Genomic DNA, 56,428 nt, shown 5'->3' on the forward strand with positions numbered 1-56,428 from the left:
GCTAGATAAAGGCAGCCGGGCAGCAGGAACATCACAATGCCGATAATATCCACCCAGATGCGGCTGCGCGGTGAAATCGCACCATAGATGATGTCGACCCGAACATGCTCGTTCATGCGCAGAGTATAGGAAGCGCCGATCAGCACGATGAAGGCGAACATGTACCACTGGATTTCGAGCCAGCCGTTGGAGCTGTAGTTCAAGGCGTAACGGACCATCGCGTTACCGGCGCTGACGAGGCAGCAGATGAGCACGAGATAACCGGCGACCTTGCCCAGTGCCTCGCTCGCAGAATCTATCAGCGCACTTATTTTTAAAAGCGATTTCATGACTTTCCCCTCTTCCCTTGCCGGGCCCTTTGCGGGTTTATGGCGGAGAGCAAAGCCCGATACTCCTGCAACGGCCGCGCCTCCACGCGCGTCCGCACCCATCGGTTCCGGAGTTCCTCCCCACAGAATCCGTGTATGGGCAGGCGGTTCGAAAAGCAACCGAAACCGCACGCAAAGAGCAAGAACGGTGGCCCTTTTCAACTATTAACGAAAGAATGTTGCCGGAAGGCAAGTATTGTCCTTGGGAGCCGGTCCGACGGATGGCGGCGTGACACTTTCGTGCGGAACGCATTGCGCTTTTCGACCACTTCATGTTACCTCTGGCACCGGAGAATCCGGCATGACCCGTGATCGTCCGCGGGGTAGATTTCCCCGCAGGACGGGAATGACGGATGGAGCAAAGGGGAAGTGGAATGAGCGAACACCATACAGGTCCGGTCGAACTTGGCGCTGAAATGAACTACGCCGAACACGAAAAGACCTATAACGGTTTTCTGGCCTTGACCAAATACGGCACGATGATGCTGTGCGTGCTGATGCTGGCCATGGTTGCCGGTTTTTTCACATCCGCGGGCTTCCTTGGCGGTCTCGTTGTCTTTCTCGTTCTGTCGGCGGCCGGGTTCGTTCTGCTGCGCTGATCGAACCGTTTGCGGGCTGTTGCCCTTACGGGTAAGGGTTCTGCCGGACAACCGGGAAGGCCGGGCATGAAACGCCTTTTATCCTGTCTGCTTCTGTTTATTGCGGTTGCATGTCCCGTCTCCGCGCGTGATCTCTCTCCTGCCGAGCAGGAGAGGCTGCGTGCCCAGATCGAGCGTTTCAGCATCGCCCTGAATGCGCAGGATTTCGAAACGGTCGGCAAGACTGTGCCGCCGAAAATCTTCGAGTTCATTGCCAGTGATGCGGGTGTCACCGTGGAGCAGTTGCGGAGCGCCTTGACGGCGCAGATGCAGATGGCGCTCGCGGCGGTCAAGATAACCGAATTCACCATGGACGCGCGGGCGATCAGCCTGACTGAGACGCTGGATGGCACGCCTTATGCGCTCATTCCGACAAAAACCGTGATGGAAACCGGCGGTCAGACCATAGAGGCGAAGTCCCACACGCTGGCGCTGATCGACGGTTCGGACTGGTATTTGCTCCGGGTGAGCGATCAGCAGCAGGTGACCATCTTGCGAAAGGTCTACCCGTCCTTCGCGAAAGTCGAATTCCCTGACGATTCCACGCAGACGGTGAAATAACCCGTATTGCTGGCGAGGCCGGGCCCTGGCGTCGCCAGTGCTACCCCATTTCAGGAAAACCGTCCCGGGCGGAAGGGATCGACCGAGATGGACGTTTCGTCGCCGTTTGCCATCTGGGTCACCAGCCGGGCTGTGGCTGCCGACTGGGTCAACCCCAAATGACCGTGGCCGAAGGCGTAGATAACGGAGGGTGTCGTCCGCGCGGTGCCAATGACGGGAAGACAGTCCGGCATGGAGGGGCGGAACCCCATCCATTGCCGTCCGCCGTCCAGTTTGAGGCCGGGAAGGAAACGTTCCGCTTTTTTCAACATGGCTTCCGCGCGGCGGAAGTTCGGCTTCAGTTCCAGCCCGCCGAGTTCGACGGCGCCGCCGACGCGGATGCCAGTCGACAAGGGGGTCACAACGAAGCCGTGGTCGTTGAAATAAAGCTGGCGTGTCAGGTTGAAAGCACCGATAGGCAGGGTCGTGTTGTATCCTCGTTCCGTTTCCAGCGGCACGATGTTGCCAAGCGTCGCCGCAAGTTTTTTGGACCATGCTCCACAGGCGATCACCACTTTGTCGGCGTCGATCTTGTCGCCGTTCTCCAGCGTGACGATCGTACTTTCGCCCACTGCGTCGACACGCTGAGCTTCGCCTTTGCGAAGGCTGGCTCCGCGTGAGATCACAAGATCAAATATGGCGCGGGTGAAATCATAGGGATCGGAGACCTGCAGGCCATCCGCCGAAAACACCGCATGGCGGAACTGCGGCGCCAGGCCCGGCTGCAGCTCTTCGATTTCGTTGCGGTCAACGCGCTGGAATGCGAAGCCGGCTTTTTCCTTTTCGTCCCAATCCCTACGGGCGGCGTTGAGGCTCGCCTCGCTATCATAGATATCAAGCGTGCCGGTTTTTGAGATGAAGGACGAGAGCTCGGGCATGGCAGCGATGTGGGCCATTTCGATGGCCGCCAGCCGGTTGATTTCCATGAGTGATTTCAGCCCATGACGGAAACTGCGTTCGGCGCTGGCGCGCCAGAAACGCCAAAGCCACGGGGCGATCTTCGGTGCATAGGCCGGCGGCACGCTGAGAGGTCCGAGCGGATCAAAAAGCCAGCGCGGGGCTTTTTTCATGATACCGGGCGCGGGAATGGGGATGATTTCCGGAAAGGCCAATATGCCGGCATTACCGGAACTCGCACCGCGGGAGATATCGCCACGCTCAAGAAGCACGACATCACGCCCGGCATTCTGCAGATAAAGCGCTGCCATGGAACCGATAATGCCGGTGCCGACCACCAGCACGTCGCATTTCAGGGTTTTGGTCATCGGCGCTCCTGCAATACAAATCTCTCAAGCCCGCCATAACAATGAATGCAGAGGGTATGAAAGGTCGCATCACGCTGCGGCGATAGAAATATCAGCACTGTGGCAAATAAGCGGTTCCGCGGTGGGGAGGCCGCCATGCACATCAGTGCGTTTTGCCCATCGGCTAGGTCGCGGCTTAGATAGTTATGAGTCATTATTAATCGCTATTTAACAGTGTCTGGCTAGTTTCGCGTGCAGTCAGGTCCATCCATGTTCATCCCTTCTCATTCGGAGGGGCAGTGGGTCTGCACAGCGGTTAATTTGGGGGTTTTAAAGGCATGTCTCACTTTTCCAAACTCGGTCTGGATGCATCTGCGGTACTTGACGCCCTGAACCGTTCGCAGGCCATCATCGAATTCGATCTGACCGGGAAAATTCTGAAGGCGAACGACAATTTCTGCAAAGCGGTGGGTTATCAGCAGTCCGAAATCATCGGACGGCACCACAGCATGTTTGTTGCTCCCGAAGATACTGCCAATGCGGAATACAAGGCGTTCTGGGCGAAACTCTCGCGCGGCGAATATGATCAGGGTCAATATCGGCGCCGGGCAAAAAACGGCGACGAAATCTGGATCGAAGCTTCCTATAATCCCGTCTTTCGTTTCGGCAAACCTTACAAGATCGTCAAGGTTGCAACAGATATCACCGTGATCAAGCGCAAGAGCATGGAAGATGACGGCAAGCTGGCCGCTCTCTCCCGCGCGCAGGCCATGATCGAATTTACACCAGATGGGAAGATCCTCAGCGCCAACGAGAATTTCCTCGCGGCGCTTGGTTACACGGCGCAGGAAATTGTAGGCAAGCATCATTCGATGTTCTGTGAGCCAGCTTATGCCCAGTCCCAGGAATATCGTGATTTCTGGCAGGAGCTGAGGAGCGGCCGTTTCTCTGCCGGGCAGTTTATGCGGCTCGGCAAGGACGGCAAACGCGTTTTCATCCAGGCGTCCTATAATCCGATACTGGATGAGCAGGGCCGTGTCTTGAAGGTGGCGAAGTTTGCCTTCGACGTGACGGACCGCATGCATGCGGTGGAGGAGCTTGGCGCGGCGCTTGAGCGGCTCTCCCAATGCAACATCCGCGTCACGCTGGACAAACCCTTCGTGGGTGAATTTGAGAGCCTGCGGCGCGATTTCAACAAGTCTATCGCGGAATTCCAGAAGACGCTGGAAAATGTTCTCGGCCAGACCGGCGATCTGACCCGCAGCAGCCAGGAAGTCAGCGAGGCTTCCGTCAATCTGGCCGAACGTTCGCGCGAGCAGGCCGTAGCGCTGGAAGAAACCTCTGCGGCACTGGAGGAAATCACGGCGACGGTTCGTTCATCCACGGAAAACATGAAAGAGACCCGCAAGCTGGTTCAGAGTGCACGCACATCCACCGCGGCCTCGACCGAGGTCGTTGAGCGCACGGTCAATGCCATGCAGCGCATCGAGACAGCATCGCGGGAAATCAGTCAGATCATCGGTGTTATAGATGAGATCGCCTTCCAGACCAACCTGCTGGCGCTGAATGCGGGCGTGGAAGCCGCCCGCGCGGGTGAAGCCGGCAAGGGCTTTGCCGTGGTAGCGCAGGAGGTCCGCGAGCTTGCGCAGCGTTCCGCTGGTGCCGCCAAGGAAATCAAGGCGCTGATCAACAATTCCGGCAGCGAGGTCCTCGAAGGGGTAAGGCTCGTGGGTGAAACGGGCGAAGCGCTGAAGCAGATCGACGCGCTGGTCAGACATATTGACGGCAACGTTGACATGATCGCCAAGGCAGCGGACGAGCAGGCTGTCGGCATCAGTGAGATCAACAAGGCGGTCAACCGGCTGGACCGGATGACGCAGGAAAACGCCGCCATGAGCGCACGCACCACCGTAATCAGCACCACGCTCGCGCAGGGTGCGGATGCATTGGCCCAGCTTGTCAGCCTGTTCAAACTGAACCGCCGCACGGTTCAGCGTGAGGATGGTGCCTCTATACGGTCTGATTTTTCGACAGCCGCTCGGCACGATCAGGAGGTCGGGCGCGCCGCAGCATGAAGGGAGCCGGCTTTCGCCGGCCCCGCTTATTGCTGATCATCAATTGAGGCGGATGCCCTTGATAGGGCATCTGCGCGCGGTTATCCCCGCAAGGCCGGGCGCGTGATGCCGAGGTGGTCGCGCAATGTGGAGCCCTCATATTCCCGGCGGAATAGGCCGCGTTCCTGCAAGAGAGGTACCACCTCGCGATTAAACTCCTCCAGACCGCCGGGGAAGAAGGGCGGCATGACGTTGAAGCCATCGGCTGCGCCGTTTTCGAACCATTGCTGCATCCTGTCGGCAACGTCGCTCGCCGTTCCCATGACGATATGGTGGCCACGGCCGGCCGCGACGCGCAGCGCCAGTTCTCGGATCGTGAGCTTTTCGCGCCGTGCCAGCTCGGTCAGCAACTCGGCGCGGCTGCGCAACTGGTCGGAGATGGGAAGTTCGGGCAACGGGCCGTCGAGATCATAGTCGGCCAGGCTGTGGCCGATGCGCTCTTCGAGCAGCGGCATCGCGCTCTTGATGTCCGTCCAGCGGTTCAGTTCCTTCAGCTTTTCACTCGCCTCCTCGAAACTCCTGCCGATGATCGGCATGAAGCCGGGCATCACGGCAACGCTGGCCGGATCGCGGCCGAATTTTTCGACGCGCGCCTTGAGGCTCGTGTAGAAAGCCTGCGCTTCGGAAATCGCCTGTTGGGCGGTGAAGACGATATCGGCGGTGCGTGCGGCGAGATCCTGACCCGGCCCGGAGGAACCGGCCTGGATGAGAACCGGATGGCCCTGCGGCGAGCGCGGAATGTTGAGCGGTCCCTTGACGGTGAAATATTTGCCTTCGTGGTTGAGAACATGGACTTTCTCGGGATCGACGTAGCGGCCCGCCTGCTTGTCCTTGATGAAGGCGTCGTCATCCCAGCTGTCCCAAAGGCCGCGAACGACGTTCACATATTCTTCCGCCACCGCATAACGCTCGTCATGCTCGGGGTGGTCCTTGGAGAAATTCGCTGCCGTCCGTGCGTAAGAGGTGGTGACAATGTTCCAGGCCGCTCGACCATGGCTTAAATGGTCTATAGAGGCGAAGGCGCGAGCGGTGTGATAGGGCTCGCCATAGGTGGTGGAGGCGGTTGCGGCCAGCCCGATCTTCTCCGTCACCATTGCCAGCGCGGCAAGCAAGGTCAACGGCTCGAAACGTGCGATCATCGAAGGATGGGCGTCGACGCCGCTGGTCAGCCCGTCGGCGAGAAATACCATGTCGAACTTCGCCGCTTCGGCCATTTTCGTTACGCGGGTGAGCAGATCGAGGTTTTCGCTGCCGGCCTCCGCATCGGGATGACGCCAACCGGAAACGTGGTGTCCGGCACCCTGCAGGAAAAGGCCGAGATGCATCTGTCTTTTGCGGGTCGTGGTGGTCATGGGGATCATGCCTTCATGTCAGTCGAGTAATATTGGCGATACCAGAAGCATTTCGAGCTTCCTGAGGTCGGCTGCGGTTTTCATGGTCCGCACCAAGGCCGGGATACCGGCGAATTTTTCATTGCCGCCGGTCGCGTCGGCAAATTTTTCGGCCGGGTCATCAATGCCGGGAAGCCCGTCGACGCGGCGCGATAGCACCGTACCATCCTTCTTCGTGACATCTATCACCACGAAACGGGTGGTTGGGTCTGGCGACAGGCGGCGAGCGGTCTCGTCATGCCGGCGCGAGACTTTCGCGGAAAGGCCGAGCAGGTCGGCGCGTGCCGGGCGTTCGTCGAAATGGCTGATCCCCAGTGACCCATCCGTCAGCGCCGCAGCGAAGACATATTCGGGGCTGAAGCGCGCGTCTATGCCGGTTGCGGGCGTGGCAGGGCCGACAAGCGCGGCATCGCCGCCGGGCGGGAAGGTGATGGTGACCGCCTCGATTTCTTCCGGCTGCAGCTCATGGGTGCTGCGCAGCGCCAGCGCGCCCACGGCGACGGGGTGTGCCGCGGTACAACACGGGAAGGCCTTGAGGGTCAGGCCCGGCGAGACGATCTGCCAGGGTGCGCCCCAGCCGGAGAGAACACGCTTCGGCTGCTCGGCGCCGAAGGCGAAGGCCGAATAAAAGCCGATGGAATTTTCCAGAAAATCCGGCGCGCCCTGAAAGCCGGATCGTGCCAGCCGTGCTGCGGTGAGGCCGGCACGCGTGGCAAGCCCCGCATGGAGCGGCTTGGCGTCATAACCGAATTGCAGGCGAAGCCCGGCCGATTGCGTGGCGGCGAGGCCGAGCGCCACGGCCGTTGTCTGCGGATCGAATTTCAGGAGATGGGCGATCGCCGCCGCGGCACCCATGGGGCCAAGTGTGGCGGTGGCGTGGAAACCATTTTCGTAATGTTTGGTGCCGAGCGACAGGCCAATGCGGGCCATGGTTTCCAGCCCGACGATATAGGCGGCGATGAATGCATCCGCCGTCAAGCCTTCCTCGACCGCAACAGCCAGCAGGGCTGGAACAATGGCGACGGTGGGGTGGCCGCGCACACTGCCATGGACGTCGTCGTAATCAAGCACGTGACCGGCATGGCCGTTGATAAGGGCGGCGGTGAAGGCATCCGTACGCAGATCGTGGCCGACGATGCCGGCTGCGCCTTGCGTGCCTGACGTGAAGGTGTCGATCAGGATTTTCGTGCTCCTGTCGGCAGCGCCGCCCAGCAGGCAGGCAAAGAAATCGATCAGTGCCGTGCGGGCAATCGTGACCGCCTCTTCATCGTGTAGCGGATCGGAAGCGGCAATGGCTCCTGCAAGACGAAGTGTGAGTTTTTCCTCCGCGACCATGGCATCAGATCCCTTCGCCGTCATTCACGCGCGCGCCCTGTCCGCCGAGACCCTTGACGAAGGCGTTGATGCGCGGATTGGTCGACTTGTAGAATATGTGCTCCGGCGTGCCCTGATCGACGATCAGGCCGTTTTCGGTGAAGACAATTTTGTCGCTGATTTCTTCGGCAAAGCGCATTTCGTGGGTAACGAGAATGCTCGTCATGCCGTCGTTGACGAGGTCGCGGATGACGGCGAGCACTTCCCCAACCGTTTCGGGATCGAGTGCCGAGGTGACTTCATCGAACAGCACCAGCTCCGGCCGCATGGCGAGCGCGCGGGCGATCGCCACGCGCTGCTGCTGGCCGCCGGAAAGCTGGCCGGGATAGGCGTCGACCTTCTGGGACAGGCGGACCTTTTCCAGCAATTCGCGGGCATGGCGCTCCGCTTCCGTTTTTGGCGTACCAAGTATTTTGATCGGCGCGATGGTGATGTTTTCCATCACCGTCAGATGCGGGAAGAGGTTGAACTGCTGGAACACGATGCCGATCCGCTTGCGCAGCGCGATGCGCTCGGCCTCGGTTTTAAGCTGGTCTACTCGCGTGCCGCCAACGGTGATCTTGCCCGATTGCGGAATGAGCAGGCCGTTGATGCAGCGCAGGATGGTGGATTTGCCGGAGCCGGAAGGGCCGATGATGGAGACGGCGTCCCCCTTGTTGACGGTGAGATCAATGCCTTTCAGGACCTGGTTGTCACCAAAAGCAAGATGGATTGCTTCGAGTTCAACAAGCGGCTGGGCGTTTTGGGCGATGGATACGGACATGGCTTGTTCCAATCAGCGGGAAGCGAAGCGCCGCTCGAGGCGCTGCGTGAAACGGGAGACGGGATAGCAGAACAGGAAGAACGCCATCAGAACGGTGAGATAGACCACCACGGTGAAATCGTTGCGCTGCACGGCGGTGCTTGCGTCGGTCGCGGCGTGAAGAAGCTCATGCACGCCGACCAGCGAGGCGAGCGCCGTGCCCATGGTGATCGACGCATAGAGGTTCATCCACGGCGGCAGGGAGCGTTTTATGCATTGCGGCAGGATGATCCAGCGCAGGGTCTGGTTGCGCGAAAAGCCCAGGCCCTGAGCGGCTTCCCATTGCGCTGTCGGAATGGACTGGATGGCGCCGCGGGTGATTTCGGCGATATGGGCGCTGGCGGGGATGGCAAGACCCACAACCGCCTTGATCCAGTCCGGAAAAGGAATGTAGTTGCCAAAGGCCACGATCTCGAAGGGGAAGATGTAAGTCGCGGCAAAGATCAGCACCAGATGCGGGGCATTGCGGAAAATCTGTACATAGGTCAGTGCCGGTGCGCGAACCAGACGGTAGGGCGCAAGCTCCATGATGCCGAGAAGAACGCCGATAAATGTGCCGATGGCGATCGCCAGAATGCTTATCAGCACATTCATGGCGAAACCCTTGGCGAGATAGGGCAGCCATTCCAGCAGCACCTGGCCGAGCGACGGATCGAGGACCAGCCACAGGATGACGGCAACCAGGACGCCCAGCAGCAGAATGGTGCCGAAAGGCGGCTTCTTCACCGCCCGTGTTGGAGAAACCACCGCACTCATTGACCGAACCCCGGAACCGCAAGACGCCGTTCAAGCCAGAGACCGGCCCTTGCGACGATGAAATTGATGACGCTGAAGAAAACGAGGATAACGATCATCAGCTCGACCACATTGTCGCGCTGCGTCCAGATCAGGATGGAGGCATAGGTGATCTCACCCACGGCGATTGCAGAGCCGACCGTGGTGAGCTTCACCAGATTGACGAGATTGTTGATGATGGAGGGCAGCGCTGTGCGGATCGCCAGCGGAAACTCCACATAACGCAGAATCTCGAAGGAACTGAAACCGATTGCACGCGCTGCCTCGATTGTGGTGCCGGGCACCGCCTCGATGCCGCCGCGCAGCGCTTCGGCATGGAAGGCGGCAATGTGCAGTCCCGTGACCGCAACGACCCAGAAAAACGGCGTCAGCGGATTGTTCTGCGCGCCACCCAGCGCATTGGAAATCAGCATGTTGAGCACGAGGAAACCGCACATCAGCTGTACCAGCGTCGGCGTGTTGCGCGTCAGTTCTACATAGGCGCGCACGGGACCGGCGAGCCAGGTCCTCCCGGAAGTGAGCATTGCCGCGAAAATGAAGCCGAAGACGAGGCTGAGCGGCAAGGTGACGGCAACGAGGATCAGCGTCATCTTCATGCCGTCGAGCCAGATCTGAACCTCATAGCCGCTGTTCAGAAAATCATAGTTGAGGCCAAGATGCGCGGCCAGTTCTATGAAGCGCGCTGTAAATGAATCCTGCATTGGAAATCCATGCTGTTATTGCGGGTGCCGCCACGCGGGCGGCGCCAGAATGGCCTGCCATTATAAAGCAGAAAAGAACGGCAGGTGAACCGGCCGTTCCTGATGATCATGGGAACCATCTCTATGCCATCGTCCTCACCACGTTGCGGCGTGACGGGGGATGACAGGAAAGCCCTGCGCTGACCTTTACTGCGCGGCGGACAGCTTCTTCTGCTGTTCTTCCATATAGCCGATGCTCGGCAGACGGTTTGCCTTAGCGAATTCCAGCATCTTGCCGGAAGCGTGCAATTCCTTGACGATCTTGTCGAGAGCCGCCTGCGTGTCGCTTTCACCCTTGCGCAGCCAGATCACGGAATCCGACGGTATGAGATCTGTGGGGATGAGGATGCCGTAATCCTTCCACTCATCAGCGCGGTCCTGAAGCATCAGGCTCAGCGTGCCGTTCACGTGAACGGACACATCGCAATTGCCACCCTTCAGCGCCAGCAGCGATTCCGGCTGGCTCGGCAGCGCCTTTACCTGCGCGCCATATTGCTCGATGAGCGGCTGAGTGTAGTTGGAACCTTGAGACACGCAGGCGATCTTGCCTTTCAGGTCGGACCAGTCCTTGATGCCAGAGTCTTTTCGACCGATGGCGGCGCCGCCCTGACGGTCATAGGGGGTGGGCACGTAGTCGAGCGTTTTCGCACGTTCTTCGGTGTACTGCATGTTGGCGATAAGAATATCGACCTTCCCCTGCTGCAGGAACTGCACACGGTTTGGCGGGGTCACCGTCTCAGTCACCAGTTCAACGCCGAGACCCGCGGCGAGCGCCTTGGCGACGTCGATGTTGAGGCCCTTCTGCTCCTGCGTTTTTGGGTCAATAAAGCCGAAAGGAGCGCCGGAAAGAATGACGCCGACGGTGAGCTTGCCGCGACCCTTGATGCGGTCAAGCGTTGCATCCGCATGAGCGGTGGTTGCCAGCGAGGCGATGACAACGGTTCCGGCGATGAGTTTCGCGGCAAACTTGGGGAGGGAGAAGGCCATGGGTATTTCCTTTTGCTTGTGGCTGGAACCTACATGACGGACTTGCAGAGAGCGAGAATTGGCATTGCGCAAAAAATACTATGAATAGAAACGAGTTCCAATAATGTTGTCAGGCAGAAAAAATATCCTAATAAATTAAAATCGTAGAATCTTGTTCTTTAGGTTTTAGTGGTGTGCGGCTTGTTTCAACCAAGAGGCGAGAAGCAAGCCGCACTGCCTTTCAATTATCGTCCGGCGTTATAGGCCGCGATTGCTGCCATGTTGACGATATCGCTGTCCTTGGCCCCCATCGAGGTTATCTGCACCGACTTGTCGAGGCCGACGAGAAGAGGGCCGATGACGGTCGCACCGCCCAATTCCTGCAGCATCTTGGTGGAGATGGAGGCAGAATGGATGGCGGGCATGACCAGCACATTGGCGGGGCCGGAAAGGCGCGCGAAGGGATACTGGCTCTGCATGCGGTGATGGTTCAGCGCCACATCCGCCGACATTTCGCCATCGACCTCGAAATTGACGTTGCGCTTGTCGAGAATTTTCACCGCCTCGCGCACCTTGTCGGAGCGTTCGCCGACCGGCTGGCCGAAGGTGGAATAAGCGAGCATGGCAACGCGTGGCTCGTAACCGAAACGGCGGGCGAGGCCGGCTGCCTCCTCTGCGATATCGGCGAGGTCCTCGGCATTCGGCATGTCGTGCACGGCCGTGTCGGCCACGAAGACGGTGCGGTTGCGCGAGACAACGAGGGATACGCCAATGACGCGATGGCCGGGCTTGGTGTTGATGCAACGGCGGATATCTTCCAGCGCCGTCGAATAATTGCGCGTCACGCCCGTCACCACCGCGTCCGCATCGCCCATCGCCACCATGCAGGCGGCGAAGTGGTTGCGGTCGTTGTGGATCAGGCGCTGCACGTCGCGCAGCAGGAAGCCGCCGCGCTGCAGCCGCGCATAGAGGTAATCGATATAGGCATCGACCCGGCTGGAGAGGCGGGCATTGGTAATTTCGATATTGGCGCGGTCGAGATCGATACCGGCACGCTCCGCATTGGCCTTGATGATATCGTCACGGCCGAGCAGGATGGCGGTACCAAGCCCTTGAGCGGTAAACGAAATCGCCGCGCGCATGACCTGTTCTTCTTCCGCTTCGGCAAAGACCACGCGCTTGGGCGAACGACGCACACGCTCGTAAAGGCGTTGCGTGGTCGAGGCCATCGGATCACGACGGGCCGAAAGCTCGCGGGCATAAGCGTCGAGATCGGGAATTTCGCGCTGGGCGACGCCGGTTTCGATAGCGGCTTTTGCCACGGCGACAGGAATGGCGGAGATCAGGCGCGGATCGAACGGGACCGGAATGATATATTGCGGCCCGAAGCGGGGGCGGTTGCCCTGATAGGCGGCGGCCACATCGTCAGGCACGTCTTCGCGGGCCAGATCCGCCAGCGCCTGCGCGGCGGCGATCTTCATGGCATCATTGATCTGGCGGGCACGCACATCGAGCGCGCCGCGGAAGATATAGGGGAAGCCGAGGACGTTGTTGACCTGGTTCGGATAGTCGGAACGTCCCGTCGCCATGATGGCGTCATCGCGGATGCGGGACACTTCTTCCGGGGTGATTTCCGGGTCGGGATTGGCCATTGCAAAGATAATCGGCTTCGGCGCCATGGAGCGGATCATTTCTTCGCTGAACGCGCCCTTCTGTGAGAGGCCGAACACCACGTCAGCACCCTTCATGGCTTCCGCCAGCGTGCGATTGTCGGTTTTCACCGCATGCGCGGATTTCCATTGGTTCATGCCCTCGGTGCGGCCCTGATAGATGACGCCCTTGGTATCACAGAGCGTGATGTTTTCCGGGTTGAACCCCATGGCCTTGATGAGGTCCATGCATGCGATTGCGGCCGCACCCGCACCGTTGCAGACGAGCTTGGTGGTCTTGAAGTCACGTCCGGTCAGTTCGATGGCGTTGATGAGGCCGGCGGCGGCAATAATGGCGGTGCCGTGCTGGTCGTCATGGAATACGGGAATATCCATCAATTCGCGCAGGCGGCTTTCGATGATGAAACATTCCGGCGCCTTGATGTCTTCCAGATTGATGCCGCCGAAGGAGGGGCCGAGGTAACGCACGCAATTGATGAATTCATCGGCGTCTTCGGTATCGACCTCGAGATCGATGGAATCGACATCGGCGAAACGCTTGAAGAGGACCGACTTGCCTTCCATGACCGGCTTCGAGGCCAGCGCGCCGAGATTGCCCAGCCCGAGGATCGCGGTGCCGTTGGAGATGACGGCCACCATGTTGCCGCGTGTCGTATAATCGTAAGCGGTCGCCGGATTTTCGGCGATGGCTTTCACCGGCACCGCCACGCCGGGCGAATAGGCGAGCGACAGATCCCGCTGTGTTGCCATCGGCTTCGTCGGGGTGATTTCCAGCTTGCCCGGCCTGCCTTCCGCGTGGAAATCCAGGGCTTCCTGATCCGTAACCGATGTTCTTGTGCTGGCGGGCTTGGTCGTGTCGGACATGGGCTGTGTGTGCTTTCGTGTCTATAACAATGTAAAAATATCCGCCGTTGTTATTGTATTTTTCGCGCGCCTGCCAAGCCTTGAATGTTGTTCAGTGCAGCAAATTTAAGCGGGATGAAATTTGCGACCGATTCAATCGATTAATTCCGCGTGCTGCTTGTCAAAGGCTCAGTCTGTAGGCTCGGCGGGCCATATTCACGAAAGCTTCGACATGCAGGGCAAGCGCGCCGCGCCTGACGAGCAGTACGCAGTCGGACCATGCCTCCGCGCTATCGAGTGACACGGCGGCAGTGCCCCTTGCGGAAAGCACCGTGCTTTCCGGCAGGATGGAAATGCCCGCACCGGCCTCCACGAGCGCGAGAATCGTATTGACGTTGGCGATGCGCAAGCCAACTTGCGGCGTGCAGCCGGCATCTTCGAAAAGCGAAAGCGCGCTGCTGCTGAGGCCGAGGCCAATCTCGTCAACCGGCAGCAGCAGTTTTTCGTGCAGGATATCGCTGACGGAAACCTGCGGGCGATTGGCGAGTACGTGACGTTCCGGCAAAGCGACGCAAAGCCTCGATCGGTCGAACGGCATGGTTCGCAAGGTCTGCGGCAGCGTGGGAAGAGGCGCGCGGATGAAGGCAACGTCGGTCTCGCGGGTCGTCACCTGCTCGATCAGCTGTTCCATTGTCATGCCCGGCAACAGTTCAAGTGTCACGTCTGGGTGCTCGTCACCATAGCGGGTAATGAGCGCGGGTAGTTTACGCTCGGCCATGACACTGGTGCCGTAACCGATGCGCAGCGTGCCAAGCTGGCCGCGGCGGATCTGCTGCGCCCTTTCCAGCGCACTTTTGGTGCGTGCAAGGATTTCTTCCGCCTCGATGAGCATGGACTGACCGGCCGGGGTAAGTTCCACACCGCGATTGATGCGGTGAAAGAGCTTGAAGCCCAGATTTTCCTCCAGCTGTCGAATGCGCTGGGTGACGGCGGGCTGGGCAATGCCGAGCTGCAGGGCGGCGGCACGAAAGTTCCTCGCCCTTGCCGCTTCCACGAATATCGTGAGTTGACGAATATCCATCGGGAGATTTCTTTGTTTTGTCAGGTGTGATGTGATATAAGCATAGCTTATCGAAATTGCCCAGCTTGCGCATTGTCATCTTGTCGCAGGCGACGTTATACCGCAGCCAGTGTTTTGATCGTCTTTGCCGCTTTGCAGGCCTTGATGGGAGAAACCGGGGAGGATTTGTTCAAGCATCTTGCCCGCCGTCCATGGGGCCGGCGGTTACCTGCAGTGAATGGGTCAAGCATGACAGTCACGACGGAAGTCTTCCCCACCATTGTTCCCCGTTCAGCCGCGCCGCCTTCGGCGCATCTTCGCCTGGCCATTGCGGCCGCAGGCTGTCCCGGCTTCGCCGGACACTGAACAATCACCGGGCTTCAGCCTTTTGGGGCAGCTCTTATAACCGGACATTCTTTCATGGGTAATCCAGCAACTTCTTTATCGCTCCCAGCCAGATTGTGGCTGTTGGTGCTCGGCGCTGTCATCGTTGCCGCAGGCCTGTTCTTCGCCATTGGCGGCGGCCAGCTTGTGGCCCTCGGCGGCAGCCTCTATTTCGTCACGGCAGGCATCGCGCTCATCGTCTCGGGCCTGCTCATCCTGCTGCGCAAGCCTGCCGGTGCGGTTCTCTTCGGCCTTGTCTTCGTCCTCACCGGCATCTGGGCGGTGTGGGAAGCCGGATTGCACTTCTGGCCGCTCATTTCACGCCTTCTCGCGATGGGCGTCGGTGCCATTGTCGTTGCGCTCTCCTATCCTCTCCTGCGTCGCGCGGCCGGCAAGGCTCCGGCATACGGCGCCTCTTTCGCCATTGCCGCCATTCTCGCCATCGCCACCGGCGCGGGTTTTGCCGGCATGTTCGTGCCGCACCCCACCGTCGCCTTCAATGGTGAACCGGCAGCCCTGACGCCTGTCACACCGGAAACGGAGCAGAAGAACTGGGAACATTACGGCAATACATCCGGCGGCAGCCGCTTTGTCGCTCTCGATGAAATCACGCGCGACAACGTCAAGAACCTCGAAGTCGCCTGGACCTACCACACCGGCGATACCCCGATCAGCCCCGGCGCGAATGGTGCGGAAGATCAGGAAACGCCGCTGCAGGTTGGCGACACCGTATTCCTGTGCACGCCGCATAACAATGTCATCGCTCTTGATGCAGATACCGGCGCAGAAAAGTGGAAGACGGAAATCAACGCGAAATCTTCCGTCTGGATGCGTTGCCGCGGTCTTGCCTATTTCGACGCCAAGGCGCCGCTGAAGCAGCCGACCGCACCGGGCTCCACGCCGGTTACCCCGGCTGTGGTGGCCGAGGGCGCGCTTTGCCAGCGTCGCATTCTGATGAACACCATCAATGCGGAACTGATAGCGCTCGATGCCGACACCGGCGCGTTTTGCCCTGATTTCGGCACCAATGGCCGCGTCGACCTGAAGATCGGTCTCGGCGATGCGCCGGACCCGCAATATGTGTTGACCTCCGCACCTACGCTTGCCGGCACGACTGTCGTTGTCGGCGGCCGTATCGCCGACAACGTTCAGGTCGACATGCCCGGCGGTGTGATGCGCGGTTTCGATGTGGTGACGGGCGCGCTTCGCTGGGCCTTCGACCCTGGCAACCCTGATATTACCGGACTTCCGCCCGAGGGACAGACCTACACGCGTTCCACACCCAACGTCTGGGCGTCCATGTCCTATGATCCGGAGCTGAACACCGTCTTCATGCCGGTCGGCAGCCCCTCGGTGGACTTGTACGGCGCAACTCGCACACCGCTCGACCATAAATATGGTGCTTCGATGCTGGCGCTCGATGCCACCACCGGTCGCGAAAAATGGGTCTACCAGACGGTTCATAACGACCTCTGGGACTTCGACGTGCCGATGCAGCCGAGCTTCGTCGATTTCCCGAAAGCGGATGGAACCACTGTTCCGGCACTGGTTTTCGGCACCAAGGCGGCGCAGATCTATGTTCTCGACCGGGCGACAGGCCAGCCGCTGACCAAGGTTGAAGAAGTTCCGGTCAAGCCCGCCAATATTCCGAACGAGCGCTACGCGCCGACACAGCCACGCTCGGTCGGCATGCCGCAGATCGGTGCGCAGACCCTGACGGAAGCGGACATGTGGGGCGCGACCCCGTTTGACCAGCTTCTTTGCCGCCTTGCCTTCAAGGGCATGCGTTATGAGGGCCTTTATACGGCGCCGGGCACGGACCTCTCCCTGTCGTTCCCGGGCTCGCTCGGCGGCATGAACTGGGGCGGTCTTTCGACGGACCCAACCACGAACACGATCTTCGTCAACGACATGCGCCTCGGTCTCTGGATCCAGATGCAGGAAGCGGCACCGACCAAGGCTGTCGCGAGTGGCGGCGAAAGCGTCAACACCGGCATGGGCGTCGTTCCCATGAAGGGCACGCCCTATGCGGTGAACAAGAACCGTTTCCTGTCGGCTCTCGGTATACCCTGCCAGGCCCCGCCCTATGGCACGATGACCGCTATCGACATGAAGACCCAGAAGATCAAGTGGCAGGTGCCCGTGGGCACTGTCGAGGATACCGGTCCGCTCGGCATCAAGATGGGCCTTCCGATCCCGATCGGCATGCCCACGCTCGGCGGCACGTTGGCCACGCAGGGCGGTCTCGTCTTCATCGCCGGCACCCAGGATTATTATCTGCGCGCTTTCGATACGGCGACCGGCAAGGAAGTCTGGAAGGCCCGCCTTCCGGTCGGCAGCCAGGGCGGCCCGATGAGCTACAAGTCTCCGAAGACCGGCAAGCAATATATCGTCATCTCAGCTGGCGGCGCACGCCAGTCTCCTGACCGTGGCGACTATGTCATCGCCTATGCATTGCCGGGCTGACGCTTGCGTCACGCCTCACTTGAAGCCGGCCCCGGGAGCAATCCCGGGGTTTTTATTTGCTCTGCATCGATCCGCGCGAAGAAATCGAGTGGAACCTCACCTGTCGCGTGGCGTTAGGAAAGCGTGCCGGGGCAGACACCCAGCTGTTCACCAAGCTTTCACAAGGGGGATTTATGAGCTTGCGCTTGTCCGCCCATGAACCGATGATGGCGGTATTGGGAAATATGTATATTGTCCGGCGCGCCGGGAAATTTTTTGACGTTGGAAAGGTTTTATTGTGAAGGAACAATCTCGAAAGATCACGCCGGTTCTTCTGGCCGGTGGTGCTGGCTCCAGGCTATGGCCGGTCTCGCGCGATCAGTTGCCCAAGCAGTTTCAGCCGCTGGTCGGCAATCTTTCGACCTATCAGCAGACCCTGCAGCGGGTGGGTGACGAAACGCTTTATTCCGAGCCACTTGTCATCACCAACGAGGATTTCCGTTTTTTTGCCCGCCGTCAGGCGGAGGAGATCGATCTGCCGGCCACCGTGGTGCTTGAGCCCGCCCGCCGCGACAGCGCCGCCGCCATGGCCGCCGCCGCCGTGCTGGCCGAGCGCCGCGAACCCGGATGCCTGGTTCTGGCGCTTGCTGCCGACCATGTGGTGCTCGATGCCGACAAGTTTTCCGATGCCGTGAAACTCGGCGCCAAAGCCGCCGATCAGGGCAATATAGTCGTCTTCGGCCTGGTGCCCACGGAGCCGCGCACCTCCTATGGTTACATCAAGCCGGGCGAGGCGATTGATGGTGAAAAGGATCTGAGCAAGGTCGAGGCCTTCGTGGAGAAGCCTGACATGAAGACGGCGATCTCCTATCTCGAAAAAGGCTATCTCTGGAATTCCGGAAACTTCCTGTTCCGCTCCGACGTGATGATTGCAGAACTGGAGGCCTTTGCGCCGGAAATTCTGGCCGCGGTAACGCAGTCCGTCGAGCAATATGAAAGCGACCTCGGCTTCGTGCGTCTGCATCAGGAAAGCTTCGAAGCCTCGCCCAAGAATTCCATCGACTATGCCGTGATAGAGAAGACCAGGCGCATGGCAGTCGTGCACGGCCATTTTCGCTGGTCGGATATCGGCAGCTGGGACGCGATCTGGGAGATCGCCGACAAACACAGCAATGACAATGCGCTGGAAGGTAACGGCGTCTTCATCGATTCCGAAGGCTGCCTCATCCATTCGACGCAATTGCTGACGACGGTGGTGGGCGCGAAGGACATGGTGGTGGTGGCCACCAAGGATGCGGTTCTGGTGGTGCCGAAGAACCGGGTGCAGGACGTGAAGGGTCTGGTGGAGACGCTGAAGGACGGCGAACATGCGCCACAGACGCAGACCCACAAGCGCGTTTACCGGCCCTGGGGTTACATCGAGCACATGTATGTGGACGAGCGTTATCGGGTTGGTCATATCACCGTCGATCCTGGCCACCGTATCTCGTTCCAGAAACACTATCACCGCTCGGAACACTGGATCATCGTCAAGGGAACGGCCACCGTGACGATTGGTGACGAAACCCGGCTGCTGACGGAAAACCAGTCGGTCTATATCCCGATCGGCCAGCCGCACCGTCTTGCCAATGAGGGGCAGATCCCGCTCGAACTGGTCGAAATCCAGACCGGAGCCTATATCGGCGAGGACGATGTCATCCGCATCGAGGACGATTACAAGAGGCAATAGGCGTTACCTACGCCAAGAGAATAAGCGAAGCGGACGTCTGCCCGCTTCGCCTTTTGGTTCAGGCCGCCAGTGCATTTATACAATGGGCAAAGCCATGAGAGAGAATTGCCGCCTCCAGTCCCCGGCGCCAAAATAGCCATCCGAAGATGAGTCCGGGAATAAAATTCCCGGTCAGCACTGCAAGGACGAGTGCCGGCCGGGGCTGCGCGGCAATGGTAAACAGAAACGGCAGATGACCAGCGGCGAACAGAGCGGCAGCGATCACGATGGCGGCCCACATTATGAACGCTCGAACCTGCCCGCCTCCTGTAGAGCGCCAGAGAATCCACGCGAAAAACGACATCATGCCCCATCGGGTCAATAGCTCTTCGGTGACGCCGCCATAGAGAAGCCGGGTGGCCAGGGGAATGTCAAATCTGGTCATATTTGCCATGGTTGCTGCATCTGTGACCAAGGGCAGGATCGCCGACGAATAGACGATCATCACAATGGCAACGGCAACACCCGCAGCAAGTGCCGGAGGCACTTGTTTTCGCAGTACCGCACGCGGATCGCCGCCCGTCAGCCAGCTATCGATCAAAGGCGCATGGAGTCCGATTTTTGCGGCGAGGGCTTGGCCGGTGGCGACCGAGGCGACGGTCAGAACTGCTGGTTGGAGGAGTATCAACAGGCGCATCGCCATTGAAACCTGCTGTCCCGGTATGAGCTGCTCAAACGCGGCGAGTAAGAGCGATGCGACACCGATCAATCCGATGATCAGGAGAATATGCCAGCGTTTCATTGTCTCTTGCACCTGTTTCCTTGCTGCGCAGGGTTTTTAAACCAGTGGCATTGCGTGTGGATTACGGCGCGCAAGCCCCTCTACGGTCCGGCTGTCAGGCGAATTTTGCCATCCTTCGAGACGCCGCTGAATGCAGTAGCGAGATTCGTATTTTAGGCGGTTGCCTAATCAAAAATCTTCGCATACGTTCCAACTGCAACGTTTCAGTGAGGGAGGAGACTCATGCGAATGCGTGTTATTTCTGCGGCTTTTCTGGCCAGCGTGATGATTCCGGCGGGCTTTGCCGGGGCCACTGATCTCGAGGTGACCCATTGGTGGACATCGGGCGGCGAAGCCGCGGCGGTGGCCGAACTGGCCAAGGCTTTCGACGCGACCGGCAATAAATGGGTGGACGGCGCGATTGCCGGTTCGGGCGGCACGGCCCGGCCGATCATGATCAGCCGCATCACCGGCGGCGATCCGATGGGCGCCACCCAGTTCAACCACGGCCGGCAGGCGGAAGAACTGGTGCAGGCCGGCCTGATGCGGGACCTGTCCGACGTTGCCGAAAAGGGTAAGTGGAAAGAGGTCATCAAGCCGGCGAGCCTGCTCGACAGCTGCACCATCGACGGCAAGATCTATTGCGCGCCGGTCAATATCCATTCGTGGCAATGGCTGTGGCTTTCCAATGCGGCGTTCAAGAAAGCGGGCGTCGAAGTTCCGAAGAACTGGACGGAATTTGTTGCGGCAGCGCCGGCGCTGAAAAAGGCCGGTATCCAGCCGCTCGCGCTTGGCGGCCAGGCATGGCAGGCGAACGGCCTGTTCGACACGCTGACGCTTTCGATCGGCGGAAAGGACCTTTATCAGAAGGTCTATGGCGACAAGGATGCCGAAGCAGCGGCAGGTCCTGAAATGGCAAAGATTTTCGCAGCTGCCGTCGAGGCGCGCGACATGGCCAAGGGCACCAATGTTCAGGACTGGAACCAGGCCACCAACATGGTCATCACCGGCAAGGCCGGCGGCCAGATCATGGGCGACTGGGCCCAGGGTGAATTCCAGCTCGCCAACCAGAAAGCCGGCACTGATTATTCCTGCCTTCCTGGCCTTGGCCTAAGTGAATACCTGACCACGGGTGGCGACGCCTTTTATTTCCCCGTTTTGAAGGACGAGGCGAAAACCAAGGCGCAGGATGTTCTTGCCGCGACCATCGTTGATCCGAAAACGCAGGTTGCCTTCAACCTGAAGAAAGGCTCGCTGCCGATCCGCGGCGACGTCGACCTGAATGCAGCCAATGACTGCATGAAAAAGGGCCTGGCAATTCTGGCCAAGGGCAATGCGCTGACCAGCACCGACCAGCTGATTTCCGCCGATACGCAGAAACAGAAGGAAGATCTGATGGCGGAATTCTTCGCGGGCTCGATGTCGGCGGAAGACGGGCAGAAGCGTTTCGCGGACATTATCGGTTCGGCTGACTGATCGTAATCTCTTCGGATCGGGAGCGGTTCGCCGCTCCCCTTCCAACGTCCGGGCTATGCCAGGATAACAGGCAATGGCCGGAGTTTCTCGCGGCGAGCCCCGTGCTCGGCCGTTGACTGTAACGTTACAGGAGGAGGTAACATGGCAGGTCAAGCGCGCTCACGGCGGCCCAACCAGCTTTTCCGCAATCTCAATTCGAAGATTGCCTCCATTCCGATGATACTGACCGCCGTGGTGATCTTTCTTGGCGGCACGGTCTGGACGGTGGTTTATTCCTTCACCAATTCCAAGCTTCTGCCGCGGGCGAACTTCATCGGTTTCGATCAATATGAGCGGCTGTGGGCCGCGCCGCGCTGGATCGTCTCAATCCAGAATCTGGCGATTTACGGCATCCTGTCGCTAATTTTCAGCCTTGTCATCGGCTTCGTGCTGGCGGCATTGATGGATCAGAAAATACGTTTTGAAAACGCGTTCCGCACCATCTTCCTGTATCCTTTCGCTTTGTCCTTCATCGTTACCGGCCTCGTCTGGCAGTGGCTGCTGAACCCGGAATTTGGCATCCAGTCCGTTGTCCGTTCGCTTGGCTGGGAAAGCTTCACGTTCGACCCGCTCTACAATTCCGAGATCGTTATCTATGGCATTCTGATCGCGGCGCTCTGGCAGGGCACGGGGCTCGTCATGTGCCTGATGCTGGCCGGTCTTCGTGGCATTGATGAAGACATCTGGAAGGCGACGCGCGTTGACGGCATTCCGATGTGGAAAACCTACACCCTCATCATCATACCGATGATGCGTCCCGTCTTCATCACCACGCTCGTCATCATCGCCAGCGGCATCGTCAAGGTCTACGACCTCGTGGTGGCGCAGACAAGCGGCGGGCCGGGCATCGCGTCCGAGGTCCCGGCAAAATATGTCTATGACTACATGTTCCAGGCGCAGAATCTGGGGCAGGGCTTTGCCGCCTCTACTATGATGCTCCTGACGGTTGCGATCATCATCATTCCATGGGCCTACCTTGAATTCGGAGGCAAGAAACGTGGCTAATCTTAGCACATTGAACACGGTTGTTGCCGCCAACGATGCGGTTTCCAATGAGCTCTCCGGCCCGCGCGGCAAGAAGCCAAGGAAAACCTTTTCCCGCCGCAACATCATTCTCTACGGCACATTGTTCGTGGCTGCTGCCTATTACCTGCTGCCGCTATACGTGATGGTCGTTACCTCGCTGAAGGGCATGCCGGAAATCCGGCTCGGCAACATTTTCGCACCGCCGGTGGAGATTACCTTCGAGCCTTGGGTCAAGGCTTGGGCGAATGCCTGTACAGGGCTGAATTGCGACGGGCTTTCGCGGGGCTTCTGGAACTCCGTACGCATCCTCGTGCCGTCGGTCGTCATTTCCATCATCGTCGCCTCCGTCAGCGGCTATGCCATGGCGAACTGGAAGTTCAAGGGATCGGAGTTGTTCTTCTCCATCCTTATCATCGGCGCCTTCATTCCCTATCAGGTGATGATTTATCCGATCGTTATCGTGCTCCGCGAACTGGGCATTTACGGCACACTGAGCGGCCTCGTCATCGTTCACACCATCTTCGGCATGCCGATCCTGACGCTGCTTTTCCGCAACTATTTCGCCTCGCTGCCGGAGGAACTTTTCAAGGCGGCGCGGATCGATGGCGCTAATTTCTGGCAGATTTATTTCCGCATCATGCTGCCCATGTCACTGCCGATCTTCGTGGTGGCGATGATCCTGCAGGTGACCGGCATCTGGAACGACTTCCTGTTCGGCGTGGTGTTCACGCGGCCGGAATATTACCCGATGACGGTGCAGCTCAATAACATCGTCAACTCCGTGCAGGGCGTGAAGGAATACAACGTCAACATGGCCGCAACCCTTTTGACCGGGGCCGTGCCGCTGATCGTCTATTTCCTCTCCGGCAGGCTTTTCGTCCGCGGCATTGCTGCAGGCGCAGTAAAAGGTTGAGCTATATGAACAAAAGCGTTTCCATCCGCGATCTTTCGCTGTCCTTCGGCGCCGTTACCGTGCTGAAAGACCTCAATCTCGATATTTACGACGGCGAATTTCTCGTGCTGCTCGGCTCTTCCGGCTGCGGCAAGTCGACCCTTCTCAACTGCATCGCCGGCCTTCTGGAACCGACCGACGGACAGATATTCATCAAGGACCGTAACGTTACTTGGGAAGAACCGAAGGATCGTGGCATCGGCATGGTGTTTCAGTCCTATGCGCTCTATCCGCAAATGACGGTGGAAAAGAACCTTTCCTTCGGCCTTCAGGTCGCCAAAGTGCCGAAAGAGGAGATTGACCGCCGCGTCAAAAGGGCAGCCGGCATCTTGCAGATCGAGCCGCTGCTGAAACGCAAGCCAGCCGAACTTTCCGGCGGTCAACGCCAGCGCGTGGCGATCGGCCGGGCACTGGTGCGGGATGTGGATGTCTTTCTGTTCGATGAACCGCTCTCCAACCTCGATGCCAAGCTGCGCTCGGAGCTTCGCGTCGAAATCAAGCGGCTGCACCAGTCGCTGAAGAACACCATGATCTATGTGACGCATGACCAGATCGAGGCGCTGACGCTGGCTGATCGCATCGCCATCATGAAAAGCGGCGTCATCCAGCAGCTTGCTGACCCTGTCACCATCTACAACAAGCCAAGGAACCTGTTCGTCGCAGGCTTCATCGGCTCGCCTTCGATGAATTTCCTGCGCGGCGAGCTGATCGAAAAAGACGGCAAGGTGGTCTTCACCACCAATGGCGTGACTTTCGCACTGGACGGTTATCATGCGGAAACGCCGCTTGTCGCCGGTCGCGCGGTGGTTCTGGGCGTTCGCCCCGAACATGTGCGCGTTGATGCCGATATCGTCGGCGGGGAGGTGCACGAGGCGATCGTCGATATCGAGGAACCGATGGGCGCCGACAATCTGATCTGGCTTAAACATGCCGGCCATACCATGTCGGTGCGCGTTGGCGGCCACAGACGGTTTTCACCCGGCACCAAGGTGCGCCTTGGCCTCGACATGACCATGGCCTCGCTGTTCGACGCGCAAAGCGAGGAACGGCTCTAAAGGGCGCTGACCACTCCCACACATTCCCAAGACCCACATCTCTATGGAGGAGACAATGACAGAACTCGGTTTTCAGCTTTACAGCGCCCGTAATTTTCAACCCTTTTCCGATATTCTGAAGAAGCTCTCAGCGGCAGGTTACAAACACGTGGAAGGTTACGGCGCCATGTATGCTTCGCTGGATGAAGCCGGCCTGAAAGGTCTGCGTGCCGAACTGGACGCCAACGGCCTGACCATGCCCACCGGTCATTTCGGTCTCGATCTTCTTGAAGGCGATCCCAAAAAGGCGCTGAATATTGCCAGCGCTCTGGGTGTGGAAGCAATCTATTGCCCTTACCTGATGCCCGACCAGCGCCCTAACGATGCCGCCGGCTGGTTCGCCTTTGGCAAGCGCCTGCAGGAAGCCGGAAAGCCCTTCGTGGATGCCGGGCTGGTCTTCGGTTGGCATAACCACGACTTCGAGTTCAAGGCGCTTGCCGATGGCTCAACGCCGCAGGAGCAGATATTTGCCGGTGGCCCCGACCTGAAATGGGAGGCGGATATCGCCTGGATTATCAGGGGCAATGCCGATCCGCTCGCCTGGATCGAAAGCTACGGCAAGCGCATCAACGCCGTGCACGTGAAGGACATCGCGCCCGCAGGGGAGAATAAGGATGAAGATGGCTGGGCCGATGTCGGCCATGGCACCGTCGACTGGAAGGGCCTCGTCGCGGCGCTGAAGGCGAAATCCGCCACGAAACATTTCGTGGTCGAACACGACAACCCGAAGGACATCGATCGACTGATTACCCGTTCTATCGCGTCGTTCAAAACCTATTAAGTCTCAGATTTCGGAGTTTCATCATGGCCAGAGATCTTGGCGTCGGCATCATCGGATGCGGCAATATCTCGTCTGCTTATTTTTCGCTGGCACCGCTCTTCAAGGGCATAAAGGTGCTGGCCTGCGCTGACCTCAACCGCAATGCAGCGGAACTGAGAGCGGAAGAATTCGGTGTTGTCGCGCAGTCCATCGAGGAATTGCTCGCCAACCCGGAAATCGACGTGGTGGTGAACCTTACAATCCCCGCCGCGCATTTTCCGGTATCGAAAGCCATTCTCGAGGCGGGTAAGCACGTCTATTCGGAAAAGCCGCTGGTGCTGTCGCTGGAAGAGGGCGAGGAACTGCGGCGCATCGCCCGCGAGAAGAACCTCTCCGTCGGCTGCGCACCGGACACCTTCCTCGGCGGAGCGCATCAGCTTGCCCGGCAATATATCGATGACGGCAAGGTCGGCCGCATTACGTCGGGCACATGCCATGTGATGAGCCCCGGCATGGAAATGTGGCACCCCAATCCGGGCTTCTTTTTCCTCAAGGGCGGCGGGCCGATCCTCGATCTCGGTCCGTATTACATCGCCAATCTTATCAACCTCATTGGCCCGGTCAAACGTGTCGGCGCGCTCACCTCGATGGCAAATCCGACCCGTACGGTGACCAGCCAGCCGCTGAACGGCGAGATCATCCCTGTCGAGACCCCGACAAATATCCATGCCCTGCTGGAATTCGGGAATGGTGCGACGATCACGCTTTCGGCGAGCTGGGATGTCTGGTCGCATCGTCATGCCAATATGGAACTCTATGGCACGGAAGGCTCGATCTACGTGCCGGATCCGAATTTCTTCGGCGGTGTTGTCGAAGCCAGCGGTCGCGACAAGAATATCCAGCCGCTGGAAGACTGGGCTCACCCCTTCGGCATCGCCAATCAGGAAAGCCCGAACGGTCCGCGTGCAAATTACCGCACGGCCGGTCTTGCCGATATGGCGATTGCCATTCTGGAGGGGCGCGACGCGCGCTGCTCGCTGGATCGTTCCCTGCACGGTATCGACGTGATGACGTCGATCCTGAAGTCCGGCGAAGAGGGCCGTTTCATCGAGATGACGACGACCTGCACGCAGCCGGCCGCGCTCGGCATTGAGGAGGCGCAGGCGTTGCTGCGCTGAGGACGGAAGATCATTCCTTGAAAAGCGGTGAAGGTAACTTTGCCGCTTTTCGTGATTTCAGCTAGGGCCTTCACAAATTCCCCGCTTTGCTTTAAAGCCGCCCCTGTAATCCGGTCGCAGCCCACCCGGTCAAAACAAGGGATCCCAACTTATGAAAACCATCGTCATCTGCTCCGGCGGATTGGACTCCGTTTCGCTTGCGCATAAAATCGCCGCGGAACATGAACTTTTAGCTCTCGTCTCCTTCGATTATGGCCAGCGCCACAGGAAGGAACTGGATTTTGCCGCCGATTGCGCCAGACGGCTCGGCGTGCCGCATCATGTCATCGACATCAGAACCATCGGCGCGCATCTCACCGGTTCCGCACTGACCGACGATGTGGAGGTGCCTGATGGCCACTACGCCGAAGAGACCATGCGCTCCACCGTGGTGCCGAACCGCAATGCCATCATGCTCACCATCGCTTTCGGCCTGGCTGCCGCGCAACAGGCGGAAGCAGTGGCGATTGCCGTTCATGGCGGCGATCACTTCATCTACCCGGATTGCCGGCCGGGCTTCATTGACAGCTTCAACGCCATGCAGGCGCATGCGCTTGAAGGTTATGCTGATGTGAAACTTTTTGCGCCCTACGTCACCGTTTCCAAGGCGGCCATCGTGACCGATGGCGCGAAATATGGAACGCGCTTCGGTGAAACATGGTCCTGTTACAAGGGCGGCTTGCGTCACTGCGGCCGCTGCGGCACCTGCGTGGAGCGGCGCGAAGCCTTCCATCTTGCCGGCGTCACCGATCCGACAGACTATGAGGACCCGGATTTCTGGGTGGCCGCGACCCATGCTTTTGCGGCGCAGGAGGTGCGTTGATGTTCCGCATCACCAAGGAATTTCACTTTTCCGCCTCGCACCAGTTGAAAAGCCTGCCGTCGGATCACCAGTGCAATCGGCTGCACGGGCATAATTACATCGTCGAAGTGGAACTGTCAGGCGAAGAGCTGAACGAGCACGGTTTCGTGCGCGACTATCACGAGCTCGCACCGTTGAAGCGCTATATCGACGATCATTTTGATCATCGTCACCTGAATGATGTCCTCGGCCATGACCGGGTCACGGCGGAATGCCTGGCGAAGCATTTCTATGACTGGTGCAAGGATCGTCTGCCTGAAACCAGTGCCATCCGCGTCAGCGAAACCGCCAAGACCTGGGCAGAATACCGGCCATGACGGCGGCCCGACAAAAGAGTGCAGCGAAGGACACCACGATCCGCATCAGTGAAATCTTCGGCCCGACCATTCAGGGCGAAGGTCTGCTGATCGGTCTGCCGACGGTTTTCGTTCGCACTGGCGGCTGCGACTATCGCTGTTCCTGGTGCGATACGCTGCACGCGGTCGATAGCGATTATCGCGACACGTGGAAACCGATGCCGGTCGATGCAATCTGGCAGGAGGTGCGGCGGCTTTCCGGTGGCGTACCGCTGACGGTCTCGCTGTCTGGCGGCAATCCGGCCATCCAGCCGCTTGGGTCGCTGATCGCAAAAGGGCACGGTGAAGGCTATCGTTTCGCGCTGGAAACGCAGGGCAGTATCGCCAAAGACTGGTTTGCCGATCTCGACCATCTGGTTCTGAGCCCCAAGCCGCCATCGAGCGGCATGGAAACGGACTGGCAGGCTTTTGAAGTCTGTCTTGCCGCTGCCGGCGAAGGGCCGCAGGTGGCCCTGAAGATCGTGGTCTTTGACGATGCGGATTACGCCTATGCCAAAGCGGCATCCGCGCGTTTCCCGTATTTGCCGGTTTACCTCCAGCCCGGCAACCACACCCCGCCGCCGCCGGATGATGACGATGCGCGTGTCGATATCGATGGGGTAATGGAGCGGATGTTGTGGCTGGTGGATAAGGTTAGCGAAGATCGCTGGTTTTCCGCCCGCGTGCTGCCGCAGCTGCATGTGTTGTTATGGGGGAACAAGCGCGGGGTGTGAAGTTGTGCGGGAGTGAAATTCTACGCTTTAGTTTGCATCCTCAAGAAGCGCACAATGTATTGAGCGAGTGTAAGCCGCTTGTTTCTTCTCCCCGAGAGGGAGACGTCCGCGGCAGCGGGATGAGGGGGCGAGCTCTCCGAAATCCGGCAACGTTGGCCCTCATCCGACCCTTCGGGCCACCTTCTCCCCTCGGGGAGAAGAAACCTGCGGCAAAGTGATGCCGCAGGTTATTCTTTCACATCAAGCCGAAACGGCCAACTCGCGTCTCTCCCGATCCGCAATGATCGACAGATCGAGTACCTTCTGCAGATTGGCAGCGTGGCGGAAGTCGGGATCGGCGACGCCGCCTTCCATCACGGCCTTGGCGAATTTTTCGTAGTTCGTCGGCACGGGATCGACATCGATCGTCTTCCAGATCGCCTTTTCCACATCCTCGCCGATGCAGGCACGCAGGCTGGAATAGTCGGGCGTGTGAATGACTTCGAGTGCGCCCTTGTCGCCGTGGATGCGCAAACGAAGTTCGTTGAGGTGGCCCGTCGCCCAGCGGCTGGCATGAATGACGCCCATGGCGCCGTTTTCCAGTTCGGCCGTCATGGTGAAGCTGTCATTTGCATCCAGATCGTAAGCGCCGATCTTGTTGCCCTCATATTTGTCGAAGGTCTTCAGCCGAGTGAAGATGCGTTGCACATCGCTGCCTGCGCCATAAGAGGCGAAGTCAAGTATGTGGATGCCGACATCACCCAGCACGCCGTTCGAGCCATGCTTGGTGGAAAGCCGCCACAACCACTTGCTCTCCGTCATCCAGTCGCCCCATGCCTTGGAAACGAGCCAGCTCTGGAGATAGGAGGCTTCCAGATGGCGAACCTTGCCGATCTTGCCGGCCAGCACCATCTCGCGCGCGGCCTGCAAGGGGGCGACGTTGCGATAGGTGAGATTGACCATGGCAACGAGGCCGGCCTTTTCGGCCGCGTCGGCCATTTCGGCGGCATTCGCGTAGTTTTCCGCCAGCGGTTTTTCGCAGAAAACGTGCTTGCCCGCCGCAAGCAGCTTCAGGCTCGTGGGGTGATGGATGGCATCGGGCGTGACATTCGCCGCCGCATCGAATTCACCCCAGGCAATGGCGTCATCCAGCGAAGTGAAAGAGAGCGGGATGTTATGGCGCAGCGCAAAGGCCCGTGCCACCACGTCGTCCACATCCACCGCCGCAACCAGTTCGACGCCGGGGATCTGAGAGAAATATGTGGCATGGTTGTTGGCCATGCCACCGGTTCCGAGAATGAGAAGTCTCATGCCAGTATCTCCAAGCCCTTACCTGTAACCTGCTTCGCCTGCCTTATGCAGCTTGGGACCACGTTCCTCGATAGGCTCGAGCGCCTTATCGACGGGAACATTCGGCGCGTCGTGAATACTCTTCAGGGCGCCGACCGGATTATAGGCCCATTTTACAGAATTGCTGATGACCTTCTGCACATTGGCGTCGTGATAGGTCGGATAAGTTTCATGGCCGGGGCGGAAATAGAAGATATTGCCGGCACCACGACGCCAGGTGAGACCCGAACGGAAAACTTCACCGCCCTGGAACCAGGAAATGAAGACGGTCTCGAGCGGTTCCGGTACGGAAAACTGCTCGCCATACATCTCCTCGTTTTCCAGCTCGAAATGCTCGGGCAGGCCGGCGGCGATCGGGTGGCGGGGATTGATGGTCCACAGGCGTTCGCGTTCGCCCGCCTCGCGCCACTTCAGTGCGCAAGGCGTACCCATCAGGCGCTTGAACGGCTTGGAGAAGTGGCCGGAATGCAGGACGATGAGGCCCATGCCTTCCCAGACGCGCTTGGCGACGCGCTCCACAATGTCATCCTGAACTGCGCCGTGGTCCTTGTGGCCCCACCAGACGAGAACGTCGGTCTTGTCGATACGCTCCTGTGAAAGGCCGTGCTCCGCCTCCTGCAGCGTGGCGGTGGTGGCGTTGATCTCGGGATTTTGGTTCAGCGCATCGGCGATGGTGTTGTGCATGCCGTTTGGATAGATCGAACGCACCGTCTCATTGATGTGTTCGTGAATATTTTCGCCCCATACAACGGTGTTGATGGTCATTCTCATGCTCCTTGGTGAAAGCCGGCTACTTGGGTTGTCCCGGCGGAAGTTAGGTTCAGGCGGCGCCGCGAGCGGGGTTGCGGGCAATTGCCCGGCCCTCGGCGTCAAAACGGTGGATCTGCGCCGTATCCGGCACGATGGTGATACGCTCGCCCGCCTTGCGGCCGGTCACGCCCTCTTCACGTACGACAACGGGCTCACCGGCGCCGATCTCGACATAGATGTAGCTGTCCGATCCGAGCATTTCCGAATGCACGATTTCTCCACCCCAACCGCTGCCGTCGCTGGCGATGGTGATGTGTTCCGGCCGGACACCGATCGTTTTTGCGCCTTCCGATTCCGCATACTTGCCTGCCAGGAAGTTCATCTTCGGCGAGCCGATGAAGCCGGCGACGAAGGTGTTGACCGGACTTTCGTAAAGCTCGAGCGGCGTGCCGATCTGCTCGACCCGACCGTCGCGCAGGACGCAGATGCGGTCGGCGAGTGTCATCGCCTCCACCTGATCGTGGGTGACGTAGATCATCGTCGTGTCATGCATCGAGCGATGCAGCTTGGCGATCTCGAGACGCGTGGCCACGCGCAGCGCCGCATCGAGGTTGGAGAGCGGCTCGTCAAACAGGAAGACCTTCGGATCGCGCACGATGGCGCGGCCGATGGCGACACGCTGGCGCTGGCCGCCAGAAAGCTGCTTCGGCAGGCGCTCCAGATAGGGCGTGAGCTGCAGCATCTCCGCTGCCGCTTCGACGCGCTTCCTGCGCTGTTCTTTGTCCGCGCCCGACAACTTCATGCCGAAAGCCATGTTTTCGAACACGGTCATGTGCGGATAAAGTGCATAGGACTGGAAGACCATGGCGACGCCGCGTTTGGCGGGCGGCAGGCGGTTTACTGTCTCACCGTCGAAGGAGAGCGTGCCGCCGGTGATTTCTTCCAGCCCGCATATGAGGCGTAGCAGCGTGGACTTGCCACAGCCTGAAGGGCCGACAAAAACCATGAATTCGCCGGAGCGGATATCCATGTCGATGCCCTTGATGACATCGAAGGCGCCAAAGGATTTGCGAAGATCGCGCAATTGAATGGTGGTCATGATGTTTCTCCTAGCCTTTGACGCCGCCGGCCGTGAGGCCGGAGATGATGCGTCGCTGGAAGATCAGAACGAGGACGACGAGGGGCGCGGTAACGATGACGGACGCGGCCATGATCGTTCCCCAGGGAATTTCGAACTGTGAGCCGCCCGACAGCAGCGCGATGGCGACCGGCACCGTGCGCTGCTCGTTCGATGAGGTGAAAGTGAGCGCGAAGAGGAACTCGTTCCATGCCGCGATGAAGGCGAGGAGCCCCGTCGTGACGAGCGCAGGCCACATCAAAGGCATGAACACCTGTGTGATGATGACCCAGGGCGATGCGCCGTCAACGATGGCTGCTTCCTCGATTTCGATCGGCAGGTCGCGCATGAAGGTTGTCAGGACCCAGACCGTGAAAGGCAGGGTGAAGATCATATAAGAAAAGATCAGCGCCAAGGGCGTGTTGAAGATGCCCGCCCAGCGGATCAGTTCAAACAGGCCGGCGAGAACGGCAATCTGCGGGAACATCGAAACCGACAGAATGGTGAGCAGCAGCAATGCGCGGCCCCGGAAGCGGACGCGAGCAAGCGCATAGGACGCGGTGACCGCCAGAAACAGAGACAGGATGACGACGGATGATGCAACAAGCAACGAATTGCCGAGATTGCGCAGGAACGTGCCGTTGCCAATGACGAAACTGTAATTGGTGAGCGAAAATTCGCGCGGCCAGTAATTAACCTGGAACAACGCCGAGCCCGATTTCAGACTGGTCAGGATCGCATAATAAAACGGGAATACCGAAATCACCATGATGACGGCGACCAGCGCATAAAAGGCGGTGGTTTTCAGGATGCTGGGCAAGGTCATCGCTGGGCTCCATCGGTGTTGACACGCCCGAGCCACATATAGATGACCGTGATCGAGGCGATGATGAGGAACAGCATGGTGGAGGCGGCGGCGCCATAGGCGAACTTGTCGAAATCGAACAGATTCTCGCGCGCCAGCACCGACATGGTGCGGGTCTGGGCATTATTCGGCGTCAGGATGTAGATGAGGTCGAAAACGCGCATCGCATCCAGCATACGGAAGATGACGGCGACCATCAGGGCAGGGCGGATCATCGGCAGGGTAACGCGGAAGAACACCTTGACGGGGTGGATGCCATCCACCTTGGCCGCTTCATACATGTCCTTCGGCACCATTTGCAGACCGGCGAGAATGAGCAGCGCCATGAAGGGCGTGGTCTTCCAGATGTCGACGATAAGCACGGCGATCATCGCGGTCTCGGGGTTGGCGGTCCAGGCGATCTTGTTGGAGATCAGGCCTAGATTAAGGAACAGGTCATTCAAGATGCCGAACTGGTCGTTCAGCATCCACGCCCACATTTGCGCAGAGACGATGGTGGGAATGGCCCATGGCACAAGAATGGCAGCGCGCACGAGGCCGCGTCCCTTGAATTCGGCATTCAGCACCAGAGCGACGATGAGGCCGAGCACCGTTTCGAGGCTGACCGAAACGATGGTGAATTTCAGCGTGTTGAGAACCGCCCCCCACCATGCGGGGTCGGCAAGCAGGCCTCGATAGATCGTGCGGCCGCTGCTGAGCGTGATCCAGGTGAGATAGTTCTTGAGGCCGACGAATTGTGCTCCCTCCAGATTGGTGAGCGAGGCGTCGGTGAGGCTGAACCACACGGTGCGCACGAGCGGCCAGCCCGCCACCAGCGCCAGCACGAGAAATGTGGGGGCAAGGAACAGCCAGGCGGATTTCAAGCGTTCTGACTGCAGATCGGAACCTGTGCCGGATGCCGTGACCGGTCTTTGAAGGGCGATGTCGTTCATGGGGATATCTCGCGGTTGGGGCGCGGGAGACGATCAGGCGAGACCGTTCCCGCGCGGGCCGGATTACCAGCCGTTGCCTTTGAGATCGGTCAGTTCAACCTCGAGAAGCTCAAGATTTTCAGCGGCCGTGCCGTTGCCGGAGAGCGTGTTGTGGACCGCACCCCAGAACTTGGCCGAAACCTCGTTATATTTCACCTTGGCCGAGGCGGAAGGACGCGGGACGGCGGTCTGGAAGATCGGCTTCCATGTCGGCATGAAGGGCTGCGCGGCCGCAACATCCTTGTCGTCGTAAAGCGAAGCGATCGTCGGCATGTTGGAAAGCTGAACGGCGCGCATCTTCTGGGTTTCCTTGGATGCGATAAACTTCACGAGCTCAATGGCAGCTTCCTGGTTGGCTGAATACTTGGATACGGCGAGATTCCAGCCGCCGAGCGTTGAGGCCGGTGCCTCGCCCTCGGCGCCAGCCGGGAGCGGTGTTACGCCGAACTTGCCCTTGATGGCGCTGTCGTCGCCATTGCCGAGCGCGTAGGCGTAGGGCCAATTGCGCATGAAGACGGAGTTGCCGGTTTGCCAGACGCCGCGCGCTTCCTCTTCCTTGTAGGCAAGCACGCCCTGCGGCGCGATGGTGCCGACCCATCCCTTGGCAGTTTCGATGGCGGCAGCAGCCTTTTCATTGTTGACGGAGATATCGCCATTGCTTTCGACGATATGGCCGCCGCCGGCGGAAGCAATCCATTCCAGGGCATTGCAGGTGAGGCCTTCATAGGCGCTGCCCTGGAAGACAAAACCCCAGAGGTCCTTCTGGCCCGCTTCACGCTCCTTGTCCTGGATTTCCTTCGCGGTTTCGCTCAGCTCCTTCCAGGTTTTCGGCGGTTGCTTGCCGTATTTTTCGAGCAGGTCCTTGCGATAGAACAACGCGGGCGCGTCTGTGAACATCGGCATGGCGACGAGTTTGCCGTCCACGGTTTGCGATGCGACGATGGAGGGGAAATGATCTCCGATGACATCCTTGGTCGCCGCGGTCAGGTCCACGAATTGGTCGGCAAGCTGCGGCGCCCAGATAACGTCCGTCTGGTAGACATCGACATCCTTGTTACCCGCGGCAAGCCACAGCCGGTACTGGCTGAACTGCTCGCTGGAGGATGATGGCATGGTGACGAGATTGACCTTGTGGCCGGTTTGTTTTTCGAAAGCCGCAATGCGTTCTTTGAAGAATGCGACGTTCTTGCCGGTGGAATTGGCGGCGATGGAAATCTCGGCCGCCTGCGCGGAAACGGCGGCGGAAAGTACGCTGCCGCACAGGAACAAAGTCTTCATGGAAATATTCATTGTCAAACTCCTCCGTTGACGCTCCCGATTGTCCTCAAAATTGAAAGCGCTTTTGACTAAAAGGAAGCTCGCAAAAGCCGGGCAATCTGTCAATACTCTTTCTAATCGAGCGAAAATCGGGCGTTTTTGCCTGCAAATTTTCACCATTTGCCTTTCAAGATGGTGGACTGTAAGGTTTCAGGTGGGAAGAAATTGAAATCGTTTTCAATTTTTGTCGACTTGAAAAATCCGCAGCGGCGACGCATGCAGGGGGCGAATTGGCAAAAAAACATGAAGCTCAAGGAATTCGCAGAAAAGGTTGGCCTGTCGCCCACCACCGTTAGCAGAGCGCTGGGCGGCTATCCCGAAGTGCGTGAGGAAACGCGTCAGCGGGTCATGGAGGCTGCGCTCAAATACGGGTATTTGCCGAATGCCAATGCCGTGCGGCTGGCAACCGGCAGGGCCGGCGCCATCGGTGTCGTTATGGGCCGGTCGGGCGGAGGACATTTCTTTTCGGAATTCATGGGCGGCATGGCCACCCGGCTGGAACGGGAAGAGACCGACATTCTCGTCAGCGTGACAGTTGACAACAATCTCGATGAGGAGCTGGCTATTTTCAGCCGGCTGGCGGCGAGCGGTCGTGTGGATGGCATTATCGTGCACTCACCGCGTCCGGAGGATGAGCGTATCGCGCTGCTCAACCGGCTCGGCGTACCCTTCATCGTGCACGGGCGCTCAAAGACACCCTTCGAACATGCCTGGCTCGATATCGACAACCATGATGTGACCTATCGCCCGACGATCCATTTTCTCGAGCGCGGCCACCGGCGTATAGCCCTCATCAATGGGCCGGTCGGACGAACCTTCGTACGGGATCGTGAACAGGGTTTCCGCGAGGCGCTGGCTACCCACGGCATTACGCCCGATCCGCGCTTCATGATGAACGAGCACTTCAGCGAAGAGACCGCGTTCCGCTTCGCCCGTTCGCTGCTGGAGCAGACACCGCGCCCGACAGCCTTTGTTGCGGGTGCCATGATGACGGCACAGGGCGTCTACCGTGCTGCGACCCAGATGGGGCTGACAATCGGCAAGGATGTTTCCGTCATCGCCCATGACGATGTGTTTCCTTACCTCACGCCTGAAAGCATGATGCCGCCGCTTTCCACCACCCGCTCGCCCATGCGCATGGCAGGAATAAGGGTGACGGACCTTCTTCTGCAGATCATCGGCGGTCGCCCCGTCCGCGAGGTTCAGGAACTGTGGCCTGTGGAACTGATTTTGCGAGAATCGGTTGGCCCTGCCTGAGCTTTGGGCCATAGCTCACTGATTCCACTCCATTTTGTGAACGCCGATTGAGAACGTTCGCCTTTAGTCATCTATACGACAGCATCGTCTCATGTATAATCGGAAGGGTATCGGGTTCATGGAACAGAGACCCGGACCGGCGCGTTGAGGGACGTGTCGATGGAGGACGATGGATGTTTGAATTTCTAAAACCGCAACAGCAGCCTGTAATCGATGACGTCGAGGCGACCGGCACCTATGCCGATGCGTTGCTCAACGTAACGAGCCCGGAATTGACACGTTCCACGGCGCGCGAACACGGGCATGAAGCCCATTCACGCGATTATTGTGAAAATCGCGACATTTCCCGTAGCGCTCTCGGTTTTGCCTGAGCGATCACGAAATCTTCCTCGAAAAAAACGGAACGGACGGACCGCGCCTGCGTTTCCTTCCTACGACCCGCAGGGCGGCGCAACGTGATCCAGAGGACCTTCCCGGCTTTATGACCGATGGGCGAGCTGGGTGTTGCGTCGTCTGAGTGGCGGCGTTGCAACGCAGTGTCGCGATAGATCAAGAGCAGCGACTTCCGTGAGGTCCGCGGCGCTGACATCAGGAGACCGCAATGACGACAATTCCGGTTGAGTTCTATCCGGAACCGCCGATGCCGGTTCCACCCCAGCCCGACATCCCCCCGATCAAAGAGCCGGAGCCCGACCGTTTGCCGGACGAGGTGCCCACACCCAATCCCGACGAAAACGACGAGCCCCCGAAGGTGTTTTAGGCCGGATCGGGTGACTCGAATTTTTTGCTCACAAAAGGTGAGTGCGCGAGTCCGAAACGCCAGGGATAATCGATCGCTCGGCTGATGCCGATCCGCCTGCCGATGCTGACGGCGGTTGCCGTTTTCGGCAGCTGCAGGAAAAAACGTGGCGCCTCGAGCGCGGCGCCGTCCATTTCTCCCGTGATGGCCATTGCCTGACAAAGCCTTCCCGGGCCGGAGCATAGGAGTCTGAGTTTGTCAGTTCCCCGTCGCAGTTTCATCATGTCGATACCGGTTCGCGGTTCGATCGCGCGAAGAAGCACGGCTGAACCCGGGGAACAGACGAAGTTGGCGCACCAGTGAATGCCGTACGACCGGTAGACGTAGAGACGTCCGGCCGGCCCAAACATTGCCCGGTTGCGCGGGGTTTTCCCATTGAAACTGTGCGACGCCGGATCATCTCGATGATAAGCTTCGGTCTCGACGATGACGCCGCCGGTGTTGCCGACGCGAAATTCCGCTCCGATGAGCGCGCGGGCCACATCCACTGCGTCGCGAAGGAAAAAACTCTTGTCCATTTCCGGACCAAAGACCTGATTCATCGGAACCCCTTCCACGCTATGTCGTTCTGAAGTGAGCTTTTACTCATTTCCCGCATCGGCCTTGTCGATGAATTCCAGCCGGAGGGCATGTCATGCAACTTTCGACGACTTATGTAAAACGCAATGACGGATCTATCTCCGTCGAGTTTGCCGGCAGCGACGGCGATCACGTTTCGGTTCGCCTTGCCGATGGCCTGGAAGGGATCGACGACGCGGAAGCGATTAAACGGGCGAGCGCCGTGATGGTCCAACTCACCGCATTTGGAACGCGCCAGGGCGCCGACGCACCCTCGCAATTTTCCCGCCTTGGAACGGCTCAGAATGATGGAACGCGCGAGCAGTGTGAGCGCGTGCAGGCGAGCGCCCGGACCGCGAGGGACCGTGACGTTCTGGAGGAGGAGCTGGAAGAGGGGCTGGAGGACAGCTTTCCGGCCAGTGATCCCGTCTCGGCGACCGTTACCTCCATCGCCTCGCGAAAAGGGGGGCTGTGACATTGACTGTTCGTAAAGTCGCTCTCGTGACCGGGGCCGGTTCAGGTATCGGACGCGCCGCCGCCCTTCATCTCTCCACCCAGGGTTTTTCGCTCGGGCTGCTCGGGCGCACGCAATCCGAACTGGAGGACGTTGCCGACGACATTACCGCTCGTTCCGGCGCCTCGAAAATTCTCATCGCCGACGTTTCGGATGAGGAGGCCATGCGGAGCGCCGTTGCAGCGCTGGTGGAGGATTTTGGCCGCCTTGACGTCGTGGTGGCCAATGCTGGCGTCAACGGTGTCTGGGCGCCTATCGATGAACTCAAACCCTCGGAGTGGGACGACACGATACGCATCAATCTCCGCGGCACCTATCTCACGGTTCATGCCAGCGTGCCACATCTGAAGGCGGCAGGCGGCGGTTCCATCGTCATTGTCTCCTCGATCAACGGCACGCGCACCTTCACTTCGCCCGGCGCGACCGCCTATTCGGTCACAAAGGCAGGGCAGCTTGCCATGGCCCAGCAACTGGCGCTGGAGCTTGGGCGGCACCGCATCCGTGTCAACGCAGTGTGCCCGGGTGCGATCAAAACGGCAATCGACGAGAATACAAAGATACGCGCACGGGAAAAAACCGAGGTGCCGGTTCGCTTCCCCGCGGGAGATATTCCGGTGACGGGCGGTGTGGCGGGAACGAGCGAGGATGTCGCCGAGCTGATCGGTTTTCTCGCCTCCGATGCGTCCCGCCACGTGACCGGCACACCGGTCTGGATCGACGGCGGCCAGGGGCTTCTTCGCTAGATGCTTCTCCGGCGTCATGCCCGGAGACCATCACGGGCTTGTGTCCCTATGATTAACGAAAGGGTAACGTCTGTTCACGAGACTTTGTCCATGGATGAGGTTGCCGTGTTGTGGCCACCTTCGATAGTTAAGCGTCTGCCGGAAAGGCGGGCAAATCAGGCGGGCAGAAATATCCATGGGTATGCAGGCTGTGCTGAACTTCGCGGTGGCGGGGTTGCGGCAAAAGTTCAAGACGGGGGCAAGACTGGCTGCGGTCATCGCGATCGGCGGTAGCCTTGCCGCGTGCACCTCAATGGGTCTCGACAGCGTGAAAAAAGACCCGCCGAAGCTGTCGTCCAAGATGATGGCGCAGATGTCAGCCAAAAGCATGCGTCCGGAAAGCCCGGTTCTCGTTCGCATCTTCAAGCAGGAGAGCGAGCTCGAGGTCTGGAAGATCGACAAGACCGGCAATTATGCGTTGCTGAAGACATATCCCATGTGTCGCTGGTCCGGAAAACTCGGGCCGAAGATGAAAACGGGAGACCGTCAGGCGCCGGAGGGTTTTTATCATGTCTCGGCCGGCATGTTGAACCCGAACTCGCAATATTACGTCTCATTCAATCTCGGTTATCCCAACCGGCTGGAATCCGCGCTCGGCTATACCGGCGAGGCGCTGATGGTGCACGGCGCCTGTTCGTCTTCCGGCTGCTACGCGATGACAGACGCGCAGGTGGGTGAGATCTATGCCATTGTCGCGCGTGCGCTGCAGGGTGGGCAGGACCGCTTCCAGGTCCAGGCCTATCCCTTCCGCATGACCGCAAGGAACATGGTGGCGCACCGGAACGACCCCAACATGCCCTTCTGGAAGACGCTGAAGGAAGGTTACGATTATTTCGAGGTGACGCGCCGCCAGCCCAAGGTCTCCGTCTGTGGCCGCCGTTATGTCTTCAATAGTGAATTTGCCGAAGGCGAGCCTGCCGATCCGCTGGCAGCATGCCCGCCGGCCGTCAACCAGAATGACCCGCTGGTGGCATCGAGGCTGGCCGAGGAGCAACAAAAACTTGCCGCGGCGATGAGCGAGGGAACTTCCGCCCCCCTCAGCGCATATGTAGACGGCGGCATGCATCCGAGCTTCCGGGCCATACTGAAATCGAGCGGCGCCAAGGCAATGGCTTCGCAGGTTTCCGGCACGAAGTACCCTATAAGCCGCCCCGAGGCGGCGCTGGCAGATCCCTTTGCCAGTGTGAGATGACGTAAATGAGGTTTTTCAATTGAACGAGACGATGACGACCCGGCGGGGTTTCCTGCTTGGAGCAGGCGGTTTGGCACTTGCCGGACTTGCGGGTTGCAACACCACGGCACGTGAAGCCACGAGGCCGGCCGCTCCCGCGGAAGATCCGATGTACGCGCTGATGTACGGCCCGAAACCGGACGAGCAGTTCCCGCTGCCGGAAATTCCCTATAAGCGCATTCCGCGCCAGTTCCTGCGGCAGATGGTGGCGAACCCGACCGGCGAGCGTCCCGGCGTGATCGTGGTCGATACTGCCAACCATTTCCTTTATCTGACCTATGAAAACGGGCAGGCCATGCGTTACGGCGTGGGTCTTGGCCGCGCAGGCTTCGAGTGGTCGGGCCGCGGCGTCATCCAGTACAAGCGGCAATGGCCGCGCTGGACACCGCCAGACGAAATGATCGCCCGTCAGCCGGAGCTGGAGCCTTATAGCAGCCGCAATGGCGGCATGGAGCCGGGCCTCAAGAATCCGCTCGGTGCGCGTGCACTTTATATCTTCAAGGATGGCAAGGACACTATCTATCGTCTGCACGGCTCGCCCGAATGGTGGACAATTGGCAAATCCGTGTCTTCGGGCTGCGTTCGCCTGCTGAACCAGGACATAGTCGATCTCTACAATCGCGTGCCCGATGGGACGCCGATTGTGGTGACAGCGCTCGGTCCCGCACAGCAGGGTGTGCCGATTGGTCAGGAAGGCGTGCCTGTCGCGCAATATGGCAATGGCGCGGTCGGTGACGGCTTGTCACAGCCGATGCAGACCTACTGACCCAAGAGGTGTGGGCCGCCGGCAACGGCGGCCAACCGCGTCGGGCGGTCCGCTGTCGGTATCATTCATGGCGTTGTACCTCGCAGGTAAACGACGCAGCACGCTACCGGTGCCCCGCCGGAACAGCGGGACTTAGCCAGGAAATGTGTTCTGGCACAGCCCTCTAGCCGACTGCGCGGCTCATGGGCAACATTTCATCGAAATGGACCGGACCGGCCATAACCAGCGGCATGCTCGCCTCAAGGCAGGCGGAGATGAATGCTTCCCGTGCCACTTCCGCGGCTTCGAGCCTGGACAGCGCGGCGCGGCATTTTTGCACGGCCCGCTTATAGCGTTCACCACGGCGAAGCGGCCATTCGTTTTCCAGAAAATCCAGGGCGTCGTAAACGCTGAGAAACGATCTCTCAAGGCCGCATTGCATGCGCACCCGAACAGGTGCTCTAAACAAAACTTCCGGGCTGTTCATCTTTACCTCCAATCTTAAACAACCAGATCAAGAAGCCTGAAAAATATTGGGGCGGCGGCGCCCCGGATCAAGATCGGAAACACGAATTTTCGCTGCGCCGATAAGCGTCGGCACCTAGCGTTGTTCTTTATGCTCTCTGTGCGGACACCGCTTCATCATTTTGTCGATGGCCGCCTTATCACCTGCAAACCGTTCAAACAGTTCTGCCGCCTGCACCAAGCTCAACGCATATACTTCCTGAATCTGTTCGATAGTGTAGTTTCGGGTGTTCGCATCGTTCATTTTTCAGCCGTCCTTCTTGCGATGAACGCGCGGAGGATTGTGAAGCTCTGCTGCCGGGATCCGGCCTGAAGAATTTCGCCGGCGCGCCGCCTGATCAACTCGCACGTCTGGGTGCGAGCCTAGCCGTGTCGCGCCAGCTTCTCCATCACACAAAGATCACCAGCAGCCATCTATCGTCAGTTTTTGTCGAGGCCCTGGGCCATTTCCAGATGATGCTGGAGCGCCGGTAGTGTTTTTGCCGCCCACGCCTTCAGCTCCGGATTATCGCCGCCTTCGGCGTAGCGCTTGAAAAGATCAACGGCGTCTTCATGCGCATCGACCTGGTCATCGATATATTCTTCGCTGAATTCGTTGCCGTCGAGTTTTGCGAGGTCGTCTACCTCTTCCTTGTGATCATCTGTCAGAGCGGTGACCGGTGTCCCGTTCACCTTGCCGCCGGATAACAGGGTTTTCAGTTCCGAACTGGTTTTCTCATGCTCGGTGATCATTTGCTGCGCAAAGGCTTTGGTTTCCTCGTTTCCTTTGGTGAGGGCGAGTTTGCTTGATTCAATTTCGAAGATATCGCTTGCCGAGGCCTGCAAGATGAAATCCTCGGTTTTTGGCGCGACGCCGAGTGCGGAATTGACGCCAGTGGATTCCGTCGCGGATTGCGCCAAAGCAGTTCCGGCGACGAGCGCGAACGCGAGGGAAAGAATGGTCTTCATTGTTGAGCCTCCTGATGGTTGAGGCATCACCAACCGTGATGGGCAAGAAATGTTCCTCGGGGTGAAAGAACAGCCCGCTTGAACGGCGTTGCCGGTTGCAGGAGTTGACGCATCGCCTCGGGATAATGTCCATGCGAGGCGGGCACTCTGTACGGGCCAGAATTCACGGGTCGACTTCGATCTGAATGATGCTATGGTTCATCTATTGCCATCAACCGAATTCGTAGGCGGTGGTAACTGAGGGTTACTATGTGCTCCCGCCTGCTTTTTGGGGGGGGCGCACATATGTTGTATCCGTCAGATTTCGAATATTGTCTGCTACGACGAATTCTGGTTCGGTGGGCCGCCCGTTTCACATCAGATGAGACGTTGCAGGCCAAACTCGTGGAAAAGACGATACGCAAAACTCTTCAGGATTTTCTGCTGAAGGATGATGGCGCAGCCATCGACCTTGAGTTGCTCGCGACGATGCGCCGGTTGGCGTTATGCGAGTTTGGTGTGAAAAGAGATCAGCAAAATCAGGCGCCGCCGGTTGACGTGGCCGAAGGACGCGGCGCATCTCCGCAATAGCGGTATTTCCGCAGTGATATCTCTCCGATTGCGCCAAAGGGCGGTACGGAGAACGGTGGCCGGATATCGGCAGTTGACCGCAATTTTCTTTCTTTTCCATTGGCGGGAATGTTTTTTCCTTTCCGAGATGCAATAGAGCGGTTATTTCCGCGTCAGAAAACGCGCACTTTGCTAGATGTGCGCAGCTATTGACATGACCCGGACCCTTTGATGACGACTGACGTTCCCTGCGCATTGGCGGTTGATGATATCCACAAGAGCTTTGGTTCTCACGAGGTTCTGAAAGGTATTTCGCTCAAGGCGCAGAAAGGGGACGTCATTTCCGTCATTGGCTCCTCAGGCTCCGGCAAGAGCACCTTCCTCAGATGCATCAATTTCCTCGAAGTTCCGGATCGTGGGCGCGTTATCGTGAATGGCGAGGAAGTGGCCGTGAAGTACGGTCGGGACGGCAATGCCATGCCGCAGAGCTGGCGCCAGGTGGAGCGTTTGCGCACCGGTCTTGGCATGGTCTTTCAGAATTTCAATCTATGGGCCCACCGCACTGTACTTGAGAACATCATAGAAGCCCCGGTGCATGTGATGGGCGTGAAACGTGCGGAAGCCATCGAGAAGGCTGAAGCGCTGCTGCACAAGGTCGGGCTTTACACGAAGAAGGATGCTTATCCGGCGTTCCTGTCCGGCGGTCAGCAGCAGAGGGCAGCCATAGCCCGCGCGCTCTGCGTGGAGCCGGCGGTGATGTTGTTCGACGAACCCACCTCGGCGCTGGACCCGGAGCTGGTCGGCGAGGTGTTGAAGGTGATCCGTGATCTCGCCGAGGAAGGCCGCACCATGCTTCTGGTGACACATGAGATGCGTTTTGCGCGCGATGTGTCGAGCCATGTCATGTTCCTGCATCAAGGCCGCGTGGAAGAAGAAGGACCGCCGGAACGCGTCTTCGGCAATCCTCTGAGTGCAAGGTGCCGGGAATTCACCGGCGCGCTCGCGAGCTGATTTTTTCGTAACAGGAGATTTAAATGAAATTCTTCGCCTCAATGCTGGCCGGTACGGCTTTCGCACTCTCCGCTTTCTCCGCCAGCGCAGACGTCCGCTTCGGCGTCATGAACGAAAGCTATCCGCCTTTCTTCGCGCAGGACGCCAGCGGCAAGTGGCAGGGCTGGGAAATCGACCTGATGGATGCCGTCTGCGCCGAGATGAAGGAGAAATGCTCCATCGTCGCGCTATCCTGGGACGGTCTCATTCCCGCGCTTGAGAGCAAGAAATTCGATGTGATCTGGTCTTCCATGTCCAACACGCAGGAGCGCCAGAAGGTGATTGGCTTCACCGACAAATATTACAATACCCCGAGCAAGCTGATCGGGGCCAAGGACGGAAAGCCGGGGACAACGGCTGAAGACGTGAAAGGCAAGACCATCGGTATCCAGGTCGCCACCATTCAGTCTGCCTATTATGCAAAGTATTTCAAGGACGTAGCCGACGAAAAAACCTACCAGACGCTGGATGAGGCGTTTCAGGATCTGGCTGCGGGTCGTATCGATTACGTCTTTGGTGACTCACTTGTTCTCGACACGTTCCTGAAAAGCGATGCCGGCAAGGATTGCTGCGCGGATGCCGGCAATGTTGCTGACGACCCGGAAATCCTCGGACTTGGCGTGTCAGGTGGCGTACGCAAGGACGACACCGAACTGAAGCAGAAGCTGAACGCCGCCATCGCCGCCGTCCGCGCCAGCGGTAAATATGATGAGATCACCAGGAAGTACTTCAGCTTCGATATCTACGGCGCGAAGTAATCCGGGTCGGGTTCGGCAGATGGCAAGCCTGGATACAATGTTGCAGCTTCTGTCGCCCTATCCTCCGGGATGGGGTGGTACTCTGTTGACGGGTGCTGCAGCGACGCTTGCCATCTCGGCCGGGGCCTATCTCATCGGCATCGTCATCGGCATGGCGGGCGCCTTGGGCAAGCTTTCGGGCAACCGCGTGCTCGAAACCGTCCTCAATCTCTACACCACGCTCATCCGCTCCGTGCCGGAACTGATCCTGATTGTGGGGCTTTATTATGCCGGAACCGACGGGCTCAATCGCCTGCTGCAGCTGGCTGGATTGCCGGTGCTCGAGGTCAACGGCTTCATAGCAGCAGTGGCGGTTCTGGGCTTCGTGCAGGGCGCCTACATGACGGAAGTGCTGCGCGGGGCGATAATGGCGATCCCCAACGGCCAGATCGAAGCGGCGAGGGCTTTCGGCATGTCTCCCCTCCTGCGGTTTCGCCGTGTCGTTCTACCGGCGCTTTTGCCCAATGCCCTGCCGGGGCTTTCCAACCTGTGGCTCGCCGTCACCAAGGACAGTGCGCTTGTCGCCGTTGTGGGGTATCAGGAACTGGCGCTCGCGACCCGGCTCGCCGGTGCAAGTACCAAGCAGTATTTCCTGTTCTTCATGGCTGCGGCCCTGATGTATCTGGCGATCACCCTCGTCTCCAATGTCATCTTCAGGCAGATCGAACGGCACGTGCGCCGTGGTCAGCCCAGTCTGGCGTGAGGGAGATTGGCGATGGATTTTTCTTGGGTCGGGAAATACTGGCCGCTTCTTCTCTCCGGCGCATGGCAGACGATCGCCCTGCTCGTGATCTCCGTCTGCTGCGGTTTCGTTCTCGCCATCGGACTTGCCTTCGCGCAGGTCAGCGGCGGCCGAATGATCCGGATTCTCGCGCGTGGTTATTGCACCTTTTTTCGGGGCACGCCGCTGCTGATACAGCTCTGGCTGCTCTATTACGGCGTGGGGTCGCTCTTGCCCATGGTGCCGGGGCTGCGGCAAAGCTTTCTGTGGCCGGTGCTGCGCGAAGGTTTCTTTTTTGCGGCGGTCAGCTTCACGCTGAACTACGCAGCCTATGAAGCCGAAGTTCTTCGTGGTGCGTTGCTCGGCGTTCCGAAAGGCGAACTTGAGGCGGGCAGGGCCTTCGGCATGAGCCGGTTCACGCTGGCGCGCCGCATCTGGCTGCCGCGCGCGATCCGCGCGGCGCTGCCGACGATCGCGGGTGAAGTGGTGATGCAGCTGAAAGCCACGCCGCTTGCGTTCACGGTGACAGTCATGGATCTTTACGCCGTCGCCTACAAGGTGCGGCAGGACACGCTGCTGGTCTACGAGCCGCTTTTCGTCGTGACGATTTTTTATCTCATCCTCACCGCCATCATTGCCCGCTGCTTCGGTTTCATCGAGGCGCAGGTGCCGGTGCGCCGATAGCCTATCAAGGAGTTCTCATGAGCGATATTCGTATTCTGGACGGTGGCATGAGCCGTGAATTGCAGCGGCTGGGCGCTGAACTGAAGCAGCCCGAGTGGTCGGCGCTCGCGCTCATCAACGCCCCGGACATCGTCCGCCAGGTGCATGCGGAATTCATCGAGGCCGGCGCGGATGTGGTGACCACCAATTCCTATGCGCTGGTCCCTTTTCATATCGGCGAAGACCGGTTCAACAAAGAAGGTGCTTCACTGATCGCCCTTTCCGGTCGCCTGGCGCGTGAAGCGGCGGATGCTTCGAAGCGTAATGTGGCCGTGGCCGGCTCGCTTCCTCCGATCTTTGGCTCCTACGAGCCAGAAAATTTCGATCCCTCTCGCGTTCAGGACTATCTGAAGGTGCTGGTCGAAAATCTTCAGCCACATGTGGATGTCTGGCTTGGAGAGACCCTGAGCCTTGTCGCTGAGGGTGAGGCGGTGCGGCAGGCGGTAGCCGAGACGGGCAAGCCTTTCTGGATTTCCTTCACGCTGAACGACGAACCCGCTCAGGTGAACGGTGCGGAGCCCAAGCTGCGTTCCGGCGAGACCGTGCGCTCCGCCGCCGAATGGGCCGCCGGATCAGGTGCCACAGCGCTGCTCTTCAACTGCAGCAAGCCGGAAGTGATGAGGGCTGCCGTGGAAACCACAGCCGCCGTCTTCAAGGAAAAGGGTGTTGCTCTGGATATTGGCGTCTATGCCAATGCCTTCGAAGGCGAACAGGGCGACTCCGCCGCCAATGAGGGGCTGCACGGCACGAGAGCGGATCTGACCGATGATGTCTATTCCCGCTTCGCCTGCTCCTGGGCAGATGCGGGGGCCACCCTGATCGGTGGCTGCTGCGGTATTGGCGCTGCGCATATCCATACGGTCGCCGATACGCTTCGCCGGCGTGGCACTGGCAGAACGATCTGAAAAGAGAGCCCCCTTGTCGAAAAGGTGCGTGCCATCGCCAGCCGCCTGGCCAAGCTCAAGCGCCGGTCCCGGCCGCATGGTGATCTGACAGGGCACATATGGCGTCCCACGGGCGAGGGCGGCCTGCGCTCGATTCAGGAACATTCCATGTTACTGGTAGAAAAGTGAAAAAGGCTGCAATTTAGATTGCAGCCTTCCTGGTAAATCCAGTTATTCCGCTCTTTTCAGCGCGTCGCCGAGAATGGAAACGATGTCGTCGAAGTGGGATTTTTCGGCGATCAGCGGCGGTGAAAGAGCAATGATGTCGCCGGTGACGCGAATGAGCAGGCCACGTTCGAAGCAATCCACAAAGACATCATAGGCACGGGCGCCGATCGCGCCGTCGCGCGGCTGGAGTTCTATGCCGGCGATGAAGCCTATGGTGCGGATGTCGATGACGTTGGGCGAGCCCTTGAGCGAATGAATGGCATCATGCCAGGCGTCTTGCAATTCGGAGGCGCGGGTGAAGAGGCCCTCGTCGCGATAGATGTCCAGCGTTGCGATGCCTGCCGCGCAGGCGACGGGGTGGCCGGAATAGGTATAGCCATGGAACAGTTCTATCTGGCTTTCGGGGCCATGCATCAAGGCATCATGAACCTTGCGGCTGGTGAAGACCGCACCCATGGGGATAGCTCCGTTTGTGAGCCCCTTCGCCGTGGTGACGATATCGGGCGTCACGCCGAAGTAATTACTGGCGAAGGATGAGCCCATCCGTCCGAAACCGGTGATGACCTCATCGAAGATCAGCAGAATGCCGTACTTGTCGCAGATGGCGCGCAGGCGTTCCAGATAGCCTTTCGGTGGCACGAGGACACCGGTGGAGCCCGCCACGGGTTCCACGATGCAGGCGGCGATGGTTTCCGCACCGTGCAGGGCGACCAATCGTTCTAGATCGTCCGCGAGCTCGGCGCCGTGCTCTGGCTGGCCCCTGACGAAGCTGTTCTTCGTAAGATCGTGGGTGTGACGCAGATGGTCGGCGGGGATTTGCGGGAAGACGCGGCGGTTGTTGACGAGGCCGCCCACGGAAATGCCGCCGAAACCGACACCGTGATACCCACGTTCGCGGCCGATGAGGCGGCTACGCGTCCCCTGGCCAATGGCTCGCTGATAGGCGATCGCGATTTTGAGCGCCGTATCGACCGATTCCGATCCCGAACCAGTGTAAAAGACGCGGTCCAGTTTGCCGCCTTCCGGGCCGGGGGCGATTTCCGCCAGCCGTTCGGCAAATTCGAATGCGACCGGGTGACCCATCTGGAATGAAGGTGCGTAGTCCATAGTGGAAAGCTGATGCTTCACTGCGGAGGCAATCTGCTGGCGTCCGTGGCCGGCGTTAACGCACCAGAGGCCAGCCGTTCCATCGAGAACCTGACGGCCATCATTGCTGGTGTAATACATGCCTTCGGCGCTCGCCAGCAGACGGGGATCGGCCTTGAACTGCCGGTTGGCGGTAAAAGGCATCCAGTAGCTGTCAAGCGATGTGGAATTAGATCGGCTCGGGTTGTCCATCACGGTTCTCCTGTTCGTGGCCGACGATTGAAAGCTATTTTCTTCACCGAACAAGCCCTTTTCTCCATGTGGCGAAGTGATTGAAAATACTGTAGGCGTGAAGACGGCTTTTCGATATTTCGAACAACGGCAACGGGGGCGACGGGATGTCGGTGGATATAGGGGGACGTTTGCGCCATCTGCGGCTGCGTCACAATATTTCCCAACGGGAACTGGCAAGGCGTGCTGGTGTCACTAATTCTACGATTTCCCTGATCGAATCGAACACCTCGAACCCCTCTGTGGGCGCGCTGAAACGCATTCTCGATGGCATACCGATAGGGTTGGCCGAATTTTTCGCCTTTGAGCCGGAGACGAGCCGTAAGGCTTTTTACCGGGCGGACGAGCTGGTTGAAATTGGCAAGGGCCCGATCTCGTTTCGCCAGGTGGGCGAGAATGTCTTCGGCCGCAGCCTGCAGATACTGAAAGAGTGCTACCAGCCCGGCGCCGATACCGGCAAGGTGCCCTTGGTCCATGATGGCGAAGAAGGCGGCATTATCCTTTCAGGGCGACTGGAAGTGACGGTGGACGAGGAGAGGCGGGTACTCGGCCCGGGTGATGCCTATTATTTCGAAAGCCGAAGGCCACATCGCTTCCGCTGCGTCGGACCGGTGGCCTGTGAGGTCATCAGCGCCTGCACACCACCAACCTTCTGATTCCCCCAAATTGGGGCCTGGAACCACCTTCAGGACAGGCGCGCAGGGCTGCGTTCAAAAAAAGTGGCCGTTAGCTATGCGGTTTTTGCGTGGCTGCCATGACAATAATGCGGTTTCTCGCCACTCTTTTGCCGCCTTTGCCGCCTTTTAGCGATTTTTCTATCGCTTTTTCTTGGCGAGGTGCAGGTAGAGTGCAAAAAAATCCCAGCCGATATGTCAAATTTTATATGCATTGCCACAATCTTGCTGCGCCGCAAAAAAATTTAATAGTCTGTCATATGCCGCGCTGTTCTTAACGTTCCTGTCTCATCTCGCCAAGTTATAAGAAACACATAAGAAAAGGCTATCGCTCGCACAAAAACCAATACATGCGACGGCGTCACCCATGCTCTCAAGACATGGCCTCCAGCACATTTGTTGCTTTTTTATGCAACCGTTAATATTGCCCGGACGTTGATCGGCCGCTCACGCAAGAAATCGCATAGACGGTTATGGGCAATGTGCCTTACAAAAAATCCATTAGCATCAAATTCCGAACACAGACTTGTTATCTCCTTTAGACGGAAAGACGCGCCTCCGGGCACCGACCAATCGCAAAACATAAATGGAGTTCTCTCTATGAAGTCCGCGACCCAATCGGCTGAACAGACACTCAGCAGCTCCGAAGATTTCGATGTCAGTTTCCCTATCGGGGGCATCGCAAAACGCAGCTTCGATATGACATCGGCTGCTCTTGCGCTGCTCATCTTCAGCCCAATATTCCTGCTGATCGCCGTTCTGGTGAAGATGTCCGACCCCGGTCCGATCTTTTATGGTCACCGTCGTGTGGGACATAATGGCCGCTATTTCCATTGCCTGAAATTCAGGACGATGGCGATGAACGGCGATGAGATCCTGCGCCAATATCTTGCCGCCAATCCGGAAGCCGCCGAGGAATGGCGGGCTACCCGCAAGCTCAAGAACGATCCGCGTGTTACGGCCGTTGGCGCCGTGCTGCGCAAGCTCTCCCTTGATGAATTGCCGCAGCTCATTAACATCCTTCGTGGTGAAATGAGTGTGGTTGGCCCCCGTCCCGTCGTGGACGAGGAGCTGAGCTACTATGAAAGCGCTGCCGCCTATTATCTCAGCACCCGCCCGGGTCTGACCGGCCTGTGGCAGATCAGCGGCCGTAACGACGTGTCTTACAAGACCCGCGTTGCCTTCGACACACAATATGTCCAGAACTGGTCGATGCGGCAGGATGTCTTCATCATCGTCAAGACCATTCCCGCCGTGTGCCTGTCACGCGGAAGCTACTGAAAACCGATATTGAGTTCGGCTATATCGATCTTCGCTTCGACACGCACCCCGACCGGGATCCCAAGTCCGGTCTTCGGGTGCGTCATTGGTGCTAATCATACCGGCCGCTTCTTGCGGCGCCGCCTTGCCGGTCGCGCGACGGCCTGATCGCCTGTATGGCGATCCGCTAACAGGGAGTTTCCCGATGAACGGCTTTTCCGCCGCCCACCGCCCATTTGTGGCCCTCGTTCTTGCTGCTACCGTCGCTTTTTCCGCGCCGCTTTCCACAATGGCTGCGGATGGCGCTCAATATAAGCTCGGTACCGCGGACAAGCTGCGTATCCGCGTTGCCGAATGGCAACCGGCCGACGGCAGCATCCGCAACTGGGACGTCATCAACGGCGACTATTCCGTCGGGCCATCCGGTACGCTGTCCTTGCCCTTCATCGGTCAGCTCGACGTCGCAGGCAAGACGCCTTCCGAGGTGAGCGACCAGATCGGCGCTCAGCTTCAGAGCAAGTTCGCCCTCCGCAACCTGCCTTCGGCCTCCGTAGAGATCGCCCAGTTCCGGCCGATCTTTCTGAGTGGCGATGTGCAGACACCGGGTGAATATCCCTATGCCCCCAACATCACGGTGCTGAAGGCTGTCAGTCTTGCAGGCGGCTTGCGAAGGTCCGACGCCGGACAGCGTTTTGCGCGCGACTTCATCAATGCACGTGGTGACGCCGCCGTTTATGATAACCAGCGGGCAAGGCTGCTTGCCCGCCAAGCGCGGTTGATCGCCGAGGTAAAGGGCGATCAGACGATTACCAAGACGCCGGAGATGGAAAAGATCGCCGAGATCGACACGCTTCTCGCCAGCGAAAGCGCGCTGATGAAATCGCGGACCGAGCGTTATACACTTCAGCTCAAGGCGCTGACGGACTTGCACGCGCTTTTGCAGAGCGAAGTCGAATCCCTGAAGAAAAAGTCGGAAACGCAAAACCGGCAGCTTCAACTCGCCAATGAAGACCGTGACCGCGTCAACAGGCTGAACGAGCAAGGCCTTGCCTTGTCGCAGCGGCGCATTTCGGCAGAAGAACGTGCGGCCGAGGTGGAATCCACCCTCCTCGATATCGACACGCAGTCGCTGCGCGCCAAACAGGATATCAACAAGGCAACCCAGGACGAGATCAACCTGCGCAACGACTGGGTGGCGCAGCGCTCCAAGGAGTTGCAGGACACGGAAGCGGAACTCGACAAGCTCAATCTGCAGCTGACCACGAGCCGCGAATTGATGTCGGAGGCACTGGCGCAATCGGCCGAGGCGATCCGCTTCGATCCATCGGGTAAGTCCGCGACGATCAGCTATGTCGTGGTACGTGAGGAAAACGGCAAGCCGAAGGAGCTGAAGGTCGATGAAAATGCCTTGCTTCAGCCCGGCGACGTCATCAAGGTCTCTTCCGAAATCCTGATGCAGTGAGGTTTCAATGCGGATCGCCAAATCGGCGCTGATCGATCCCGAACGCAATGAGATTTATGGGATGACGGCCGTTGCGCTGTCATTCTTCGTTTTCGCCTATTCGTCGCGTTTCGGGCAAATCTCGGTTCTGGCCTATTATGGCATGTGGTTGCCGCTGGTGGTGGTCGACTACCGGCGCGTGCTCGGCAATTATCCGCGTTACCTGTGGATTTTCGGCTTCGGCATTCTTACCGTCCTGTCCAGCTTCTGGTCGGAAGCCGTATCTGTAACCATGCGCGCCTCCATCCAATACATGACCCATATCGTTTGCGCGCTGGTTGCCATGCGCGTGATTTCCATCCGGACGCTGACGCGGGGCGCCCTGATTGGCATAGGCGTCGTCCTGCTCTATTCGCTTCTGTTCGGCATCTATCTTTTTGACGCGCTTGATGGGACCTACAGTTTCGTCGGTGCCTTCTCATCCAAAAATCAGCTCGGTTTCTATGCGTCGCTGGGCGTCATTTTTGCTGCCTCGTCTGTGCTGGTACTCAAGCAAAAGGGCATCTGGCTGCCGATTGCAGGCGTGACGGGACTCTTGTCTGCCTACAGTCTCATCGCATCGCAATCTGCCACCTCCGCCATTACCACCGCGGCCGTTGTCGCCCTCATCATCGGTTTTATCCCGATCGGGATGCTTTCGCCCGCAAACCGTAAAATGATGTTTTTTGCTCTCGGCGGTCTCGGCGCGCTGCTTGCGGTGGCTTCGCTGCAGTTCGGTCTGTTAGATGCCATTCTCGGTATCTTCGGCAAGGATTCGACGCTGACCGGCCGAACCTATCTCTGGCAGCAGGGCATAGAGGCTGCAAAGCAGGCTCCGATCCTGGGGGTAGGCTACCAGGGATTCTGGGTTGCGGGTTTTGCCGATGCCGAACGGTTGTGGAACGACTTCTTCATCACCGGCCGCAGCGGCTTCCATTTCCACAATACCTATATCGAGACAGTGGTGGAAAACGGCTTTGTCGGCATGATCCTGCTGGGCATGGTGCTTTACGGCACGCTGCTGGGGCATCTGAGATCGGTGCTGATGCGTCGAAGCGACCCGCAGGGCGTTATCCTTTTTGCGATTTGCGCGCTGTTCGTGGTGCGATCCTTCGTGGAGATTGACATCATCTTCCCCTATCAGATCGGTTCGTTCCTGCTTTATTTCGCGGCCGGAAAACTTTGCCTTCCGGTAAAAGCGGCGCGGAACGGTGAGACTCACCCCGCGATCGGCATGAGGCTGCAGACCAGACCCTAGAGATAATCCGCCGAGACATGTGGACTGGCGTGAATGAAGCTCCACATGTCCTTGCTGACCTCGACAATGTCGGCGATTGATTTTTCGAGCTGGCCGATTTCCTTTTCGTCCATGCGCTCGACCTTGCCGTAGCGGACCTGGCTGTCATCTTCCACCAGACGCATCAGCTGGGTGCTGGCGATATCGCCCTTTTCGTCAAAAGAATAGATGCAGTGATTGTATTTGTTGCGCGTCTTCGCTTCCCTCTTCAGCCGCGCCATGATGGAGAGGACAGTCTTCCGGTCCTTCGCGTCGGTGGAGGGAAGCTTTGCCAGGCGTTCGATGAGATCCATGCGCGCCCGCGTGGTGTTGAGGGTGAGGAACACGACGATGGCAGCCTCCTTGTCCACTTTCAAAAGGTGGACGATGAGATAGATCATCAGGCTCTCGGTGTTGGTCCACACATAGTTCAGCCTGCCGACCAGCAGCAATACATCCGACATCGCCGCCATGACGCTTCTCCCGCCCCGACAAAACATCCTTCGACATCATATGCCGACTGTCGCGGAAAAGACAGGGGTAGGTTACTGATATTTCTTCATCTTTCCTTGAAAGCACGGGACATGCTGTCAGCGATCGGCTTGGTCAGATATTCGAAGAAAGTACGCTCCGAAGTCTGGATCAATACGTCGGCAGGCATGCCCGGCACTGGGCGGAAATTATGGACCTTGGCGATTTCCTCATCGGGCACCTGCACGCGCACGATATAAACATCCTTGACCTGCAGACCGGCGTTCTCCTCGATGCTGTCGGCGGAAACGTAAAAAACCTTGCCGTTCAGGACCGGCGTGGTGCGGCGGTTGAGCGCCGAAAGACGGATCGCTGCCGTCTGCCCCTCGTGCAGTTGGTCAATCGAGGTTCTGAGCACCTGCGCCTCCAGGATCAGCGGAACATGGGCCGGCAGGATTTCCATGATCGGCTTGCCTGTCGTGATGACGCCGCCGGGCGTGTGATAATAAGCGCGCACGACAGTTCCGTTGACGGGGGAGCGGATGACGGTGCGCTCCAGCACCTCGGCGGCCCCACGGACCTGTTCGCGCACGCTGTCAAGATCGGACTCCGCCGTCTCCAGCGCGTCAAGCGCCGCCTGCTTGTTGGCGTTGACCGCAATGATCGCTTCCTGCTTGAATTTGGCGATCTCCGCTTCGCTCTGGTTCATTTCGCCGCTCAGACGGGCAATGTCCCCCATCGCATCGGCAATGGCGCGCTCCAGCGCCAGCATGTCGGTCTTGCGGATGACACCATCCTTGGCGAGCCTCTCCTTGGAATCGCGTTCCTGCGTGAGAAGCGCGAGTTGCCGGTCGAAGGACTGCTTTTGCCCGTCATAACCCGCATAACGAAACTCCAGCGACCTGATGTTCTTCTCGATCAGGTTCAACTGCTCTTCGAGCTTGATGAGTTTGCTATGGAACACGATGTTCTGGCTCTGGATGATGGCGTTGATATCCGGATCGCCGGCTTCCTTCATGACGATGTCGGGCACCTTGAAGCTCTTTGCGCCCTGCGCTTCGGCGCGCAGGCGCGTGACGATGGTCTCAAGCCTGAGCCGCCGCAGCTGCAACATGCGTTCGTTGGCGAGTGCCGTCGTCTTGTCGAGTGTGAGCAGCACGTCGCCTACCTTGACCGTGTCGCCTTCGCTGACCATCATCTCCTTGATGATGCCACCTTCCAGATGCTGCACGACCTTGTTATTGCCGGTGGCGACGAAGCTGCCCTGGGCGATGATGGCGGAGGAGAGCGGCGCGGTGCCAGCCCAGTAGCCGAACCCGCCGAAGGAGGCGAGCAGCACGGCAAGACCGATCGAGCTGTGCAGGCGGATTGAGCGCGGTACCTCGCTGTACCATTCCAGCTGACCCTGTGGTTTGACTTCGGCAATGGCGTTCTTTTTCCTGAACATGACGATCCTCAACCCTCGATCTGCGGGGACTGGCTGGCTTGGCGGCCAGTGCCGGAGAGCGCTTTCAGCACGTCCATCCTTTCGCCGAACATGGCGACCGACCCGTCCTTCAGCACCATGATCTTGTCGACGCATTGCAGAAGCGCGGGCCGCTGGGTGATTGTGACAGTGGTGATGCCCTGTCTTTTGGCGTGCAGCAGCGCCTTGGCCAGGGCCTGCTCACCCTGGGTGTCGAGGTTTGAGTTCGGTTCGTCCAGCACCACGAATTTGGGGTCGCCGAAGAAGGCCCGAGCAAGTGCGATGCGCTGTTTCTGCCCGCCGGAAAGCGGTGCGCCATCGGCGGCGACCACGGTTTCATAACCCTGCGGGAAACCGGCAATCAACTCGTGAACGTCGGCCAGCACTGCGGCCTCATAGATTTGCCTGTCCTCTATATCGTCGCGCATGCGGCAGATATTGGCTTTGATGGTGCCCGGGAACAGCTGCACGTCCTGTGGCAGATAACCGATACTTTCCCCGAACTGCCGCTGGTCCCAGTTGCGCAGATCCATGAGATCGAGGCGGACATTGCCCGATGTAGGCAGGATGGAGCCGACCAGCATTTTGCCGAGCGTCGTCTTGCCGGAGCCGGAATTGCCGATGATGGCAAGCGATTCGCCCTTTTTCAGCGAAAAGGAGATACCGTTCAGGATCACTTTCTTCTGCGGCGGCGGTACGAAGAGAATGCGCTCAACATCCAGGCGTCCTTCCGGATTGGGAAGGCGCAGGCGTGGGAAATTGAGCGGTGAGCTGATGAGGAGCTGCTTGATGCGGCCATAGGAGGCGGCCGATTTGTTGAACTGGTGCCAGCCCTCGATCGCTCCTTCAATGGGCGCGAGCGCACGGCCCGAGACGATGGAGGCCGCAATCACCATGCCGCCTGTCAGCTCGCCGGAGAGCGAAAGATGCGCGCCCCAGCCGAGAAGCGCAACCTGTGTGATCATACGCGCGGCTTTGGACACGCCAGAGAACATGATGTTGCGATCCTGTGCGGCCACATGCGATTTCAGCGAGCCCGCCGTTTCGCGGCCCCACATTTTTACCGCTTCGGGGATCATGGCGAGCGCATTGATGATCTGCGAATTGCGCGACATGGAATCGAGATGGAAATTGGCGCGGCTCAGATAACCCGAGGCTTCGGAGAATTGCCGTGCGGTGAAGCGCTGGTTCAGCCAGGCGATGGTGAACAGCACGGCGCAGCAGACCATGATGATAATACCGAGATGCGGATGGACCAGATAAACCACCACGATGAAGAGCGGCATAAGCGGCGCATCGAGAAAAGCGATAAGGGTTCCCGAGGTGAGGAATGAGCGCAATTGCTGT

57 protein-coding genes (2 of these 57 running past the window's edge) are annotated in these 56,428 nt (G+C 58.9%); 32 read left to right on the top strand and 25 right to left on the bottom strand.

Annotation, left to right across the window (positions count from 1 at the left end):
* Positions 1-329, bottom strand: partial view of a TRAP transporter small permease subunit gene (locus FHW77_RS17850; protein WP_100911398.1) — the 5' portion only. It extends 211 nt beyond the left edge of the window; 329 of the gene's 540 nt are visible here — the first part of the coding sequence; its start codon is at positions 327-329; its stop codon lies beyond the left edge, outside the window.
* Between the two features lie 413 nt (positions 330-742).
* On the opposite strand from FHW77_RS17850, the gene FHW77_RS17855 reads away from it, so the two are divergent.
* Positions 743-967 (top strand): aa3-type cytochrome c oxidase subunit IV, encoded by a 225-nt coding sequence (locus tag FHW77_RS17855; protein ID WP_004438441.1) that lies wholly within the window; start codon positions 743-745, stop codon positions 965-967.
* 66 nt (positions 968-1,033) lie between these two features.
* Positions 1,034-1,567, top strand: coding sequence for a hypothetical protein (locus FHW77_RS17860; RefSeq protein WP_044459809.1), 534 nt, complete (start codon positions 1,034-1,036; stop codon positions 1,565-1,567).
* A gap of 50 nt (positions 1,568-1,617) precedes the next feature.
* On the opposite strand, the gene FHW77_RS17865 is transcribed toward FHW77_RS17860, so the two are convergent.
* On the bottom strand, positions 1,618-2,871 hold the full coding sequence (locus FHW77_RS17865) for an NAD(P)/FAD-dependent oxidoreductase (protein WP_044459810.1): 1,254 nt from the start codon (positions 2,869-2,871) through the stop codon (positions 1,618-1,620).
* A gap of 317 nt (positions 2,872-3,188) precedes the next feature.
* Here FHW77_RS17865 and FHW77_RS17870 point away from each other — a divergent pair, with 317 nt between their 5' ends.
* On the top strand, positions 3,189-4,925 hold the full coding sequence (locus tag FHW77_RS17870) for a methyl-accepting chemotaxis protein (RefSeq protein ID WP_044459811.1): 1,737 nt from the start codon (positions 3,189-3,191) through the stop codon (positions 4,923-4,925).
* Between the two features lie 80 nt (positions 4,926-5,005).
* Here the strand turns inward: FHW77_RS17870 and FHW77_RS17875 are convergent, their stop codons facing one another.
* The 8 genes from FHW77_RS17875 to FHW77_RS17910 all read right to left on the bottom strand — a co-directional run bounded on the left by FHW77_RS17875 (position 5,006) and on the right by FHW77_RS17910 (position 14,626).
* A complete protein-coding gene (locus FHW77_RS17875; protein ID WP_022563613.1) occupies positions 5,006-6,325 on the bottom strand; it encodes an LLM class flavin-dependent oxidoreductase in 1,320 nt (439 codons plus the stop codon).
* 9 nt (positions 6,326-6,334) lie between these two features.
* Positions 6,335-7,690 carry an MmgE/PrpD family protein gene (locus tag FHW77_RS17880; protein WP_044459943.1) on the bottom strand — a complete coding sequence of 452 codons (1,356 nt, stop codon included), beginning with the start codon at positions 7,688-7,690 and terminating at the stop codon, positions 6,335-6,337.
* 4 nt (positions 7,691-7,694) lie between these two features.
* Entirely contained in the window at positions 7,695-8,492 is a 798-nt protein-coding gene (locus tag FHW77_RS17885) for an amino acid ABC transporter ATP-binding protein (RefSeq protein WP_044459812.1), read from the bottom strand.
* Between the two features lie 12 nt (positions 8,493-8,504).
* The gene (locus FHW77_RS17890; protein ID WP_006698607.1) at positions 8,505-9,287 is read right to left on the bottom strand and encodes an amino acid ABC transporter permease; all 783 of its coding nucleotides are present in this window, start codon (positions 9,285-9,287) and stop codon (positions 8,505-8,507) included.
* Positions 9,284-10,027 (bottom strand): amino acid ABC transporter permease, encoded by a 744-nt coding sequence (locus FHW77_RS17895; protein ID WP_006698606.1) that lies wholly within the window; start codon positions 10,025-10,027, stop codon positions 9,284-9,286. Before FHW77_RS17895 ends, FHW77_RS17890 begins: the two co-directional genes overlap by 4 nt.
* Positions 10,028-10,213: 186 nt before the next feature.
* Positions 10,214-11,053, bottom strand: a complete 840-nt coding sequence (locus tag FHW77_RS17900) for a transporter substrate-binding domain-containing protein (protein WP_004438468.1) — start codon at positions 11,051-11,053, stop codon at positions 10,214-10,216.
* A gap of 224 nt (positions 11,054-11,277) precedes the next feature.
* On the bottom strand, positions 11,278-13,566 hold the full coding sequence (locus FHW77_RS17905) for an NADP-dependent malic enzyme (protein WP_034498268.1): 2,289 nt from the start codon (positions 13,564-13,566) through the stop codon (positions 11,278-11,280).
* Between the two features lie 160 nt (positions 13,567-13,726).
* Positions 13,727-14,626 (bottom strand): LysR family transcriptional regulator, encoded by a 900-nt coding sequence (locus FHW77_RS17910; RefSeq protein WP_044459813.1) that lies wholly within the window; start codon positions 14,624-14,626, stop codon positions 13,727-13,729.
* 399 nt (positions 14,627-15,025) lie between these two features.
* On the opposite strand from FHW77_RS17910, the gene FHW77_RS17915 reads away from it, so the two are divergent.
* The 3 genes from FHW77_RS17915 to FHW77_RS17925 are packed head-to-tail and all read left to right on the top strand — an operon-like array spanning position 15,026 to position 19,163.
* Positions 15,026-17,455 carry a glucose/quinate/shikimate family membrane-bound PQQ-dependent dehydrogenase gene (locus FHW77_RS17915; protein ID WP_044459814.1) on the top strand — a complete coding sequence of 810 codons (2,430 nt, stop codon included), beginning with the start codon at positions 15,026-15,028 and terminating at the stop codon, positions 17,453-17,455.
* A 56-nt stretch (positions 17,456-17,511) separates the two neighbouring features.
* Positions 17,512-17,736 (top strand): hypothetical protein, encoded by a 225-nt coding sequence (locus FHW77_RS17920; RefSeq protein WP_044459815.1) that lies wholly within the window; start codon positions 17,512-17,514, stop codon positions 17,734-17,736.
* The gene (locus tag FHW77_RS17925) at positions 17,733-19,163 is read left to right on the top strand and encodes a mannose-1-phosphate guanylyltransferase/mannose-6-phosphate isomerase (protein ID WP_044459816.1); all 1,431 of its coding nucleotides are present in this window, start codon (positions 17,733-17,735) and stop codon (positions 19,161-19,163) included. The genes FHW77_RS17920 and FHW77_RS17925 overlap by 4 nt, the downstream gene beginning before the upstream one ends.
* Positions 19,164-19,221: 58 nt before the next feature.
* On the opposite strand, the gene FHW77_RS17930 is transcribed toward FHW77_RS17925, so the two are convergent.
* A complete protein-coding gene (locus FHW77_RS17930) occupies positions 19,222-19,944 on the bottom strand; it encodes a CPBP family intramembrane glutamic endopeptidase (RefSeq protein WP_035211073.1) in 723 nt (240 codons plus the stop codon).
* Between the two features lie 222 nt (positions 19,945-20,166).
* On the opposite strand from FHW77_RS17930, the gene FHW77_RS17935 reads away from it, so the two are divergent.
* From FHW77_RS17935 to queE, 9 genes are all read left to right on the top strand, one after another.
* Complete coding sequence (locus tag FHW77_RS17935; protein ID WP_034498262.1) at positions 20,167-21,399, top strand: ABC transporter substrate-binding protein; 1,233 nt, start codon at positions 20,167-20,169, stop codon at positions 21,397-21,399.
* A 141-nt stretch (positions 21,400-21,540) separates the two neighbouring features.
* Positions 21,541-22,443, top strand: a complete 903-nt coding sequence (locus tag FHW77_RS17940) for a carbohydrate ABC transporter permease (RefSeq protein WP_004438488.1) — start codon at positions 21,541-21,543, stop codon at positions 22,441-22,443.
* Positions 22,436-23,377, top strand: coding sequence for a carbohydrate ABC transporter permease (locus FHW77_RS17945; RefSeq protein ID WP_004438490.1), 942 nt, complete (start codon positions 22,436-22,438; stop codon positions 23,375-23,377). Before FHW77_RS17940 ends, FHW77_RS17945 begins: the two co-directional genes overlap by 8 nt.
* 5 nt (positions 23,378-23,382) lie before the next feature.
* On the top strand, positions 23,383-24,471 hold the full coding sequence (locus FHW77_RS17950) for an ABC transporter ATP-binding protein (RefSeq protein WP_044459817.1): 1,089 nt from the start codon (positions 23,383-23,385) through the stop codon (positions 24,469-24,471).
* Between the two features lie 55 nt (positions 24,472-24,526).
* Positions 24,527-25,291 carry a sugar phosphate isomerase/epimerase family protein gene (locus FHW77_RS17955; protein ID WP_035211069.1) on the top strand — a complete coding sequence of 255 codons (765 nt, stop codon included), beginning with the start codon at positions 24,527-24,529 and terminating at the stop codon, positions 25,289-25,291.
* Between the two features lie 23 nt (positions 25,292-25,314).
* Positions 25,315-26,448, top strand: coding sequence for a Gfo/Idh/MocA family protein (locus tag FHW77_RS17960; protein WP_044459818.1), 1,134 nt, complete (start codon positions 25,315-25,317; stop codon positions 26,446-26,448).
* Between the two features lie 151 nt (positions 26,449-26,599).
* Positions 26,600-27,310, top strand: coding sequence for a 7-cyano-7-deazaguanine synthase QueC (gene queC, locus FHW77_RS17965; protein ID WP_044459819.1), 711 nt, complete (start codon positions 26,600-26,602; stop codon positions 27,308-27,310).
* On the top strand, positions 27,310-27,666 hold the full coding sequence (gene queD, locus FHW77_RS17970; protein ID WP_004438504.1) for a 6-carboxytetrahydropterin synthase QueD: 357 nt from the start codon (positions 27,310-27,312) through the stop codon (positions 27,664-27,666). The genes queC and queD overlap by 1 nt, the downstream gene beginning before the upstream one ends.
* Positions 27,663-28,418, top strand: a complete 756-nt coding sequence (gene queE, locus FHW77_RS17975) for a 7-carboxy-7-deazaguanine synthase QueE (protein WP_044459820.1) — start codon at positions 27,663-27,665, stop codon at positions 28,416-28,418. Before queD ends, queE begins: the two co-directional genes overlap by 4 nt.
* Before the next feature lie 240 nt (positions 28,419-28,658).
* Here the strand turns inward: queE and FHW77_RS17980 are convergent, their stop codons facing one another.
* The 6 genes from FHW77_RS17980 to FHW77_RS18005 all read right to left on the bottom strand — a co-directional run bounded on the left by FHW77_RS17980 (position 28,659) and on the right by FHW77_RS18005 (position 34,740).
* Positions 28,659-29,708, bottom strand: a complete 1,050-nt coding sequence (locus FHW77_RS17980) for a Gfo/Idh/MocA family protein (protein ID WP_004438510.1) — start codon at positions 29,706-29,708, stop codon at positions 28,659-28,661.
* Positions 29,709-29,726: 18 nt separating this feature from the next.
* Entirely contained in the window at positions 29,727-30,512 is a 786-nt protein-coding gene (locus FHW77_RS17985; RefSeq protein ID WP_182590613.1) for a ThuA domain-containing protein, read from the bottom strand.
* Between the two features lie 55 nt (positions 30,513-30,567).
* Positions 30,568-31,596 (bottom strand): ABC transporter ATP-binding protein, encoded by a 1,029-nt coding sequence (locus tag FHW77_RS17990; protein WP_044459822.1) that lies wholly within the window; start codon positions 31,594-31,596, stop codon positions 30,568-30,570.
* A 10-nt stretch (positions 31,597-31,606) separates the two neighbouring features.
* Complete coding sequence (locus FHW77_RS17995; protein WP_004438518.1) at positions 31,607-32,440, bottom strand: carbohydrate ABC transporter permease; 834 nt, start codon at positions 32,438-32,440, stop codon at positions 31,607-31,609.
* Entirely contained in the window at positions 32,437-33,411 is a 975-nt protein-coding gene (locus FHW77_RS18000) for a carbohydrate ABC transporter permease (protein WP_004438520.1), read from the bottom strand. The genes FHW77_RS17995 and FHW77_RS18000 overlap by 4 nt, the downstream gene beginning before the upstream one ends.
* Positions 33,412-33,474: 63 nt before the next feature.
* Positions 33,475-34,740, bottom strand: coding sequence for an ABC transporter substrate-binding protein (locus FHW77_RS18005; protein WP_004438522.1), 1,266 nt, complete (start codon positions 34,738-34,740; stop codon positions 33,475-33,477).
* 270 nt (positions 34,741-35,010) lie between these two features.
* Here FHW77_RS18005 and FHW77_RS18010 point away from each other — a divergent pair, with 270 nt between their 5' ends.
* The 3 genes from FHW77_RS18010 (at position 35,011) to FHW77_RS18020 (ending at position 36,784) form a co-directional block, all read left to right on the top strand.
* The gene (locus FHW77_RS18010; RefSeq protein ID WP_044459944.1) at positions 35,011-36,024 is read left to right on the top strand and encodes a substrate-binding domain-containing protein; all 1,014 of its coding nucleotides are present in this window, start codon (positions 35,011-35,013) and stop codon (positions 36,022-36,024) included.
* 173 nt (positions 36,025-36,197) lie between these two features.
* Positions 36,198-36,395 carry a hypothetical protein gene (locus FHW77_RS18015; RefSeq protein WP_006698591.1) on the top strand — a complete coding sequence of 66 codons (198 nt, stop codon included), beginning with the start codon at positions 36,198-36,200 and terminating at the stop codon, positions 36,393-36,395.
* Positions 36,396-36,625: 230 nt separating this feature from the next.
* On the top strand, positions 36,626-36,784 hold the full coding sequence (locus tag FHW77_RS18020) for a hypothetical protein (protein WP_082055445.1): 159 nt from the start codon (positions 36,626-36,628) through the stop codon (positions 36,782-36,784).
* Here FHW77_RS18020 and FHW77_RS18025 read toward each other — a convergent pair.
* Entirely contained in the window at positions 36,781-37,365 is a 585-nt protein-coding gene (locus FHW77_RS18025) for a DNA-3-methyladenine glycosylase (RefSeq protein ID WP_044459823.1), read from the bottom strand. The two genes, FHW77_RS18020 and FHW77_RS18025, sit on opposite strands and share 4 nt — an antisense overlap.
* A 92-nt stretch (positions 37,366-37,457) precedes the next feature.
* On the opposite strand from FHW77_RS18025, the gene FHW77_RS18030 reads away from it, so the two are divergent.
* The 4 genes from FHW77_RS18030 to FHW77_RS18045 all read left to right on the top strand — a co-directional run bounded on the left by FHW77_RS18030 (position 37,458) and on the right by FHW77_RS18045 (position 40,674).
* Positions 37,458-37,856: a hypothetical protein gene (locus FHW77_RS18030; RefSeq protein WP_044459824.1), complete on the top strand. Its 399-nt coding sequence runs from the start codon at positions 37,458-37,460 to the stop codon at positions 37,854-37,856.
* The gene (locus FHW77_RS18035) at positions 37,853-38,638 is read left to right on the top strand and encodes an SDR family oxidoreductase (RefSeq protein WP_004438541.1); all 786 of its coding nucleotides are present in this window, start codon (positions 37,853-37,855) and stop codon (positions 38,636-38,638) included. The genes FHW77_RS18030 and FHW77_RS18035 overlap by 4 nt, the downstream gene beginning before the upstream one ends.
* A gap of 175 nt (positions 38,639-38,813) precedes the next feature.
* The gene (locus tag FHW77_RS18040; RefSeq protein ID WP_035211054.1) at positions 38,814-39,869 is read left to right on the top strand and encodes a L,D-transpeptidase family protein; all 1,056 of its coding nucleotides are present in this window, start codon (positions 38,814-38,816) and stop codon (positions 39,867-39,869) included.
* 19 nt (positions 39,870-39,888) lie between these two features.
* Entirely contained in the window at positions 39,889-40,674 is a 786-nt protein-coding gene (locus tag FHW77_RS18045; protein WP_044459825.1) for a L,D-transpeptidase, read from the top strand.
* A 163-nt stretch (positions 40,675-40,837) separates the two neighbouring features.
* Here the strand turns inward: FHW77_RS18045 and FHW77_RS18050 are convergent, their stop codons facing one another.
* From FHW77_RS18050 to FHW77_RS18060, 3 genes are all read right to left on the bottom strand, one after another.
* The gene (locus FHW77_RS18050) at positions 40,838-41,140 is read right to left on the bottom strand and encodes a DUF982 domain-containing protein (RefSeq protein ID WP_004438551.1); all 303 of its coding nucleotides are present in this window, start codon (positions 41,138-41,140) and stop codon (positions 40,838-40,840) included.
* Between the two features lie 114 nt (positions 41,141-41,254).
* Positions 41,255-41,422, bottom strand: coding sequence for a hypothetical protein (locus FHW77_RS18055; protein ID WP_182590614.1), 168 nt, complete (start codon positions 41,420-41,422; stop codon positions 41,255-41,257).
* 176 nt (positions 41,423-41,598) lie between these two features.
* Positions 41,599-42,126, bottom strand: coding sequence for a DUF4142 domain-containing protein (locus FHW77_RS18060; protein ID WP_142186705.1), 528 nt, complete (start codon positions 42,124-42,126; stop codon positions 41,599-41,601).
* 369 nt (positions 42,127-42,495) lie between these two features.
* Between FHW77_RS18060 and FHW77_RS18065 the strand changes: the two genes are divergently transcribed.
* From FHW77_RS18065 to FHW77_RS18090, 6 genes are all read left to right on the top strand, one after another.
* On the top strand, positions 42,496-42,696 hold the full coding sequence (locus FHW77_RS18065; protein ID WP_035211052.1) for a hypothetical protein: 201 nt from the start codon (positions 42,496-42,498) through the stop codon (positions 42,694-42,696).
* Positions 42,697-42,906: 210 nt separating this feature from the next.
* The gene (locus FHW77_RS18070) at positions 42,907-43,686 is read left to right on the top strand and encodes an ABC transporter ATP-binding protein (protein WP_112416053.1); all 780 of its coding nucleotides are present in this window, start codon (positions 42,907-42,909) and stop codon (positions 43,684-43,686) included.
* A gap of 23 nt (positions 43,687-43,709) precedes the next feature.
* Complete coding sequence (locus FHW77_RS18075) at positions 43,710-44,483, top strand: transporter substrate-binding domain-containing protein (RefSeq protein WP_112416052.1); 774 nt, start codon at positions 43,710-43,712, stop codon at positions 44,481-44,483.
* 19 nt (positions 44,484-44,502) lie between these two features.
* Positions 44,503-45,225 carry an ABC transporter permease gene (locus FHW77_RS18080; RefSeq protein WP_111813358.1) on the top strand — a complete coding sequence of 241 codons (723 nt, stop codon included), beginning with the start codon at positions 44,503-44,505 and terminating at the stop codon, positions 45,223-45,225.
* Positions 45,226-45,237: 12 nt separating this feature from the next.
* A complete protein-coding gene (locus FHW77_RS18085) occupies positions 45,238-45,927 on the top strand; it encodes an ABC transporter permease (protein ID WP_064263132.1) in 690 nt (229 codons plus the stop codon).
* Between the two features lie 17 nt (positions 45,928-45,944).
* Positions 45,945-46,871 (top strand): homocysteine S-methyltransferase family protein, encoded by a 927-nt coding sequence (locus FHW77_RS18090; protein WP_182590615.1) that lies wholly within the window; start codon positions 45,945-45,947, stop codon positions 46,869-46,871.
* Between the two features lie 210 nt (positions 46,872-47,081).
* Here FHW77_RS18090 and aptA read toward each other — a convergent pair whose 3' ends face one another.
* The gene (gene aptA / locus FHW77_RS18095) at positions 47,082-48,416 is read right to left on the bottom strand and encodes an omega-aminotransferase AptA (RefSeq protein WP_182590616.1); all 1,335 of its coding nucleotides are present in this window, start codon (positions 48,414-48,416) and stop codon (positions 47,082-47,084) included.
* A 146-nt stretch (positions 48,417-48,562) separates the two neighbouring features.
* Between aptA and FHW77_RS18100 the strand changes: the two genes are divergently transcribed.
* The 4 genes from FHW77_RS18100 to FHW77_RS18115 all read left to right on the top strand — a co-directional run bounded on the left by FHW77_RS18100 (position 48,563) and on the right by FHW77_RS18115 (position 53,127).
* Positions 48,563-49,111: a cupin domain-containing protein gene (locus tag FHW77_RS18100; RefSeq protein ID WP_004438580.1), complete on the top strand. Its 549-nt coding sequence runs from the start codon at positions 48,563-48,565 to the stop codon at positions 49,109-49,111.
* Positions 49,112-49,729: 618 nt separating this feature from the next.
* A complete protein-coding gene (locus tag FHW77_RS18105; protein ID WP_004438583.1) occupies positions 49,730-50,410 on the top strand; it encodes a sugar transferase in 681 nt (226 codons plus the stop codon).
* Positions 50,411-50,594: 184 nt separating this feature from the next.
* Positions 50,595-51,851, top strand: a complete 1,257-nt coding sequence (locus tag FHW77_RS18110) for a polysaccharide biosynthesis/export family protein (protein ID WP_035211043.1) — start codon at positions 50,595-50,597, stop codon at positions 51,849-51,851.
* A 7-nt stretch (positions 51,852-51,858) separates the two neighbouring features.
* A complete protein-coding gene (locus FHW77_RS18115; protein WP_112636719.1) occupies positions 51,859-53,127 on the top strand; it encodes an O-antigen ligase family protein in 1,269 nt (422 codons plus the stop codon).
* Here FHW77_RS18115 and FHW77_RS18120 read toward each other — a convergent pair.
* From FHW77_RS18120 to FHW77_RS18130, 3 genes are all read right to left on the bottom strand, one after another.
* Complete coding sequence (locus tag FHW77_RS18120) at positions 53,124-53,618, bottom strand: hypothetical protein (protein ID WP_004438593.1); 495 nt, start codon at positions 53,616-53,618, stop codon at positions 53,124-53,126. The two genes, FHW77_RS18115 and FHW77_RS18120, sit on opposite strands and share 4 nt — an antisense overlap.
* A gap of 86 nt (positions 53,619-53,704) precedes the next feature.
* Positions 53,705-55,063, bottom strand: a complete 1,359-nt coding sequence (locus FHW77_RS18125) for an HlyD family type I secretion periplasmic adaptor subunit (RefSeq protein WP_004438597.1) — start codon at positions 55,061-55,063, stop codon at positions 53,705-53,707.
* Positions 55,064-55,071: 8 nt separating this feature from the next.
* Positions 55,072-56,428, bottom strand: the 3' portion of a protein-coding gene (locus FHW77_RS18130) for a type I secretion system permease/ATPase (protein ID WP_182590617.1). 851 nt of this gene lie beyond the right edge of the window; 1,357 of the gene's 2,208 nt are visible here — the last part of the coding sequence; its start codon lies off the right edge, out of view — the gene reads right to left on this strand; the stop codon is at positions 55,072-55,074.

The sequence above is a fragment of the Agrobacterium sp. RC10-4-1 genome (genome assembly GCF_014138475.1).
GTDB classification, from domain to species: Bacteria; Pseudomonadota; Alphaproteobacteria; order Rhizobiales; family Rhizobiaceae; genus Agrobacterium; species Agrobacterium pusense.

Coding starts and splice junctions, on each gene's coding strand:
- FHW77_RS18075 (WP_112416052.1), top strand. CDS start 43,710: ATGAAATTCTTCGCCTCAATGCTGGCCGGTACGGCTTTCGCACTCTCC.
- FHW77_RS17865 (WP_044459810.1), bottom strand. CDS start 2,871: ATGACCAAAACCCTGAAATGCGACGTGCTGGTGGTCGGCACCGGCATT.
- FHW77_RS17895 (WP_006698606.1), bottom strand. CDS start 10,027: ATGCAGGATTCATTTACAGCGCGCTTCATAGAACTGGCCGCGCATCTT.
- FHW77_RS17900 (WP_004438468.1), bottom strand. CDS start 11,053: ATGGCCTTCTCCCTCCCCAAGTTTGCCGCGAAACTCATCGCCGGAACC.
- FHW77_RS17985 (WP_182590613.1), bottom strand. CDS start 30,512: ATGACCATCAACACCGTTGTATGGGGCGAAAATATTCACGAACACATC.
- FHW77_RS18055 (WP_182590614.1), bottom strand. CDS start 41,422: ATGAACGATGCGAACACCCGAAACTACACTATCGAACAGATTCAGGAA.
- FHW77_RS18010 (WP_044459944.1), top strand. CDS start 35,011: ATGAAGCTCAAGGAATTCGCAGAAAAGGTTGGCCTGTCGCCCACCACC.
- FHW77_RS17955 (WP_035211069.1), top strand. CDS start 24,527: ATGACAGAACTCGGTTTTCAGCTTTACAGCGCCCGTAATTTTCAACCC.
- FHW77_RS17950 (WP_044459817.1), top strand. CDS start 23,383: ATGAACAAAAGCGTTTCCATCCGCGATCTTTCGCTGTCCTTCGGCGCC.
- FHW77_RS18125 (WP_004438597.1), bottom strand. CDS start 55,063: ATGTTCAGGAAAAAGAACGCCATTGCCGAAGTCAAACCACAGGGTCAG.
- FHW77_RS17980 (WP_004438510.1), bottom strand. CDS start 29,708: ATGAGACTTCTCATTCTCGGAACCGGTGGCATGGCCAACAACCATGCC.
- FHW77_RS18060 (WP_142186705.1), bottom strand. CDS start 42,126: ATGAAGACCATTCTTTCCCTCGCGTTCGCGCTCGTCGCCGGAACTGCT.
- FHW77_RS18050 (WP_004438551.1), bottom strand. CDS start 41,140: ATGAACAGCCCGGAAGTTTTGTTTAGAGCACCTGTTCGGGTGCGCATG.
- FHW77_RS17870 (WP_044459811.1), top strand. CDS start 3,189: ATGTCTCACTTTTCCAAACTCGGTCTGGATGCATCTGCGGTACTTGAC.
- FHW77_RS17915 (WP_044459814.1), top strand. CDS start 15,026: ATGGGTAATCCAGCAACTTCTTTATCGCTCCCAGCCAGATTGTGGCTG.
- FHW77_RS18040 (WP_035211054.1), top strand. CDS start 38,814: ATGGGTATGCAGGCTGTGCTGAACTTCGCGGTGGCGGGGTTGCGGCAA.
- FHW77_RS18005 (WP_004438522.1), bottom strand. CDS start 34,740: ATGAATATTTCCATGAAGACTTTGTTCCTGTGCGGCAGCGTACTTTCC.
- FHW77_RS17995 (WP_004438518.1), bottom strand. CDS start 32,440: ATGACCTTGCCCAGCATCCTGAAAACCACCGCCTTTTATGCGCTGGTC.
- FHW77_RS18030 (WP_044459824.1), top strand. CDS start 37,458: ATGCAACTTTCGACGACTTATGTAAAACGCAATGACGGATCTATCTCC.
- queC (WP_044459819.1), top strand. CDS start 26,600: ATGAAAACCATCGTCATCTGCTCCGGCGGATTGGACTCCGTTTCGCTT.
- FHW77_RS18020 (WP_082055445.1), top strand. CDS start 36,626: ATGACGACAATTCCGGTTGAGTTCTATCCGGAACCGCCGATGCCGGTT.
- FHW77_RS18115 (WP_112636719.1), top strand. CDS start 51,859: ATGCGGATCGCCAAATCGGCGCTGATCGATCCCGAACGCAATGAGATT.
- FHW77_RS18015 (WP_006698591.1), top strand. CDS start 36,198: ATGTTTGAATTTCTAAAACCGCAACAGCAGCCTGTAATCGATGACGTC.
- FHW77_RS18100 (WP_004438580.1), top strand. CDS start 48,563: ATGTCGGTGGATATAGGGGGACGTTTGCGCCATCTGCGGCTGCGTCAC.
- FHW77_RS17990 (WP_044459822.1), bottom strand. CDS start 31,596: ATGACCACCATTCAATTGCGCGATCTTCGCAAATCCTTTGGCGCCTTC.
- FHW77_RS17930 (WP_035211073.1), bottom strand. CDS start 19,944: ATGAAACGCTGGCATATTCTCCTGATCATCGGATTGATCGGTGTCGCA.
- FHW77_RS18120 (WP_004438593.1), bottom strand. CDS start 53,618: ATGGCGGCGATGTCGGATGTATTGCTGCTGGTCGGCAGGCTGAACTAT.
- FHW77_RS17855 (WP_004438441.1), top strand. CDS start 743: ATGAGCGAACACCATACAGGTCCGGTCGAACTTGGCGCTGAAATGAAC.
- FHW77_RS18110 (WP_035211043.1), top strand. CDS start 50,595: ATGAACGGCTTTTCCGCCGCCCACCGCCCATTTGTGGCCCTCGTTCTT.
- FHW77_RS17940 (WP_004438488.1), top strand. CDS start 21,541: ATGGCAGGTCAAGCGCGCTCACGGCGGCCCAACCAGCTTTTCCGCAAT.
- FHW77_RS18105 (WP_004438583.1), top strand. CDS start 49,730: ATGAAGTCCGCGACCCAATCGGCTGAACAGACACTCAGCAGCTCCGAA.
- FHW77_RS18000 (WP_004438520.1), bottom strand. CDS start 33,411: ATGAACGACATCGCCCTTCAAAGACCGGTCACGGCATCCGGCACAGGT.
- FHW77_RS18085 (WP_064263132.1), top strand. CDS start 45,238: ATGGATTTTTCTTGGGTCGGGAAATACTGGCCGCTTCTTCTCTCCGGC.
- FHW77_RS17910 (WP_044459813.1), bottom strand. CDS start 14,626: ATGGATATTCGTCAACTCACGATATTCGTGGAAGCGGCAAGGGCGAGG.
- FHW77_RS17935 (WP_034498262.1), top strand. CDS start 20,167: ATGCGAATGCGTGTTATTTCTGCGGCTTTTCTGGCCAGCGTGATGATT.
- FHW77_RS17880 (WP_044459943.1), bottom strand. CDS start 7,690: ATGGTCGCGGAGGAAAAACTCACACTTCGTCTTGCAGGAGCCATTGCC.
- queD (WP_004438504.1), top strand. CDS start 27,310: ATGTTCCGCATCACCAAGGAATTTCACTTTTCCGCCTCGCACCAGTTG.
- FHW77_RS17960 (WP_044459818.1), top strand. CDS start 25,315: ATGGCCAGAGATCTTGGCGTCGGCATCATCGGATGCGGCAATATCTCG.
- FHW77_RS18070 (WP_112416053.1), top strand. CDS start 42,907: ATGACGACTGACGTTCCCTGCGCATTGGCGGTTGATGATATCCACAAG.
- FHW77_RS18025 (WP_044459823.1), bottom strand. CDS start 37,365: ATGAATCAGGTCTTTGGTCCGGAAATGGACAAGAGTTTTTTCCTTCGC.
- FHW77_RS17875 (WP_022563613.1), bottom strand. CDS start 6,325: ATGATCCCCATGACCACCACGACCCGCAAAAGACAGATGCATCTCGGC.
- queE (WP_044459820.1), top strand. CDS start 27,663: ATGACGGCGGCCCGACAAAAGAGTGCAGCGAAGGACACCACGATCCGC.
- FHW77_RS17905 (WP_034498268.1), bottom strand. CDS start 13,566: ATGTCCGACACGACCAAGCCCGCCAGCACAAGAACATCGGTTACGGAT.
- FHW77_RS17860 (WP_044459809.1), top strand. CDS start 1,034: ATGAAACGCCTTTTATCCTGTCTGCTTCTGTTTATTGCGGTTGCATGT.
- aptA (WP_182590616.1), bottom strand. CDS start 48,416: ATGGACAACCCGAGCCGATCTAATTCCACATCGCTTGACAGCTACTGG.
- FHW77_RS17890 (WP_006698607.1), bottom strand. CDS start 9,287: ATGAGTGCGGTGGTTTCTCCAACACGGGCGGTGAAGAAGCCGCCTTTC.
- FHW77_RS18090 (WP_182590615.1), top strand. CDS start 45,945: ATGAGCGATATTCGTATTCTGGACGGTGGCATGAGCCGTGAATTGCAG.
- FHW77_RS17885 (WP_044459812.1), bottom strand. CDS start 8,492: ATGTCCGTATCCATCGCCCAAAACGCCCAGCCGCTTGTTGAACTCGAA.
- FHW77_RS18080 (WP_111813358.1), top strand. CDS start 44,503: ATGGCAAGCCTGGATACAATGTTGCAGCTTCTGTCGCCCTATCCTCCG.